The following is a 57,671-nucleotide window of genomic DNA, read 5'->3' on the forward strand; positions in this document are numbered from 1 at the left end:
AGGCACCCTGGCCGCAGACAGCACCGATGCCGTTAACGGCTCCCAGCTGTTTACCACCAATGAAAATGTGTCCCAGAACACCACTAATATCGCTGCCAATACCGACAGCATTAACCAGAACACTACCGATATCGCCGCCAATACCACCAGCATCAATCAGAACACCACTGATATTGCCACCAATACGGCCAGCATTAACCAGAACACCACTGATATCGCCACCAACACCACCAGTATCAACAGTCTGAGCAACTCCGTCACCACGCTCACCGACGATGCCCTGTTGTGGGATGCAGCCTCTGGCGCATTCAGCGCTAAGCACAACGGAAGCGACAGCAAAATCACCAATCTGGCGGCGGGTACCCTGGCTTCGGACAGCACCGACGCCGTTAACGGCTCACAATTGTTTGCCACCAATGAAAATGTGTCTCAGAACACCACTGATATCGCTGCCAATACAACCAGCATCAATCAGAACACCACTGATATCGCCACCAACACCACCAGCATCAACAACCTGAACAATTCCGTCACCACGCTCACTGACGATGCCCTGTTGTGGGATGCAGTCTCTGGCGCATTCAACGCTAACCGCAACGGAAGCGCCAGTAAAATCATCAATGTCGCCGCCGGGGACCTTTCTGAGGACAGTACAGACGCGGTGAACGGCTCCCAGTTGTATGAAACCAACCAGAAGGTGGATCAAAACACCTCTGCTATCGCAGATATTAATACGTCCATCACTAACCTTAGCTCTGACAACCTGAGCTGGAATGAGACAACAAGTTCGTTCTCTGCCAGCCACGGAAGTAGTACGACAAACAAAATTACCAACGTTGCCGCCGGGGAGCTGTCTGAAGGAAGTACCGACGCCGTTAACGGATCGCAGCTGTTCGAAACCAATGAAAAAGTGGATCAGAACACGACCGATATCGCCGCCAATACCACTAACATCACTCAGAACAGCACCGCGATTGAGAACCTGAATACTTCTGTCTCCGACATTAATACGTCCATTACCGGCCTCACTGATAACGCTCTGTTATGGGACGAAGACATCGACGCTTTCAGCGCAAACCACGGTGGAAGCATCAGTAAAATAACCAATGTCGCCGCCGGGGCGCTTTCTGAGGACAGTACAGACGCAGTAAACGGCTCACAGTTGTATGAAACCAACCAGAAGGTAGATCAAAACACCTCTGCTATCGCAGATATCAATACGTCCATCACCAATCTTGGTGCCGATGCACTGAGCTGGGATGACGAAGAGAGTGCGTTCAGCGCCAGCCACGGTACCAGCGGTACCAATAAGATAACCAATGTAGCAGCAGGTGAAATCGCCAGTGACAGTACTGACGCCGTTAATGGCTCTCAGCTCTATGAAACTAACATGCTGATTTCTCAGTATAATGAGTCTATTAGCCAACTAGCCGGCGATACCAGCGAAACCTATATCACGGAAAATGGTACTGGCGTGAAATACATCCGTACGAATGATAGCGGGCTTGAAGGCCAGGATGCATACGCAACGGGTAACGGCGCAACGGCAGTGGGTTACAACGCCGTCGCATCCGGTGCTTCGAGTCTGGCGCTTGGAGAGAACAGCAGCAGCAGCATTGATGGCAGCATCGCTTTGGGCAGTGGCTCCACCTCTAACCGCGCTATTTCATCAGGTATACGAGCAACGAGCGTAACAAGCGATGGCGTCGTCATTGGCTACAATACAACAGACAGAGAGTTGCTGGGCGCATTGTCATTGGGGACGGATGGAGTAAGCTATCGTCAAATTACCAACGTTGCGGACGGCTCTGAAGCGCAAGATGCGGTAACAGTTCGTCAGTTACAAAATGCCATTGGTGCGGTCGCCACTACACCGACCAAGTACTACCACGCAAACTCAACGGAAGAAGATTCACTGGCTGTCGGGACTGACTCACTGGCAATGGGTGCGAAAACCATCGTCAATGCTGATGCAGGTATTGGTATTGGTCTGAATACACTGGTGATGGCTGATGCCATCAACGGTATTGCTATCGGTTCTAACGCACGCGCCAACCATGCAAACAGTATTGCAATGGGTAATGGTTCTCAGACCACTCGCGGCGCACAGACTGACTACACCGCCTACAACATGGACGCACCGCAGAACTCTGTCGGTGAGTTCTCTGTCGGCAGTGAAGACGGTCAACGTCAGATCACTAACGTCGCGGCGGGTTCGGCAGACACCGATGCCGTAAACGTTAGTCAATTGAAAGTCACCGACAGCCGTGTTGCCGCAAATACCGAAAGTATCAATAACCTGAACACGCAGGTGAGTAGTCTTGATACCCGCGTCACCAATATCGAAAACTCTGTCGGCGATATTGTCACTACCGGTAGCACCAAGTACTTCAAGACCAACACCGATGGCGTAGATGCTAATGCGCAGGGTAAAGACAGTGTTGCGATTGGCTCTGGCTCTATTGCTGCCGCTGAAAACAGCGTAGCGTTAGGCACAAATTCAGTCGCAGATGAAGCTAATACTGTGTCTGTCGGCTCTTCTACCCAACAACGCCGTATTACCAACGTTGCCGCAGGGGTGAACAACACTGACGCGGTTAATGTGGCGCAACTGAAAGCTTCAGAAGCAGGCTCCGTTCGTTATGAAACCAATGCAGATGGCTCGGTTAACTATAGCGTGCTCAACCTGGGAGACGGGAGTGGCGGTACTACTCGGATCGGCAATGTTTCAGCGGCGGTGAACGATACGGATGCGGTTAACTATGCGCAATTGAAACGCAGCGTCGAAGAAGCAAACACCTATACCGACCAGAAAATGGGTGAAATGAACAGCAAAATCAAAGGTGTAGAAAACAAGATGAGCGGCGGTATCGCCTCAGCGATGGCCATGGCCGGTCTGCCACAAGCCTACGCCCCAGGCGCCAACATGACTTCGATTGCTGGCGGTACATTTAATGGTGAAAGTGCCGTCGCCATTGGTGTCTCCATGGTAAGTGAAAGCGGGGGCTGGGTGTATAAATTGCAAGGAACCAGCAACAGCCAGGGCGATTACTCTGCAGCTATTGGCGCTGGCTTCCAGTGGTAATGGAGTAACAATACTCCCGACATCAAAGGCAATGGCATAATGCCATTGCCTTTTCACTTCCCTTTGTTGTACTCACCCCTTAATTGGCCCTACCAATTCCCGCTAAATCCGGCCACATGTTCACATTTCATTAAATTACCACTACAATACCGTTGCCAATAAATAACATCTGGTTAACTATTTGTTGTCATTATCCATACACAACAATATTGGCAGGACCACTTTTACACATAATGTGACCCCAACGAGATGAGCAAAGATTCATCCCATTATGCGTGTGGTTCTCAGGAGACCTGCAATGAACCTCTGGCAACAAAACTATGACCCGGCGGGTAATATCTGGCTTTCCAGCCTGATCGCATCGCTCCCAATCCTGTTCTTCTTTTTCGCCCTGATTAAACTCAAGCTGAAAGGCTACGTTGCCGCTTCGTGGACGGTGGTTATCGCGCTCGCCGTCGCGCTGCTGTTCTATAAAATGCCGGTCGATCACGCACTGGCATCGGTCGTGTATGGCTTCTTCTACGGGCTATGGCCGATTGCCTGGATAATCATCGCCGCGGTCTTCGTCTATAAAATCTCGGTAAAGACCGGGCAGTTTGACATTATCCGCTCGTCAATTCTGTCGATTACCCCCGATCAACGTCTGCAAATGCTGATTGTCGGCTTCTGCTTCGGCGCGTTCCTTGAAGGCGCGGCGGGTTTCGGCGCGCCGGTGGCGATAACCGCCGCGCTGCTGGTGGGTCTGGGCTTTAATCCGCTGTATGCGGCAGGGCTGTGTCTGATTGTAAATACCGCGCCGGTCGCCTTTGGCGCGATGGGTATTCCGATTCTGGTTGCCGGACAGGTTACGGGCCTGGACAGCTTTGAAATCGGTCAGATGGTAGGCCGCCAGTTGCCATTCCTGACCATTATCGTGCTGTTCTGGATTATGGCGATTATGGACGGCTGGCGCGGCGTGAAAGAAACCTGGCCTGCGGTGATGGTCTCTGGCGGTTCATTTGCTATCGCCCAGTATCTCAGCTCCAACTTTATCGGGCCGGAACTGCCGGACATTATCTCTTCTCTGGTGTCTCTGGTGTGTCTGACGCTGTTCCTCAAACGTTGGCAGCCGGTACGCATCTTCCGCTTCGGCGATATGGGCGCGTCGCAGGTCGATCAGACGCTGGCCCGTACCCGCTATACGACAGGACAAATTGTTCGCGCCTGGTCGCCGTTCCTGTTTCTGACCGCCACGGTCACTCTCTGGAGCATACCGCCGTTCAAAGCGCTGTTTGCCCCCGGCGGCGCGCTGTATGACTGGGTAATTAACGTTCCGGTACCGTATCTCGATAAACTGGTCGCCCGTATGCCGCCGGTCGTACACGAAGCGACCGCTTACGCGGCGGTGTATAAATTTGACTGGTTCTCCGCCACCGGCACGGCGATCCTGTTTGCCGCGCTGTTGTCTATCGTCTGGCTGAAAATGAAACCCTCAGCCGCAATCCAGACCTTTGGCAGCACGCTGAAAGAGCTGGCGTTGCCGATTTACTCCATCGGCATGGTGCTGGCGTTCGCGTTTATCTCGAACTATTCCGGGCTTTCCTCCACGCTGGCGTTAGCGCTGGCGCACACCGGCAGCGCCTTCACGTTCTTCTCGCCGTTCCTCGGCTGGCTGGGGGTATTCCTGACCGGCTCGGATACCTCATCTAACGCGCTGTTTGCCTCTCTACAGGCTACCGCGGCGCAGCAAATCGGCGTCTCTGATGTGCTGATGGTGGCGGCGAATACCACTGGAGGCGTAACCGGGAAGATGATCTCGCCGCAGTCTATCGCCATCGCCTGCGCGGCGGTGGGACTGGTAGGGAAAGAGTCCGATCTGTTCCGTTTTACCGTCAAACACAGCCTGATCTTCACCTGTATGGTGGGCGTGATCACTACGCTTCAGGCCTATGTTTTAACCTGGATGATTCCGTGATTGTGATGTCAAAACGCCTGTCAGACGAGATTGCCTCTCGCGTGCGGGCGCTGATTGAAGAACAAAACCTGGAAGCGGGCATGAAATTGCCCGCCGAGCGCCAGTTGGCTCAACAGCTTGGCGTATCACGCAACTCTTTACGCGAAGCGCTGGCGAAGCTGGTCAGCGAAGGCGTGCTGGTGAGCCGTCGCGGCGGCGGGACGTTTGTTCGCTGGCAGCATGAAGCCTGGTCTGAACAAAACATCGTTCAGCCGCTGAAAATGCTGATGGCGAACGATCCGGACTACAGTTTCGACATTCTGGAAGCCCGCCACGCCATTGAAGCCAGTACGGCCTGGCACGCCGCCATGCGTGCCACCGCTGCCGACAAAGAGAAAATCAGACTCTGCTTTGATGCGACGCTCAGCGAAGACCCGGATCTCGCCTCCCAGGCCGACGTGCGCTTTCATCTGGCGATCGCGGAAGCCTCGCACAATGTGGTGCTGTTGCAAACCATGCGCGGTTTCTTCGACGTCCTGCAATCCTCCGTCAAACAGAGTCGCCAGCGTATGTATCTCGTTCCGCCCGTATTCTCAAAGCTGACGGAACAACACCAGGCGGTGATGGACGCCATTCTGGACGGTAACGCCGAGGGCGCGCGTAAAGCGATGATGGCGCACCTCAGTTTTGTCCACACTACGATTAAACGATTTGATGAAGACCAGGCCCGCCAGGCGCGTATTACCCGCCTGCCCGGCGACCATAATGAGATGACCAGGGAGAATAAATCATGATTATTTCAGCAGCCAGCGATTATCGCGCCGCAGCTCAGCGCACACTGCCTCCTTTCCTCTTCCACTACATCGACGGCGGCGCGTATGCGGAATATACCCTGCGCCGAAATGTGGAAGACCTGTCGCAAGTCGCTCTGCGCCAACGTGTGCTGAAAAATATGTCCGATTTAAGCCTGGAAACGACCCTGTTTAACGAAACGTTGTCGATGCCGGTGGCATTAGCGCCGGTAGGCCTGTGCGGCATGTACGCCCGTCGCGGCGAAGTACAGGCCGCCGCCGCCGCAGACGCAAAGGGCATTCCGTTCACCCTTTCCACCGTCTCCGTCTGTCCGATTGAAGAAGTTGCACCAACCATTAAGCGCCCGATGTGGTTCCAGCTTTATGTGCTGCGTGACCGGGGCTTTATGCGTAATGCGCTGGAACGAGCAAAAGCGGCGGGCTGCTCCACGCTGGTCTTTACCGTGGATATGCCGACGCCGGGCGCGCGCTACCGTGACGCCCACTCCGGGATGAGCGGCCCAAACGCGGCCATGCGCCGTTACTGGCAGGCGGTGATGCACCCTAAATGGGCGTGGGATGTCGGCCTGAACGGTCGCCCGCATGATTTAGGCAATATTTCCGCCTATCTGGGTAAACCGACCGGCCTTGAGGACTATATCGGCTGGCTGGCAAATAACTTCGATCCGTCCATCTCCTGGAAAGATCTGGAGTGGATACGCGAATTCTGGGACGGCCCAATGGTGATCAAAGGGATCCTCGATCCAGAAGATGCCCGCGATGCGGTACGTTTCGGCGCTGACGGTATCGTGGTGTCGAATCACGGCGGCCGCCAGCTCGATGGCGTGCTCTCTTCCGCCCGCGCCCTGCCCGCCATTGCCGATGCGGTGAAAGGTGATATCGCCATTCTGGCGGATAGCGGGATTCGTAACGGGCTGGATGTCGTGCGTATGATTGCGTTGGGGGCCGATACCGTACTGCTGGGTCGGGCCTATCTCTACGCGCTGGCGACGGCAGGAAAAGCGGGTGTCGCCAACCTGCTGGACCTGATTGAGAAAGAGATGAAGGTCGCCATGACCCTGACCGGCGCGAAATCCATTAGCGAAATCAGTGGCGATTCACTGGTGCAGGAACTGGGGAAAAGTTTGCCCGCCGCGCTGGCGCCAATGAGCAAAGGCGATGCCGCCTGAACGCCTGGCGCGTGAGAGCCCGGTAAATTTCTGCTATTCTGCCCCCCGCATTTAAGGGGGCATCATGCTTAACATCGTACTCTTCGAACCAGAAATCCCGCCGAATACCGGCAACATCATTCGTCTTTGCGCCAATACCGGCTTTCGTCTGCACATCATCGAACCGATGGGGTTTACCTGGGATGATAAGCGCTTACGCCGCGCAGGGCTGGACTATCACGAATTCGCCGCGGTTCAGCGCCATCACGATTATGCCGCTTTTGTCGCCGCTGAAAATCCGCAGCGCCTGTTTGCGTTGACGACAAAGGGGACGCCCGCCCATAGCGCCGTAAGCTATCAGGATGGCGATTATTTGATGTTTGGCCCGGAAACGCGCGGCCTGCCCGCCAGCATTCTCGATGCGTTGCCTAAAGAGCAGAAGATTCGCATTCCGATGATGCCGGATAGCCGTAGCATGAACCTGTCGAATGCGGTGTCGGTAGTGGTGTATGAAGCGTGGCGCCAGTTAGGATATCCCGGCGCGGTATTGCGCAGTTGATTTGTGCGGATGGCGGCTGACGCCTTATCCGGCCTACATTAATATTGATAATATTCGTTTCGAGCGTTATCGGCGCAGCCAGATTGGACACGGACTGCGCTTGTCTACCTGAGCGTACACGCAATACAAGAGGATGACGAGCATAGCCCAGGTTCAATATGGCAAGTAAGATAGCTCGAAATCAGATGCCGTCGCCATACTCAAACGTATGATGTAGCCCGTTGAAATGCTGATCCATATCCATCGACGGCTTATCGCTGCCAGGCTTGCCGACAATACGCGCCGGAACGCCTGCGGCGGTAGTGTGCGGCGGGACAGGCTGTAAAACGACGGAACCTGCGCCAATTTTCGCGCCGCGCCCCACCTCGATATTGCCAAGAATTTTCGCGCCCGCGCCAATCATCACGCCTTCGCGGATTTTAGGATGGCGATCGCCGCTCGTTTTCCCGGTACCGCCCAGGGTGACGGATTGCAGAATCGACACATCATCTTCAATAACCGCCGTCTCCCCCACCACAATACCGGTGGCATGGTCGAGCATAATCCCGCGGCCAATTTTCGCTGCCGGGTGAATATCCACCTGAAACGAGACCGAAACCTGATTTTGCAGGAAGATAGCCAGCGCGCGGCGACCTTTATTCCACAACCAGTGACCAATGCGGTAGGCCTGTAGCGCATGAAAGCCTTTCAGATATAACAGCGGCGTGGAGTATTTATCCACCGCCGGATCGCGAGTGCGCACGGCCTGAATATCGCAGGCTGCCGACGCGATCATTTCCGGGTCGGCGGCATAGGCTTCTTCAACTACTTCACGGATAGCGATAGCGGGCATGATGGGCGAAGCCAGTTTATTTGCCAGCATATAGCTCAGCGCACTGCCCAGATTTTCATGCTTGAGTAGCGTGGCGTGATAAAAACTGGCCAACATAGGCTCACAGTCAGCTAAAGCGCGGGCTTCAGCTTTAATATTCTTCCAGACGATTTCCAGTTCTTCACACGGCATGGCTTACTCCAGACGGGCAGAAAACGACCAACCCGTTCTGTGCGGGTTGGGTCGTTTATGCAAACAGTTCCTTACGGCTAGTGGCGACTCAGCTCTTCCTTGCGGGCGCGACCTAATAACGTTAATGCTGCCTCGCGCGCGTTTTTTCCGCAATACAATACTTGATAAATTTCCTCGGTTATTGGCATTTCAACACCAAAACGGTGCGCCAATTCACGAACTTCTTTCGTATTGCGATAGCCTTCGACCACCTGGCCAATCTTATCCTGCGCGCCTTTAACGTCCATGCCCTGGCCAAGCATCATGCCAAAACGACGGTTGCGCGACTGGTTGTCGGTACAGGTCAGCACCAGATCGCCTAAGCCCGCCATCCCCATAAAGGTGGCGGGATCGGCGCCAAGCGCTGCGCCAAGCCGCGACATTTCGGTCAGTCCACGCGTGATTAGCGCCGTGCGGGCGTTCGCGCCGAAGCCGATGCCGTCAGACATCCCCGCGCCAATCGCAATCACGTTTTTCACCGCGCCGCCAAGCTGCACGCCGATAAAATCCGCATTGATATAGACGCGAAAACTTTTTCCGCAGTGCAACAGTTGCTGGAGATCGTCGGCAAAGGTCTCATCGGTTGAGGCCAGAGAGATTGCCGTCGGCAAACCCGCCGCCAGCTCTTTAGCGAACGTCGGGCCGGAAATCACCGCCAGCGGGATTTGATCGCCTAACGCTTCGCGAGCGACATCCTGCAACAGGCGCCCCGTTTCCGCTTCCAGGCCTTTGGTCGCCCATACCAGACGCGCATCCGGACGCATCAGCGGTTTAATCTGCCGCAGCACGTCGCTGAAAACATGGCTTGGCACCACCACCAGAATGTTACGACTGGCCGCCAGCGCGGTTGCTAAGTCGCTTTCCAGGTGTAACGTATCGGGAAAAGGCACATCGGGAAGGAACGCGACGTTGCAGCGATCGTGCTCCAGGGTCGCGATATGTTTTGGGTCGTGGCCCCACAGGACAACCTGGTGGCCGTTTCTCGCCAGAGTGATGGCAAGAGCGGTGCCGTACGAGCCGGCACCGATGACTGTCATTGACGCATTACTTTGGTTCATCAGGCATCCTGATGTTCTTCAGTACCTTCGCCAGCCTGCTGCTGCAAATAGTTCATGAACAGCGCATCAAAGTTGACCGGCGCAAGGTTCAGTTGCGGGAACGTACCGCGTGAAACCAGGCTGGTGATGCACTCGCGAGCATACGGGAACAGAATGTTCGGGCAGTATGCACCCAGGCAATGCGCCATCTGAGTACCTTCAATACCGCTGATGGAGAAAATACCGGCCTGCTGAACTTCGCACAGGAACGCGGTTTCTTCCCCCAGGGAAGCCGTTACGGTAACACGCAGCACAACTTCATAAACGTCATCCGCCAGTTGGGAAGATGCCGTATCAAGATCCAGTTTAACCTCTGGCTGCCAATCTTTCTGGAAAACATGCGGTGCGTTTGGCGCTTCGAAAGAAACATCCTTGGTATAGATACGTTGGATCTGGAAAGCCATTTCAGTGTTATTTTGTTCTGACATGTGTAAAACCCTTTAGTGTTGTCCTTAAATACTTGAGTACGCCTTAACGCAACAGCGGATCCAGTCCACCACGCGCATCCAGCGCATACAAGTCGTCACAACCGCCAATGTGCTGTGCATCAATAAAAATTTGCGGAACCGTCGTTCGGCCACTACGTTTGATCATCTCTTCACGCTTCACGGCGTCGCCGTCAATCGCAATTTCCTGGAAACTCACGCCCTTGCTGTTTAACAGCGCCTTTGCACGATGGCAAAACGGACAGGTTGCTTTGGTGTAGATTTCAATATTGGCCATGACTTCGCTCCTGTTTTTTACCCGATGGATTTCATGTCGACGCAAGGGCAAGTCATTCCCCTTACGTCATGAAAACGACGGGTAATCACTTACCGCGCACCAGAGGCAGATTCTCGCCGCTCCAGCCTGCTACGCCTTCTTTCAACACAAAGACCTTTTCAAAGCCGGCTTTTGTCAGCGCGTTAGCGGATTCCTGGCACTGCATACCAGAACCGTCGACCACGATAATCGGCTTGTCTTTGTGCTTTTCCAGTTCGCCAACATTGTTGGCTTTGATTTCGCTCGGCAGCAAATTGGTCGCGCCAGCGATATGGCCTTTACGGAAATCGTCACGTTGACGTAAATCCACAACAACGGCGTCCTCTTTGTTGATAAGGCGCGTGGCTTCGCCGCGTGTAATCACCTTAACTTTTGAAGTCAGACCTTTGAACGTGGTAAATAAAACCGCCACCAGTAACGCAATCCAGGCGATACTCAGTATGGGATGACGGCCAACAAATTGCATAATTTCTTGCATGGGGGGTAACAACTCCCGACGTAGTGATTAAAAAACCAGGAAAGGAGTATACCTGTGCAGTGGCGCAAATACAGCCAGAGCGTGCACTGGAATGCATTTTTGCGGGGCGCTACGAAAAAAAATCACGCTATTACTTGCCTTCTCACGCCAGCGCGATCCCTTTCTTTGATCTTCTGAGGCTATTTTATCGATTCAGCTGTAGTAAAATTACGCAATTATTTTGTCTATTGAGTATGAGGTTGTCGCAATGTCGGTTTCTAAAAAACCTATGGTACTGGTGATTCTGGATGGCTACGGCTACCGTGAAGAACAGCAGGATAACGCTATCTTAAACGCCAAAACCCCGGTGATGGATGCTCTGTGGGCAAAACGTCCGCATACCCTGATCGACGCATCCGGTCTGGAAGTGGGTCTGCCTGACCGCCAGATGGGCAACTCCGAAGTGGGCCACGTTAACCTGGGCGCAGGCCGCATCGTTTATCAGGACCTGACGCGTCTGGACGTTGAAATTAAAGAACGTACTTTCTTTGCTAACCCAGTCCTGACCAATGCGGTAGACCAGGCGAAAAACGCCGGTAAAGCGGTTCATATTATGGGTCTGCTGTCCGCGGGCGGCGTCCACAGCCACGAAGATCACATTATGGCGATGGTGGAGCTGGCCGCAGAGCGCGGCGCAGAAAAAATCTATCTGCACGCCTTCCTCGACGGTCGCGACACGCCGCCGCGCAGCGCTGAAGCCTCGCTGAAAAAATTCGAAGACAAATTCGCCGCGCTGGGCAAAGGCCGCGTGGCGTCCATCGTCGGTCGTTACTACGCTATGGACCGCGACAACCGTTGGGATCGCGTGGAAAAAGCGTATGATCTGATGACCCTGGCCCAGGGCGAATTCCAGGCGGATACCGCTGTGGCTGGCCTGCAGGCCGCTTACGCTCGTGATGAAAACGATGAGTTTGTCAAAGCGACCGTTATCCGCGCCGAGGGCCAGGCTGATGCGGCGATGGAAGACGGCGACACGCTGATTTTCATGAACTTCCGCGCTGACCGCGCGCGCGAAATTACCCGCGCTTTCGTTAATGCTGATTTCGACGGCTTTGCGCGTAAGAAAGTGGTTAATCTGAACTTCGTGATGCTGACCGAATACGCCGCCGACATCAAAACTGCCGTTGCCTACCCACCAGCGTCGCTGGCGAACACGTTCGGCGAGTGGATGGCGAAAAACGATAAAACCCAACTGCGTATTTCCGAAACGGAAAAATATGCGCACGTAACCTTTTTCTTTAACGGCGGCGTAGAAGAACCGTTTGCTGGCGAAGAGCGCATTCTGATCAACTCCCCGAAAGTGGCCACTTATGACCTGCAACCGGAAATGAGCTCTGCAGAATTGACTGAAAAATTGGTCGCGGCGATCGAAAGCGGTAAGTACGACACCATCATTTGTAACTATCCAAACGGCGATATGGTCGGTCATACCGGCGTGATGGAAGCCGCCATCAAAGCGGTGGAAGCGTTGGATAACTGCATTGAACAGGTAACAAAAGCGGTTGGGTCCGTTGGTGGACAACTGTTGATTACCGCGGACCACGGCAACGCGGAGCAGATGCGCGATCCGGCGACCGGTCAGGCGCATACCGCCCACACCAACCTGCCGGTGCCGCTGATTTATGTCGGCGAGAAAAACGTGAAGGCGGTCGAAGGCGGCAAACTTTCAGACATTGCGCCTACCATGCTGTCGCTGATGGGGATGGAAATCCCGCAAGAGATGACTGGTAAGCCGCTGTTCATCGTGGAATAATCCCTCCCCATGAGGGGAAAGGCGATTAACACCATTCAACAGGCCGTGAAACCAAGAACGTTTTCAGTCAGGCCTTTGTTCTACGCCAGCGTACTTAGCGCTGGCGTATTGTTGTGCGCCTTTTCCGCCCACGCGGATGACCGTGATCAACTCAAATCTATTCAGGCCGATATCGCCGCGAAAGAACGCGACGTACGCCAGCAGCAGCAACAGCGCGCCAGCCTCCTGGCACAACTGAAAGCCCAGGAAGAGGCCATCTCGGCCGCAGCGCGTAAGCTGCGCGAAACGCAAAGCACTCTGGATCAGTTAAACGCGCAAATTGATGAGATGAACGCCTCAATTGCCAAACTGGAGCAGCAAAAAGCCAGCCAGGAGCGTAATCTTGCCGCGCAGTTGGACGCCGCTTTCCGCCAGGGCGAACACACCGGCATTCAGCTTATTCTTAGCGGAGAAGAAAGCCAGCGTGGGCAACGCCTGCAGGCCTACTTCGGCTATCTGAACCAGGCGCGCCAGGAGACTATCGCCGAACTGAAACAGACTCGCGAACAGGTCGCCACACAAAAAGCCGAGCTGGAAGAGAAGCAAAGCCAACAACAAACGTTGCTGTATGAACAGCGCGCTCAGCAGGCGAAGCTGGAGCAGGCGCGTAATGAACGTAAGAAAACGCTTGCCGGACTGGAGTCGTCTATTCAGCAAGGCCAGCAACAGTTAAGCGAACTACGCGCCAACGAATCACGCCTACGCAACAGTATCGCGCGGGCGGAAGCGGCGGCCAAAGCGCGAGCGGAGCGTGAAGCCCGCGAAGCGCAGGCGGTACGCGATAAGCAGCAGGAAGCCTCGCGTAAAGGCAGCACCTATAAGCCGACGGAAAGCGAGCGTTCGCTAATGTCCCGCACCGGCGGTCTGGGCGCGCCTCGCGGTCAGGCATACTGGCCGGTACGCGGCCCGATATTGCATCGCTATGGCGAACGGCTGCAGGGTGAGCTACGTTGGAAGGGGATGGTGATCGGCGCGTCGGAAGGCACCGAGGTCAAAGCCATCGCCGACGGCAGGGTGATTCTGGCAGACTGGCTGCAAGGCTATGGCCTGGTGGTGGTCGTGGAGCATGGTAAAGGCGATATGAGCCTTTACGGCTATAACCAGAGCGCGCTGGTCAGCGTAGGCGCGCAGGTGCGCGCCGGACAACCTATCGCCCTTGTGGGCAGTAGCGGCGGTCAGGGCAGACCCTCGCTTTATTTCGAAATTCGTCGCCAGGGTCAGGCCGTCAATCCACAGCCGTGGTTGGGAAGATAAGTTTTGCCTCAGTTTCGTCGCTCCATTCTCACGCTGGCCACTTTGCTGGCGTTTGCACATCCCGTTTTCGCTGGCAAGCTCGCCATCGTGATTGATGATTTTGGCTATCGCCCGCACACGGAAAACCAGGTTCTGGCGCTGCCGCCAAACATCTCCGTCGCCGTGCTGCCCAACGCGCCGCACGCGCGCGAAATGGCAACTAAAGCGCACAATAGCGGGCATGAGGTGTTAATCCATCTGCCGATGGCGCCGCTAAGCAAACAGCCGCTGGAGAAGGATACGCTGCGACCAGATATGAGCAGCGATGAGATCGAGCGCATTATCCGCGAGGCGGTAAACAACGTGCCGTATGCCGTCGGGCTTAATAACCACATGGGCAGCGCAATGACTTCCAGCCTGTTCGGTATGCAAAAAGTTATGCAGGCGCTGGAACATTACAATCTCTATTTTCTCGACAGCATGACGATTGGCAATAGCCAGGCGATGCGCGCGGCATCCGGTACGGGTGTGAAAGTGATCAAGCGCAAAGTGTTCCTCGACGATACGCAAAACGAGGCGGATATCCGCCGTCAGTTTAATCGCGCTATCGAACTGGCCCGTCGCAACGGTTCCGCTATCGCGATTGGTCATCCGCATCCCGCAACGGTTCGCGTGCTGCAACAGATGGTTTATCGCCTGCCGGCGGATATCACCCTGGTACGCCCAGGCAGCCTGCTCAACGAACCGCAGGTAGATACGTCCCGACCTGATTTGACGCCGCAGAAAATTGACGCGCCGCGCAATCCCTTTCGCGGCGTGAAGATGTGCAAGCCGAAAAAACCGCTGCAACCGGTCTACGCTACGCGCTTTTTCAGCGTCATCGGCGAGAGCATTACGCAAAGTTCCGTGATTGTCTGGTTTCAGCACCAGTGGCAAGGCTGGGGGAAAATCGCCGCGCCTAAAAACGTGGGCGCTAAGACAGATTGAGCGCCTTACGCGCCATACGACGGTGCGACAAGGTTTTGTCGCGCCATTGCCACAGCCGGAAAGACCAGAGCAGCGTCTGATAAGCCGCTTTCGCGCTGCGGACGTTAGCCATCATCCGTCTATACATGCCAGAAGTAAAAATTTCGGCAATCATACGCTGGCGGGTCAAAATATCAGGCTCTTTACGTACCGCATGACAAACGCGTAACGCTTCCCAGGTAATTTGCTGGCGAAACTCCGGGTAAATCGGAATACGATGGGCATAATCACGATTGAGCTTTTCTAATAATCGCGTAATTTTAATATAATGCCGCTGATAATTAAGATTTTTATTGCCTTGTCTTTGCAAACGGCTTACCGAATTATCATGCAGGAAATATTTATATAATGTTTGTTCGGTATAACGTACGCGCGTGGCATTAAACATAACTTCCGTCGACCATAATATGTCCTGATGATGTAGTCCGGGAACGAAAGTAATATTGTTATCGGTAATTAACGCACGTCGATACACGCCCATCCAGACAACATGCGTCCAGCGCCGCGAGGCCAGCGCCATACGCAACCAATCCGGTCCGCTTAATACCCCGGTGGAACGCAGACGATCGGTCGGAATAGATTGCCAGGCGTGCCCGGTTTTTCGGACGCACCAGTCCGCATTACACTGCGCAACGTCCAGATCATCGTTAAGCGCCATGGTCATCAGCGTTTCATACATCTTCGGGTAGACCAGGTCATCCGCATCGACAAAGGCGACATAATCGCCGGTCGCCGCTTGCAGGCCAAGATTACGGGCGACAGATGCGCCAGCATTGGCCTGATGAAGCAGTCGAACATGCGGGTAATGTTCCGCGTAATGTTTTGCTATCTCAACGGAATGATCTGTCGATCCATCATTCACAATAATAATTTCCAGCGCCGACCACGTTTGCGCGATTAACGACGCCATGCAAGCATTAAAATCCGCTCCCGCATTATATAACGGGATAATGATACTCACTTTGGTTTTACTATTTTTCATAACGATTACCAGAAAAACCTTAATTTACCCTGCCTTTATACTGTGGCTCTATTAAGAAACTATTAAGCCGCCATAATTAATTTTTACAGTAAAAAGCAAGCACAAAACTCAGAGTAGAGCGTGACGTTAGCGAGTAAAATAAGAGTAAAGCGCAATTACGAATGCTTGATGTCTATGACAATTCTTTACGGCTTTCCAGATTTTCCCTAACAAAAAAGGTTGGCGAATGACACCAACCTTTTACGATGAAACGTATATCAGACCCGATAAATATCATCGGGTCTCTATACATATTAATCCCAGCTCAGAATAACTTTTCCTGACTGGCCTGAACGCATGGCGTCAAAACCTTTCTGGAAATCATCAATAGAGAAACGATGGGTGATAATCGGTGACAGATCCAGACCGGACTGGATCAGCGCCGCCATTTTGTACCACGTTTCGAACATCTCACGACCATAAATACCTTTAATGAACAAGCCCTTAAAGATAACTTTTGTCCAGTCGATAGACATATCTGATGGCGGAATCCCCAGCATCGCAATACGACCGCCGTGATTCATGGTGTCCAGCATGGTACGAAACGCCGGCGGCGCGCCGGACATCTCCAGACCCACATCGAACCCTTCGGTCATTCCCAGCTCCGCCATGACGTCGTTCAGGCTCTCTTTCGCGACGTTGACCGCGCGGGTGACGCCCATTTTACGCGCCAGCTCCAGACGGTATTCATTGACGTCAGTAATCACCACATGACGCGCGCCGACATGTTTCGCCACCGCGGCGGCCATTACGCCGATTGGCCCCGCCCCCGATACCAGTACATCTTCGCCGACCAGATCGAAAGACAGCGCCGTATGCACCGCATTACCAAACGGGTCGAAAATAGAGGCTAAATCATCAGAAATGTTATCCGGGATTTTAAACGCATTGAACGCCGGGATGACCAGGTATTCCGCGAAGCAGCCGGGACGGTTGACGCCCACGCCGGTGGTGTTGCGACACAGGTGAGTACGACCGCCACGGCAGTTGCGGCAATGACCGCAGGTGATATGACCTTCGCCGGAGACGCGATCGCCGATTTTAAAGCCTTTCACTTCCTGACCGATGCCGACCACTTCGCCGACATATTCATGCCCCACGACCATCGGAACCGGGATGGTTTTTTGCGACCAGTCATCCCAGTTATAGATGTGAACGTCAGTGCCGCAGATGGCTGTTTTACGGATTTTAATCAGCAAATCGTTATGGCCGACTTCCGGTTCCGGAACGTCGGTCATCCAGATGCCCTCTTCCGCTTTCAGTTTGGATAACGCTTTCATCTTACATCCTCAGGCAATCACGCCCAGTTGTTTACCAATACGCGTGAACGCGTCTACCGCACGCGTAATTTGCTCAGGCGTATGCGCCGCAGACATCTGGGTACGAATACGCGCCTGACCTTTTGGTACGACCGGATAGAAGAAACCGGTAACGTAAATGCCCTCTTTTTGCAGTTCGCGGGCAAATTTCTGCGCGACAACCGCATCTCCCAGCATTACCGGGATGATGGCGTGATCCGCGCCTGCCAGCGTAAATCCCGCGGCAGACATCTGCTCACGGAACTGCCGGGCGTTCGCCCACAAGCGATCGCGCAGTTCTGCGCCCGCTTCCACCATCTCTAACACTTTAATAGAAGCCGCCACGATCGCCGGCGCCAGTGAATTGGAGAACAGATATGGGCGGGAACGCTGACGCAACCACTCAACGACCTCTTTGCGCGCCGCGGTATAACCGCCGGATGCGCCGCCTAACGCTTTGCCCAGCGTACCGGTAATAATATCTACGCGGCCCATTACGTCGCAGTATTCATGGGAACCGCGACCGTTTTCGCCGACAAAGCCTACCGCGTGAGAATCATCAACCATCACCAGCGCATCGTATTTATCGGCCAGATCACAGACACCTTTCAGATTGGCGATGACGCCATCCATTGAGAACACCCCGTCGGTAGCGATCAGGACATGACGCGCGCCGGCCTCACGCGCCTCTTTCAGCCGCGCTTCCAGCTCAGCCATATCGTTGTTGGCATAGCGATAGCGCTTCGCTTTACACAAACGCACGCCGTCAATGATAGACGCGTGGTTCAGCGCGTCGGAGATAATGGCGTCTTCCGCGCCCAGCAACGTCTCAAACAAGCCGCCGTTAGCGTCGAAACAGGAGGAATACAGAATCGCATCTTCCATGCCGAGGAAGCTTGCCAGCTTTTGCTCCAGCGCTTTGTGGCTGTCCTGGGTGCCGCAGATAAAACGCACGGACGCCATACCGAAACCGTGGCTGTCCATGCCCGCTTTTGCGGCATTAATCAGCTCAGGGTGATTCGCCAGCCCGAGATAGTTATTGGCGCAAAAGTTAATAACGTGGCTTCCATCCGCCACGGTGATATCCGCCTGCTGCGCAGACGTAATAATGCGCTCTTCTTTAAACAATCCTTCCGCCCGGGCGGTTTCCAGATCGTTGGTTAACTGTTTGTAAAAATCCCCACGCATTGCGATTCTCCAGACTGGGCAAATTTCAGCACATATTACCCAAAGCGATACGTTGATACGAGATGACGCGTCATCACTTCTTTAAAATGCAGCATAAATCACGCGTATCCTCACGGGTTATCAGTGAATGGATGAATAGTGTTATGATAAGAGCATTCATGTCTGAGACAGTCTCTGACACCATAATTCAAAGGTTACAGTTATGATCATCGTTACCGGCGGCGCGGGCTTTATCGGCAGCAATATCGTTAAGGCCCTGAATGATAAAGGTATCACCGATATTCTGGTGGTGGATAACCTGAAAGACGGCACCAAGTTTGTAAACCTGGTGGATCTGAACATTGCTGACTATATGGATAAGGAAGATTTCCTGATCCAGATTATGTCCGGAGAAGAGCTCGGCGATATCGAAGCTATTTTCCATGAAGGCGCCTGCTCTTCCACCACCGAGTGGGACGGCAAGTATATGATGGATAATAACTATCAATACTCCAAAGAGCTGCTGCACTATTGTCTTGAGCGCGAAATCCCGTTCCTCTACGCCTCTTCTGCCGCCACCTATGGCGGTCGCACGTCTGATTTCATCGAATCGCGCGAATACGAAAAACCGCTTAACGTTTACGGCTATTCTAAATTCCTGTTTGATGAATATGTGCGCCAGATCCTGCCAGAAGCGAACTCGCAGATTGTCGGTTTCCGCTATTTCAACGTCTATGGACCACGTGAAGGCCATAAAGGCAGCATGGCAAGCGTGGCATTTCATTTGAATACACAGTTAAACAACGGCGAAAGCCCGAAACTGTTTGAAGGCAGCGAAAACTTCAAGCGCGACTTCGTTTACGTGGGCGATGTGGCCGCCGTTAACCTGTGGTTCCTGGAAAGCGGCAAGTCCGGCATCTTTAACCTGGGCACAGGCCGTGCGGAATCTTTCCAGGCCGTCGCCGACGCGACGCTGGCATACCATAAAAAAGGCAGCATTGAATACATTCCGTTCCCGGATAAGCTGAAAGGTCGCTATCAGGCGTTTACGCAGGCGGATTTAACCAATCTGCGCAACGCGGGCTACGACAAACCCTTTAAGACCGTCGCCGAAGGCGTCACGGAGTATATGGCCTGGCTGAACCGCGACGCGTAAGTATGAAAATTTTGGTCATTGGCCCGTCTTGGGTGGGCGACATGATGATGTCGCAAAGTCTCTATCGCACGCTTAAAGCGCGCTATCCCCAGGCGATAATCGACGTGATGGCGCCCGCCTGGTGCCGTCCGCTGTTATCGCGTATGCCGGAAGTTAACGAGGCGATACCCATGCCGCTGGGCCACGGCGCGCTGGAAATCGGCGAGCGCCGCAGATTGGGCCATAGCCTGCGAGAGAAGCGCTACGATCGCGCCTGGGTGCTGCCAAATTCGTTTAAATCGGCGCTGATTCCTTTCTTTGCCAATATCCCGCACCGTACCGGCTGGCGCGGCGAAATGCGCTATGGCCTGCTGAACGATGCGCGCGTCCTTGATAAAGACGCCTGGCCGCTGATGGTGGAGCGCTACGTGGCGCTGGCCTATGACAAGGGCGTGATGCGCACGGCGAAAGATCTGCCGCAGCCGCTACTCTGGCCACAGCTCCAGGTTAGCGAGGGTGAAAAGTCGCTGATGTGCAGCGATTTTTCGCTATCTTCTGAACGTCCTCTGATTGGCTTTTGCCCCGGCGCGGAATTTGGCCCGGCAAAACGTTGGCCGCACTATCACTACGCCGAACTGGCAAAACAGCTCATTAACGAAGGGTATCAGGTCGTACTGTTTGGCTCGGCAAAAGACCATGAAGCCGGAAATGAGATCCTGGCGGCGCTGAATAGCGAGCAGCAGGCATGGTGTCGCAACCTGGCGGGGGAAACCCAGCTGGAACAGGCCGTCATTCTGATAGCCGCCTGTAAAGCCATCGTCACCAACGATTCCGGGCTGATGCACGTCGCGGCGGCGCTCGACCGCCCGCTGGTCGCCTTGTATGGCCCAAGTAGCCCGGATTTCACGCCGCCGCTGTCTCATAAGGCGCGGGTGATTCGTCTTATTACGGGTTATCACAAAGTGCGTAAAGGCGATACGGCGCAAGGCTATCACCAGAGCCTGATCGATATCACGCCGCAGCGGGTTCTAGAAGAGCTTCATTCGCTGTTGTCGGAAGAGGGCGTTTAATGCGGGTTTTGATCGTTAAAACATCATCGATGGGCGACGTATTACATACCCTGCCTGCGCTTACCGACGCGCAACAGGCGATTCCAGGGATTCAATTTGATTGGGTTGTCGAAGAAGGGTTTGCGCAAATTCCGTCCTGGCACAGTGCTGTCGATCGCGTGATTCCCGTCGCTATTCGCCGTTGGCGCAAGGCCTGGTTTTCCGCGCCCATCAAAGCGGAACGCACAGCCTTTCATCGGGCGGTATGCGCATACCAATACGACGCTGTGATTGATGCGCAGGGGCTGGTGAAAAGCGCGGCGCTGGTGACGCGTCTGGCGCATGGGATAAAGCACGGTATGGACTGGAGTACCGCCCGCGAACCGCTGGCCAGCCTGTTCTATAACCGTAAACACCATATCGCAAAGCAACAACATGCGGTTGAACGGACGCGCGAGCTGTTCGCCAAAAGCCTGGGATACGATAAACCGCAGTCGCAGGGCGATTATGCCATCGCAAAACATTTTCTGCATTGCCAGCAGACGGTTAGCGATCCGTATGCGGTGTTTTTACATGCCACGACCCGCGATGATAAACACTGGCCGGAAGCAAACTGGCGCGAGCTTATCGGCCTGGTGGGCAACACCGGATTACGGATAAAACTTCCCTGGGGCGCGCCTCATGAGGAGGCCCGGGCTAAACGACTGGCCGAAGGCTTTGACTATGTGGATGTGTTACCGCGTATGAGCCTGGAGGAGGTCGCCAGAGTGCTGGCTGGCGCAAAATTTGTCGTATCGGTTGATACCGGCCTGAGCCATCTCACCGCCGCGCTCGACAGACCGAATATTACGCTATATGGCCCAACGGACCCTGGGTTAATTGGAGGTTATGGGAAGAACCAAATGGCATGCTGCTCACCAGAACAGAACCTGGCGAATTTAGATGCCACAAGCGTATTTGGAAAGATTCATTAAAGAGACTCTGTCTCATCCCAAACCTATTGTGGAGAAAAGATGCTAACCACATCATTAACGTTAAATAAAGAGAAATGGAAGCCGATCTGGAATAAAGCGCTGGTTTTTCTTTTTGTTGCTACGTATTTTCTGGATGGTATTACGCGTTATAAACATTTGATAATCATACTTATGGTTATCACCGCGATTTATCAGGTTTCACGCTCACCGAAAAGTTTTTCTCCTCTTTTCAAAAATAGCGTATTTTATAGCGTAGCAGTATTATCATTAATCCTTGTTTATTCCATACTCATATCGCCAGATATGAAAGAAAGTTTCAAGGAATTTGAAAATACGGTACTGGAGGGTTTCTTATTATATACTTTATTAATTCCCGTACTATTAAAAGATGAAACAAAAGAAACGGTTGCGAAAATAGTACTTTTCTCCTTTTTAACAAGTTTAGGATTACGTTCACTGGTTGAAATTGTCTTTTATATTCAGGACTATTCCAGGGGGGTGATGCCATTTACAAACTATGACCATCGACATATATCTGATTCAATGGTATTTCTGTTCCCGGCATTGTTGAATATCTGGCTATTCAGAAAAACATCGCTCAAACTCGCTTTCTTTGCGCTGAGCGCCGTCTACTTATTCTTAATGTTAGGCACCTTGTCACGGGGAGCATGGCTGGCAGTTTTAGTGGTGGGCGTTTTATGGGCGATTTTGAACCGCCAGTGGAAACTAATGGGAATTGGCGCTGCTATCCTGGTTATTGCTGGCGTTTTAGTTATCACTCAGCAAAGCCATAAACCGGATCAGGAGCGACTACTGTATAAATTACAGCAGACAGATAGCTCATATCGTTATACTAACGGAACCCAGGGCACCGCGTGGATACTGATTCAGGAAAACCCGATCAAGGGCTACGGCTATAGTAATGATGTTTATGATAGTGTTTATAATAAACGCGTTGTCGATTATCCAACGTGGACCTTTAAAGAATCTATCGGTCCGCATAATACCATTCTGTACATCTGGTTTAGTGCTGGCATATTGGGTCTGGCGAGCCTGGCCTATTTATATGGCGCTATCATCAGGGAAACAGCCAGCTCTATCTTCAGGAAAGCAGAGATAAGCCCCTACAATGCTCATCTCTTGCTATTTTTATCTTTCGTCGGTTTTTATATCGTTCGTGGCAATTTTGAACAGGTCGATATTGATCAAATTGGTATCATTACCGGTTTTCTGCTGGCGCTAAGAAATAGATAAAAAAACGCGCTGATACTTATTACGGTATCAGCGCGTTTTTCATCATCCGGACTCAATCACTTATCAAACCAGCTTTTCATTTGTTCCTCGAAACGCTGCGCTACATTTTCCCAACTGTATTTTGAAAACACCAGAGATTTTGCTTTTTCGGCAATCTGGTGGCGATCCTTATCAGCAAGCGCACGGTTAATATCATTAATTATACTGTCGCTCGACATAGGTTCTGCGAGGTGATAGCCCGTTATGCCATCTAACACAAATTCGCTAATCCCCCCTTTTTTGCTGGCAAGAACCGCTTTTCCTGCTGCCATCGCTTCTACAGCCACCATGCAAAATGCTTCTTCAACCTGAGACGGCACAATAACCAGATCGGCTATATGATAGAAGTTATGCATCTGGTCGGGAGATTGCCCCCCAGCCATAATACAATCCGTTCCAATCTCTTTTGCGGCGTCCAGTACTTTCTTTTGATACTCTGCTTTTTCACCCTTGCGGCTTGCATAAGGGTCGCCAACAACGACAAGTTTAATATTACTTCTTAAGGTACGTAATTTTTTGAACGCCTGCAAAAGCAACAGGATGCCTTTATCAGGCGAAACTCTCCCGGCATATAAGAGAACGGTGGCATCTTCCGCAATATTTAATTGCTGACGAAGATTATCTTGTGGTTTTTTTTTATAAGTCTCAGCGCAAAAACCATTAGGCACAATACTAACAGCAGCGGCAGGCAATCTTTCTTCATAAAACGCTTTAAGAAACTGACTGGGTACGATAATTTTTGCATCCTTATCAGGAAGTTCTGGTTCAAATGCATTATGCATGTGCATAACCAGTTTTGCATTCGGATTGCGCTCTCTGATCTGCCGATACAGTTTCATACTATTATGAATAACAATGACGCTATCTTCCTGGGTAGTCACTTTATCTCTAATATTAAGGACGCGCTGGGAATAGGGTAGTGGGTCGAGACGAGTCCATTTCTGAAAAAGACGCTTATAAACTTTACCAAACCCAATGTAATGAATATCACAGTTATCGTTTATTTTATTATATTCAGGATAGCCAGCATTCTTTATACAAGCAATAGCACTCGGTATTGATAGTCGTTTTGCAACCTGGTAAATCCAGGTTTCTACCGCAGCCGCACCACGTGGAGGAATTGAAAATATAGGAGTAACAGTAAATATGATTTTTTTAATCATAATAGCTATAATCCAGAATAGTTAACTTTATAGAAAAAGAAATGCGTGCCGAAGCAACGTAAAATAATGATTTATCTAGTGTCTAGACAATTTTATCGTAATATATTTCATCCTCAAGTTCCGAGGCTGTAATATATGGAATAATATCGTAATGAATTGCAGTATCATCTGATAAATTAAAGATATTTAAATCACTCACATTTTTTCTCATAAAAGTAAAAAATGGCAGTATTTTAAACAGGTCTTTACTAAGCTCAGATGGCATAGGGCTGGTAGATTCGTCATAGAAACGTGGGCAACTCCCTGTTAAGTCAAGCCCAGAACATATAATACGACCATACTTAAGGGAATAGGCAACCTGAATAGCGGTATAAGCAATAGTATGGCAAGAGCAATACCCGATGCTGATATCCTTGCAAAATCCAGCCAGTCGCCCTCTTTTCGAAAGGGGAACTGAAATAAGTAATGCTTTATGAACCCGCTTGAGGATATTAAATTTAATTTTCTTTAAAAAGCCCCCTTTTTCTCGGCGATAAAAGGAGCGAATAATTAAACAGTTTTCTTCAATATATTTTTGATCATCCACTGAAGCCTGTTCATACACATCAAGATTGACGATAGTGAACTGACTGTTACGGCTAAAGTTATAAAAATCTTCGCGCCGACGATGGAGGAAGCGAACATCCGTCAGAAGGTACAAAAATGGCTTGACGTTATTGTTTAGCAAATATTGAACAGAACCATTGACTGCAATGACATCTTTCATTCGTAACAAGGACAGCGGCGTCTTTCTGGACGTAGGACCAGAAAGAAAAATAATACAATCTTCAGCCGTTCTTTTCGCAATAAGTTGCAGAACATCGGCGTGAGTTATGAAGTTAACGCTGCCCATAAAAAACTCGTATGTTTATCATGCAACCTATAAATAAATGTTATATTCAATAACTAATATTACATCTCAAATTCTCTCAAGTATGTCATAACGCTGCAGCAAATAAAAGTCAGTCAGCCCCTTAAATTAAACTAAACGTGCTACATTGATCAGCGCTTTTCCTTACCCTTAATACGACGAAGGAAATTTCGAAGTTTTTTCTTATAAATCAATAAGTAAAATCCGATATCTCTCACATTATTTTTGATACCATAATGTCTTTCTAAATCAATACGATCCTTTGCTTTTCGTTGCCTGGAAGGTCTTTTTCCGGACAAATCGATAATTCTGATCTCATTGCCTTGCAGGATAAAGTTACCTTTATGGGGATCGCCCGAAACCATACCATGCTGATGCAGAGAATATATCGACTGTTTGATTTTCCCTCTCACCTCGTCAGAAATTTCTGGCATATCAACAAGTTCAATACCTTCAATATATTCAATTATCATCACGTATGTTTTTACATAGCGTAATGTTTTAATTTCCGCCAGCAGGTAAAAATCATTAAGCGCCGCAAACCCTTCACGCCGTACACGATCTGTCTGATGAAAAAGCTTTTCGTAGTAATCTCCTTTTACTAACGATTTGAAAAATCGTTCAGTATTTTTTACTTTTGGACTAAATACTTTGAGAATATATTTTCCGTAGTCTGTATTAATCAATACAACTTTTGTATCTTCTATATTACGGAAGACTTTAATAACCTGATGATTATAAGATAGAAAATCTTTGAATATCTCAATGTATTTTTCACCGTCTTTTTTGACAAAGACGGTATAGTTTTTAACCTTTTTTTCAATAATCATAATGGAGATTTAGGGAAGGGAATTATTTGTGGAAAAGTTTACGATAAAGATATGCGCTTCCAGCCAAAAGGCCTTTAAAGTAATGACCCTGCACGAGAAGATGTTTATATCGCTTCTTAAATTCAACTATGGTACGCGCATCTTTTGCGGGAAAATCTTTCCAGGGCGAATTCAACCGTGCATTTTTATAATAGATAACTGAAGGATAATTTGCCCAGGCATGCCATGGTTTTGTAGCGCCCGTATAATGAATTAAAATAGTATTATCATTAATTATATTGCTATACTTTTTATGTGACTTATCTTTCAACTCACTTTTGATAGTATAAATGGTATTATACGGTCGTGGGAGAAAAATGACTTTGTCCTGTAGGAGAATATTCAAAACATCCTGATCGGGATATTTAAAAGAGTCAGCCTCTTTACCTGCCAAAAGTAAAAATGCCTTTTTGGTTAAGGCATTCTCTTTCCATAATTTCAGGTTAACAAAAACCACGCCGGAGTTAAAATAACCACCTTGTAAATTAAATGCTCTTAATCTCTCATTTACCTTATTCTGGATGGAATCAACATCTTTTACGACCGCAGCAATCTTCTCTGTCAAATCAAGCTGTAGAAGATCTTGCAAAGATCCTTTGCATACAACATCGGCATCCAAATAAAGTAAGGTGTTTACCTTCTTGCTGAGATAATCGAAAGCAAATAAACGAAAATACATTGCTCTCGACCATACTTTAGTTTGAGGCAATACCTCAAGGCTTTCTACTTTAATAAGATAAAGAGAAATTTTTATGTGATGCTGTACGGCTAAACGCTCTATATATTTTACAAAACACGGAGAGTATGAATCACAAATAATGTGAAAAGCGAGCGGGATATTATTGTTTAGTACAACTGAAGCAATTGATACCCCCACACCATCAAGATAGTTTTCATCAACGCCATAAGAAATGTTTAATACGTTATCATCATTATTATTACTTTCATCAAAAACTTTATATTCAGCTATTTCTATCTCAGGAAATGAATCCATTACATCACCTATGGGTTTTATTCAAGAAGTTTACGTTTAAAGTAGGCTATATAATAATTTATACCCGAAGTATAATGCTTCTGATTAAACATATGCTTTGCCGCATAACGTAACTGATGGCTAGTCACTGGATTTAAAAGCGCACAATGAGACCATGGTGAGTTGGTCTTAGCCTGTAAAAAATATTGTGACACAGGATAAGCCCCCCAACTATGCCAGGGCTTCGTTGGTCCGATATAATGAACAAATACAGTCTCAGCATCAACTGGATTAATAACTGAATCTTTTAATTCATAGTTAAGACTAAATTGTGTATTAAATTTTTTATCAACAAAACGTGCTTTATTCACTAACAATATATTTAATACATCCTGATCAAGGTGCGTTATGCGCTGTACTACCTCCGGATCTTTTAGCATTTCAATCGCTTTCTTAGAGATATTTTCTGCGGTCCAAAGAGGTATGTTAATTAAAATAAAACCGGCATTAAAATAGCCAGAAACCAGCCCAGGCGTTGCCAGGCTAACCGAGCGCTTAGTCCACCATTCCAACTCGCCTTCAGCAACGACAGCCGCAATCACATTTTCAGCGAAGTTAAGATCAATAAGTTCCTGAATACTCCCCTTACATGCAATATCTGCATCCAGATAAAGTACTCTATCTGTTTTATCTGAAAAATAATCGGCGATAATGAATCTAAAGTATGTTGCATAGGTCCAGTTTTTGGTACTGGGTAGCGATTTTAAGCGCTCACAGTCGATTAGGTAAACAACAATCTGCGTAGCGTACTGTTTTGCTAATGCCTCAAATCGCTGCTGGTCTTCAGAGTCAAAGAAATCGGTAAAAACATGGAAAGCTAACGCCTTCTCTGGGTTAGCGAGGAGAACCGATGCAATAGAGACACCACAGCCAAAAAGAAAGTTTTTATCAATCCCATAAGCTATATTAAATTTATCAGCATCACTATGTTGTGCATAGTTATAATCTAAAGTCTGTTGAATGACTTCTTCTTCAAAATATTTTCTGCTCATAGTGATCACTTTTGTAATTTCGAGAATATTGCATTATTAAAATTTTTAAAATATAGCACATCGTAAAATCTCTCAATCGTGCCGGGAATAATATCATGCTGATATTTTACTTCACCAGAAATAACACGATTAAGGTGTCCTACAAAATCATCTATAGCCCCCGGGGTGTAAAGCTCACCATTCAAACCGGGTTTAATCATATCGCGCGGACCAGACATACAATCAGAACTAATACACGGAATTCCATATGACATTGCTTCCAGCAGGGTCATAGGAAATCCCTCAAATGCAGAGGTAAGTAGTAACGCGGTGACATTTTTTATTTTTTGCTGTACGACTTGCCACGGCGCGCTTTGCCAACCATACCAGATCACACTCTGCTCAATACCAAGCTCCCGACTATAGGCCTGGCACTTTTCAAAATCTGAGCCATCACCAATAATATGTAGCTGCCATTCCCCTGTCGTACGAGCTAAGCCATCAAATAAATCTTTAACTCTTTTCTGCCCTTCAAATTTAAGACGCCCTACATAGAGAAATACAGCGGGTTTATCGCGCTCAGGCGGTGGCACAATGATTGTTTTAATAGAGACAGGATTATAAACGACGCTAATATCTTGCGCTGAGATCCCCCGTGCCATCATCTGTTCTTTAATACCACTACTGATGGCCAGATGATAATCCGCGTACGTTATACATTCTGCATGTTTTTTATGGTCGAGCGAAAAATGCGGCCACGAGAAAATAAGAAACTGTTTACCACTTTTCTTTTGTGCTTTATTGGCATAAAGACATGAGATGACATCAATACATATCACAATATCCGGTGACGTTTCTTTCAGCCACTGACTAAAATTATAAATATGCTTAGCTCGACGAAGAAAACTTAATTTTATATTTGAGAATGATTGCGCATATTTAATCTCTTTTAGCCATGCTTTATCCATTTTGTCATTACGACAAAAGAAAAACATTTCACAGTTGATTTTCGGAGAGCTATTTTCAAACGTATGGATAACGTTGCTAATAACGGTTTCCATCCCTCCAAAACCAGATACCGCTTCGCCTATAAATGCTATTTTCAATGAAGTCACCATTTGCTGACACTCATGTTATTCGGCTTCCTTCACTTTTAAAATTCTGTAAGAACAAACCCAATCAACACTATATTTATACTGAGACCTGATTAAAATCGAACCCCAGTCCATGATTAAAGCTATCTTTTAGAAAAGGGCTGGTTATTTTATAGTTTTTGATAGTTGAGATATTATTTAGGTTATACTGAACTGTGCTATTAAATCCATATATCTCTAATGATACCCCTTGTTCCAGATATTCTAAAATAATGTCCTCGGCTATCATTTCAGAGTTAACATTCAATACACCATTAAACTGATGAGAGTCATATCGAGGGTGAGGAATATATATATCAACCGTTTCTTTTTTAATAAACCGCTGAAGATGCTGAAGAAAAACACACTCATCTTCTTTATTTTTTAACGCATCAGTATATACAGTTCCCAATAATACTTTTTTAAAGCCATTATTCGTATCAGGAAGACCGCTATGGTGTACCAATATAATTCCTTCGGTCTTTTCAATTATGTTGGTTCTATTAGGAAATAGAGTATAATGTTTTGCGTCTAACTTTAATATTTCATCTTTATGATATTTACGCCCCATCAGCTTTCGTATTAACTTCGATGTGGCGTTTATATTCTTATTTTCATACATTATACTTTTCTGATTGATATTATTTGTACCATCATCAAAGGTTTTTATTTCAGAAAAAATGATACAAGATAAAATATGGTGTATAAGCGGGACATGAAAATTCGCGAAGAAAACGGTATGATATTCTCTGGCATACTTTTCCATGATTTTTTTAGCATACCGTGTTCTTTGAATCGTTTTAAATGTCGAAAATTTTGCTACCTGCGGGACGATCTCTGAGTGCCGACATAACGGCTGAATTTTTTTTAAATAGTACTGATTTTTTACGTTATCTACATCGCCGATAAATAAAACATCAACTTTTTTCAACCGCTCTTTTTCTATAATTGACCGTGCAATCAATAATTGCAAATTAGTCATGCATATGAATAGAAACATATAGCCTCTAAGCTATTTAAAAATATAATTTTTATATTAAAGATTTTTTCTTATTGTTCTTTCTTTGATTCGAGCGGCTTTAACATCCGCCAGGTGAATCAACCCCGATTCTTTTTGTAAAATCTCTCGCAGGGGGAGTGAGAAATACTCACGCATAAACCGGAATATATCTCGCTGAGTCAGGCCAATATTCATTGAAGAAAAATAAAGCCCAATTAAATCTTTGTCACGCCAGCGAAGGGGAACGTGCTGACGTATCTGCGCGCGATGCAGGTCGATTACGGAGATTTTTAAATCCTCTTCACGACCTGTGAAAGGTAAATGCAGAAGAAAGTGGCAAATATAACAGTCACGATGGTTAATTCCCCCGGCGTGCATTTTACGTACCATAGTCGCAACACGCTTAATGATCATCCACTTCACCTGCGCGTCCGGTGGATTAACAGCCCAGTCAGCACAGTAGTCTTCAAGGCTAATGGTGGGCGTTAAATCTTCGGTGATAATAAATGATGTTCTGGTTAGCGGGTTTACGCCTTTTTCACCAAAACCAACGCCGTGCATCGTATCAACGCCCAGCTCATGTAGACGATGAATGGCGTGCCATTCTCTGTCAGCGCCCAGAACAGGCATACGTAACGAAATCAGGTTCTTCACAATTTCTTTCAGCGAAGTGCCTTTATGCCACTTCAGGAAGTAGCTTTTGCCGTCCAGCTCAAACCGCAATGTTCGACGCGTCTCCAGCTCTCTGAACACTTCGCCCTGTAACGTTTTCACTTCCTCAAAAGCATCTTTACCGCGCCATAGTGTGGTTAACGGCGCTTTCAGCTCAACCATCTAAATCACCTGTAATAATATCTGCGGCCTTCTCCGGTAAGCTGTATAAATCCTGGGTATCAGCATAATACCGCGCATTTTCAGCCCAGGCGTTGCGTAAGGAAGGCTGTGTCAGCGCTTTGAGTAAAACCTCATTTAGCGCATCCTGGCGAAAAGGTTCCGTCATCGCTTCGCCACAGTTTGCATCCACAATATAATGTGCATAACCGCACACCGCGGTTGTCAGCACCGGCAAACCAGCAGTAATGGCTTCCAGCAAAACAATACCAGCAGCTTCCTGATAGGCTGGATGCAGTAAAAGGTCGGCTGCCGCCATTAACTCCGCGATATCATTACGTCCGGAGAAAAAATGCACATTCGTGCCAACGCCGCTTCTTTCAGCCAGTGCGGCAAACTTCTTCGGCTTATCCTGCCCGACAACATAGAGCACCGTATTTTGCCGTAAAGATTCGGGTAGCGATGCCAGCGCTTCAATAGAGCGATCCACACCTTTACGGGTGAAGTCAGACCCTACTTGCAACAGTAATTTTTGCTGTTCTGAGATACCATTTTTCTGACGATAAATTTGACGACTGTTTGGGATCTGTTGGCTATATTTTCTGTCCGGGTAAATCCCCGGTGGAAGAATATGGAAACGCTCCGCTTCAGTCTGATAATGTTTTTGGAAGTCAGCAATCTGCTTATTCGTCAGCATTAATAGTTGCGTCTGCTTGCCGTGTTCAAACGTGGCGCGTTCAAAAGCAGCATAATGCCGATAGCGTGATGTCAGGCGATAGAAAAATCCTTTTTCCTGTGCGACTTTTTCGGCGTAACACACGTCTGCGGCGTAATACACATCAAGGCCCGGCATCTTATTGAATCCAACCACCCGATCGACAGGGTGGTCGCGCAAATGGTGTTGCACCCAGGCATAATATTCTGCGTTACGACCGTGGTTCGTCCGGGATTTAACCGGCACGCGGATTAATTCAAAATTATCCGGGCATTCCCCTTCCCATGACTGAGTATAAACACGAACCTGATGACCTCGCGCCGCCACGGTTTGGGCAATGCGCATAAAATCACGCTGCAGACCGCCAAAAGGAAAATATTTATATAAGCAAAAGGCAACTCTCATAGCAGGCTGTCCAAATCTATGGTGCGTGCCTCATGCGGCAGCATTTTTTCCGTCGCGGCGATAACATCTTCAGCCGGAATCACAGAAAGGTATTTTTTATTACGATCAAGCTCATGCCGTTCAGGCATCGGCTGATAATTTCCTGCCCAAAACTGAATGATGTCGTCGGTCCAGGGACGCCAGAACACATGATCCGTCGCGCCGAAAAGGCAAATGACCGGCGTTTTGACTGCCGCGGCAATATGACCAGGGGCCGAATCAACGCCGATAAAGAGATCCGCATGGTCAATCAACGCGCCCAATTCAGGAAAGCGAGTTTTACCCGCCAGACCAGTAACCGGTTTTGTCTCACAGCCGCGTGCAATAGCATCCACGCAGGCCATCTCGTCTGCGGCCGGGCCTGACGTCAGTACAACCTGATAACCGCGGCGCTGCACGGCATCAATAACCTGAGAGAATTTATCATTATCCCAGCACTTAAATAGCTGCCGTGCCGTAGGCTGAATAACAACATATTGTCGGGTCACACCAAGTTGTTTGAGCTGTTGTCGCATGTTTTCCCAATGTTCCGGGCGATAGCTCATGGTGGTTTCCGTGACATACTGTTTTAGCGCTAACGGCTTTAGCGCGGATAATGTGCGCTCAACAGCATGTTCTCCCGCATAAGGTACTAAATGCGTAAAGCTTTTTTTCCATAAAGCAGACTGACGATTACCGAAATCCTGCGAGATTTTTATTTTTGCGTTTAAAAAACGCACAATAAGCGCCACGCTCCACTGATCGGTGAGATTGACGACCAGATCATACGAGTTAGCACGCAATTTTTTGATTAGCGATAGCGCGTTTTTGATCTTCTCTTTTGTTCCTGCGCCTTTGTTACTGATGCCGTAGAGTGCATTAATCTCCGGATTTTCCGACAATATCGGTATGGTGTTCTGGTAAAGAAGCACATCGATTTTTGCATCGGGATAATTCTGCTTCAGCGTGCTGATGACAGGAGTGGTAAGTAACATGTCTCCATGAAAACGCATTTTTATAATCAGAATTCTTCGAAATGGCTTTTCCACAAGCGACTCTTTGGTTGAAATTGTCCGGATAAATAAGCAGAAAAAAGCACGCTACCGCCCCAGGCTTCACAGCAACCCGATGGCTAATACCGCACTCATTTTAGATGCGCTAGTGTAACACTTCTTTCGCAGCAATCCGATACGAATAATTTTTATACACAATCATTTTTTTAATCATAAATTCAAAGAGATATTAATTTATCCCTCTCTTGTGAATGGTCATTCCCATTGTCTGGGGCGACAAGGGCGGCAAATTTCAATGGATTGCGTAAAAATGCAAAAATAATGGGGTTCAGCGCCTGGAATCCTCGCTTCTGAGCCAATTTGGCGCAAAAATGGGAAAAGTAATGGTAAAGCCCAGGCTAAATACATAGAATCCCCAGCACATCCATAAGTCAGCTATTTACTATGCTCGAATTGCTTTACACCGCTCTTCTCTACCTTATTCAGCCTCTGATCTGGATACGGCTTTGGGTGCGTGGACGTAAAGCGCCGGCCTATCGTAAACGCTGGGGTGAACGCTACGGATTCTACCGCCGTCCGTTGAAACCGGGCGGAATCATGCTGCATTCCGTCTCGGTGGGCGAAACTCTGGCGGCCATCCCATTGGTCCGCGCTCTACGTCATCGCTATCCCGATCTGCCTATTACCGTAACGACCATGACGCCGACCGGCTCGGAGCGCGTCCAGTCCGCCTTTGGCAACGATGTTCAGCACGTTTACTTGCCTTATGATTTGCCCGATGCGCTCAATCGTTTCCTCAATGAGATTGATCCTAAGCTGGTATTGATCATGGAGACTGAGCTCTGGCCAAATCTGATTGCTGCGCTGCACAAACGTCATATTCCGCTGGTTATCGCTAATGCGCGGCTTTCCGCCCGCTCCGCCGCGGGTTATGCGAAGCTTGGCAAGTTTGTCCGTACGCTCCTGCGCCGTATCACCCTGATTGCCGCGCAAAACGAAGAAGATGGCGAACGCTTTGTGGCATTGGGCGCGAAGAACAATCAGGTCACGGTCACCGGCAGTCTGAAATTTGATATTTCAGTTACGCCGCAGCTGGCGGCTAAAGCCGTTACGCTACGCCGCCAGTGGGCGCCGCACCGTCCGGTCTGGATTGCCACCAGCACCCACGATGGCGAAGAGAGTATCGTTATCGCCGCTCACCAGGCGTTATTACATCAATTCCCGAATTTATTACTGATTCTGGTGCCCCGCCATCCGGAGCGTTTCCCGGATGCTATCAATCTTGTGCGTCAGGCAGGGTTAAGCTACATCACTCGCTCTTCGGGCGAAGTGCCGTCCGCCAGCACCCAGGTCGTGGTAGGCGATACCATGGGCGAATTAATGTTGCTCTATGGCATTGCCGATCTCGCCTTTGTTGGTGGTTCGCTGGTTGAACGCGGCGGTCATAACCCGCTGGAGGCCGCCGCTCATGCGATTCCGGTACTGATGGGTCCGCATACCTTTAACTTTAAAGATATTTGCGCTCGTCTGGATCAGGCGAGCGGACTTATCACGATTACCGATGCGGCTACGCTGGCAAAAGAAGTTTCCTCTTTACTGACCGACGCTGATTATCGTAATTTCTACGGACGTCACGCAGTTGAAGTGCTGTATCAAAATCAGGGCGCGCTCCAGCGTCTGCTGCAACTGCTGGAACCTTATCTGCCACCGAAAACGCATTGAGGACTGTCATGCAAAAACGGGCGATTTATCCAGGCACGTTTGATCCGATTACTAACGGTCATCTCGATATTGTGACGCGCGCAACGCAGATGTTCGACCATGTCATTCTGGCCATCGCCGCCAGCCCCGGCAAGAAACCCATGTTCACCCTGGACGAACGTGTGGCGCTGGCGCAAAAAGCGACCGCACACTTGGGTAACGTAGAGGTGGTGGGCTTTAGCGACCTGATGGCCAATTTCGCCCGCGACAGACAGGCGAATATCCTGATTCGTGGTCTGCGCGCGGTGGCGGATTTTGAATATGAAATGCAGTTGGCGCATATGAATCGCCATCTGATGCCGCAACTGGAAAGCGTTTTCCTGATGCCGTCCAAAGAGTGGTCGTTTATTTCATCGTCGCTGGTCAAAGAAGTGGCACGCCATCAGGGCGATGTGACCCACTTTCTGCCGGACAATGTGCATCAGGCGCTAATGGATAAGTTGAAATAAGTTTCCTTCCTTGCCGGGCCTGGCGTTTTACTTCTGACAGTGACGGCAATAGAACGTCGCACGCTGTGCGTGTTTCGTTGCGACTATCGGCGTACCGCATACCCGACACGGCTCGCCTTTGCGCCCGTACACCTGCAACTCCTGCGCAAAATAGCCCGGTTTCCCATCGCTTTGCAGAAAATCCTTCAGCGTTGTCCCGCCTTGTTCAATAGAACGCAGCAAAACGGCTTTAATCACCCGTGCCAGCAGGTCGCACTCCTCTGTCGAGAGTGACGACGCCAGGCGGTCAGGGTGAATACCAGCGGCAAACAGCGACTCGCTGGCGTAGATATTCCCCACGCCGACCACCAGCTTGTTATCCATCAGCCAGGGTTTAATCGCCGTCTTCTTCTTCGCGCATTTCTGCTGCAAATATTCGCCATTAAACTCATCGCTTAGCGGCTCCGGTCCCAGATGCGCCAGTACGTTATGCCCTTCCAGCTCTTTGGTCCATAACCAGGCGCCAAAGCGGCGAGGATCGGTATAACGTAGAATTTTGCCATTGCTCATCACCAAATCGACATGGTCGTGTTTTTCCGCCGGCAGCGCTTCCGACAATATCCGCAGGCTTCCCGACATCCCCAGGTGAATAATTATCCAGCCGTCAGGCAGCTCCAGCAGTAAATATTTAGCACGACGCTGAACGCTAAGGACAGGTGTATCGCTCAGACGATAAATTTCGTCTGAAACCGGCCAGCGCAGACGGCCGTTACGGATATGGGCGTGCAGGATAGTAGCGCCAACTAAATGGGGTTCAATACCCCGGCGGCTGGTTTCAACTTCGGGTAATTCAGGCATAACGTCTCCGGCTGTGTGGCAGGTCTCATTAATATGGGGACGGCCAGAAAACAAAAAACCCCGCCGAAGCGAGGTTTTTGTTACATCAAAGCGAGAATTATTTGATTTTCGCTTCTTTGTAGATCACGTGCTGACGGACAACTGGATCGAATTTTTTCAGTTCCAGTTTTTCCGGTTTAGTACGTTTGTTCTTCGTAGTGGTATAGAAGTGACCAGTACCAGCAGAAGAAACCAGCTTGATTTTCTCACGAATACCTTTAGCCATGATTTATTTCCTCTTAGTACTTAGTACTTTTCGCCACGGGCACGCAGTTCAGACAGAACTGTTTCGATGCCTTTTTTATCGATGATACGCATACCTTTAGCAGATACACGCAGGGTGACAAAACGCTTCTCGCTCTCAACCCAGAAACGGTGAGAGTGCAGGTTAGGCAGGAAACGGCGTTTAGTCGCGTTCAGTGCGTGGGAACGGTTGTTACCGGTCACCGGACGCTTGCCAGTAACTTGGCAGACTCGGGACATGTCTATTCTCCAAAAATCAAATTAGCTCGAGCTTCGTATGGGGTATCGGCGCCTCGTCAGGCTTTACAGCCTGGTCATCGCGCAGTTCTATTGAACTCTCGATTGCCAGGCCCAAATGCCAAACCCGAGATTCTCAAAGGTGGCGTAGTATACGCTGACCCGGCGATATGCTCAAGTCCCGAACAGACAAAGATCCCGATGGATCGCGCAAAGAATCTTAAATCCAGCCGCGTTCGGCAAAAGAAACGTACTCTCCGCGCCCAATTATCAGGTGATCGAGCACCCGGATATCCATAAACTGGCAACACTTTATCACGCGCTCAGTGATAAGTTTATCTGCTTTACTTGGCTCTGCGCAGCCTGAAGGGTGGTTATGCGCCAGAATGACCGCTGAAGCATTGAGTTTAATCGCTTCCCGAACAATCTCACGCGGATGCACCTCTACGTGGTTAAGCGTGCCGGAAAACAGGCGGCTGTGCTGAAGCACCCGGTGCTGGGCATCGAGGAAGATCACCAGAAAGATCTCACGCTCTTCACCCGTCAGTTGGCTTTGCAGAAATTCCCGCGTCATTTCCGGACTCAGCAACGCACTTTCCTCATTCATGCGCACGCTGTAATAGCGCCTTGCCAGCTCAGCAATGCCTTTCAACTGCGCGAATTTCGCCAGGCCGATGCCGTTTACGCCGCGAAACTGCGCAAAGTCCGCCGACAGCAGGCCATACAGTGACCCAAAGTGCTGCAATATCTCTTTTGCCAACGTCATAACATCTTTTCCCGGCGTGCCGGTACGTAAAAAAAGCGCCAGCAGCTCCACGTCGCTGAGGGAAGCAATGCCGGATCTGAGCATTTTTTCACGCGGTAATAATTCGTCCAACGTATCCATACGCGCACCTCCTTTTTTAAGGAAGCGGCATAGTGGCATAGCCTTTGGGAGAGATCGACGCCCCGATTTTGTTCTTGCGTAGCGCCTCGCAAAGTGGAGCGCAGGCAACGACACGACGCCGTAGAGATTGTGATAAAATAGCCGCCTTTCAAAGTCACCCAACAGGAAAGACATGATGAGCCTGGCCGGTAAAAAAATTGTTCTCGGCATTAGCGGCGGTATCGCTGCGTATAAAACGCCGGAGCTGGTGCGCCGTTTACGTGAGCGCGGCGCTGACGTGCGCGTGGCAATGACCGAGGCGGCAAAAGCCTTTATTACCCCCCTGAGCTTACAGGCAGTGTCGGGCTATCCCGTATCCGACAGTCTGCTTGACCCTGCCGCTGAAGCCGCGATGGGGCATATCGAGTTGGGGAAATGGGCCGACCTGGTGATTCTTGCCCCCGCGACCGCCGATCTGATCGCCCGTGTAGCATCGGGTATGGCTAATGATTTAGTCTCCACCATCTGCCTGGCGACGCCAGCCCCGGTGGCCGTTCTTCCGGCCATGAACCAACAGATGTACCGCGCTGCTGCCACGCAACATAATCTGGAGGTGCTCGCCTCTCGCGGCCTGTTCATTTGGGGGCCGGATAGCGGCAGTCAGGCGTGCGGCGATGTAGGCCCAGGCCGAATGCTGGACCCATTAGTTATCGTTGATAAGGCCGCCGCGCATTTCGCTGCCGTCAACGATCTGCGACATCTTAATATCATGATTACGGCAGGCCCGACGCGCGAACCGCTCGACCCTGTGCGTTATATTTCCAACCACAGCTCAGGTAAAATGGGCTTCGCTATTGCGGCGGCCGCAGCGCGTCGCGGCGCAAATGTCACGCTGGTCTCCGGTCCCGTTTCGTTACCAACGCCGCCTTTTGTAAAACGGGTTGATGTCATAACCGCGCTGGACATGGAAGCCGCTGTTCAGGCCGCCGTTCAACAGCAGCACATTTTCATTAGCTGCGCCGCCGTGGCTGACTATCGCGCAGAGACTATCGCCAGTGAAAAAATCAAAAAACAGGCGGCGCAAGGTGATGAATTACTAATAAAAATGGTCAAAAACCCGGACGTTGTCGCCGGGGTGGCCGCACTCAGTGACAATCGACCCTACGTTGTTGGGTTTGCCGCGGAAACGAATAATGTGGAAGAATACGCCCGGCAAAAACGTATCCGTAAGAACCTTGACCTGATTTGTGCAAATGATGTTTCTCTTTTAAATCAGGGATTTAATAGCGATAAAAACGCTTTACACCTTTTCTGGCAGGATGGAGATAAAGTCTTACCGCTTGAGCGAAAAGAACTCCTGGGCCAATTATTACTCGACGAGATCGTGACCCGTTATGATGAAAAAAATCGACGTTAAGATTCTGGACCCGCGTGTTGGTCAGCAGTTTCCGCTGCCGACTTATGCTACTTCTGGTTCTGCCGGGCTTGACCTGCGCGCCTGTCTCGACGACGCCGTAGAACTGGCGCCTGGCGCAACAACGTTGGTGCCTACCGGACTGGCCATTCATATCGCCGATCCATCACTGGCGGCAGTCATGTTGCCGCGTTCGGGCCTGGGCCATAAACATGGTATCGTGCTGGGTAACCTGGTCGGGCTGATTGATTCCGATTATCAGGGGCAGCTGATGGTTTCGATCTGGAACCGTGGTCAGGACAGTTTTACCATTGAACCGGGCGAACGTATCGCGCAAATGGTGTTTGTTCCGGTCGTTCAGGCCGAATTTAATCTGGTGGAAGCATTTGACGCCACCGAACGTGGCGAGGGCGGCTTCGGTCATTCTGGCCGTAAGTAAATTTTACGCATCCCCATAACGTCATAATACTGCCGCAAGCGCTGAGTTTGCGGTTATAGCGTGGGTGCTCGCCTGGCAAGTGCTTATTTTCAGGGGTATTTTGTAACATGGCAGAAAAACAAACTGCGAAAAGGAATCGTCGCGAAGAAATACTTCAGTCACTGGCGCTGATGCTTGAATCCAGCGATGGAAGCCAACGCATCACGACGGCAAAACTGGCGGCCTCGGTCGGCGTTTCCGAAGCGGCGCTATACCGCCATTTTCCCAGCAAGACCCGCATGTTCGATAGCCTGATTGAGTTTATCGAAGATAGTCTGATTACCCGTATCAATCTGATTTTAAAAGATGAAAAAAACACCAGCACGCGTTTGCGCCTGATTGTGTTGCTGATTCTGGGTTTTGGCGAACGCAACCCTGGCCTGACGCGCATTCTTACCGGGCACGCGCTGATGTTTGAACAGGATCGCCTGCAGGGGCGCATTAATCAGCTTTTTGAACGCATCGAAGCGCAGCTCCGCCAGGTGCTACGAGAAAAAAGAATGCGTGAAGGCGAAGGCTACACGACGGATGAAAATCTGCTGGCAAGCCAACTGTTAGCCTTCTGTGAAGGTATGCTTTCACGGTTCGTGCGTAGCGAATTTAAATACCGCCCAACGGACGATTTCGACGCCCGCTGGCCGCTCATTGCCGCTCAGCTACAGTAACGCTGACTGGATAGAGGCTCACGCCTTATCCAGGCGAAAGAAACATAAGCCCGGTAAAGCGCCACCGGGCAATTCGCTTACACGCCAAATTCTTCCCGGTATGCTCGCACAGCCGCCAGATGCTCAGCCATATCAGGTTTTTCCTCCAGATAGGCAATCAGGTCTTTCAGCGTAATGATGGAGATAACCTTACAACCATAGTCGCGCTCCACTTCCTGAATCGCGGAAATCTCGCCGCGGCCACGTTCCTGACGATCCAGCGAAATCAGTACGCCAGCCAGCGTAGCCCCGTGCGCCTGAATAATCTCCATCGACTCGCGAATCGCCGTACCTGCGGTAATCACGTCATCCACCAGCATCACGCGGCCCTGTAGCGCGCTGCCCACCAGACTCCCGCCTTCGCCATGATCTTTTGCCTCTTTGCGGTTAAAGCAGTACGGCAGGTCTTTATCGTGATGTTCCGCCAGCGCAACCGCCATCGTCGTCGCGATCGGAATACCTTTGTACGCGGGGCCAAACAGCAGATCAAATTCAATACCGGAATCCACCAGCGCTTCGGCATAAAAACGGCCTAACAACGCCAGGTCGCGCCCGGTATTAAACAGCCCGGCGTTGAAGAAATAGGGGCTTTTGCGCCCGGATTTCAGCGTAAACTCGCCAAACTTTAGTACCTGCTTGTTAAGCGCAAACTCAATAAACTGGCGCTGATACGGTTTCATGGATTCGCTCCTTTTCTTACTTTCATCATTTACGAAATTTACGGACAAAAAAAAGGCGACTTTTCAGTCGCCTTAAAATCAATTTTCTAACGCCGCCTTCTGCGTCGCCACAATGGATTCAATTCCCCCTCGGGCCAGCGCCAACAAAGTGAGAAGTTCTTCATGGCTGAACGGCTCGCCTTCCGCGGTACCCTGTACTTCAATAATGCGGCCGTCTTCAGTCATCACGACGTTCATGTCGGTTTCTGCGGCGGAATCTTCAACATATTCCAGATCGCAGATCGCTTCGCCGTTAACGATGCCTACGGAAACCGCCGCCACCATGCCTTTCATCGGGTTGGTTTTCAGCTTACCGTTGGCAACCAATTTATTCAGCGCATCCGCCAACGCCACGCAGGCACCGGTAATAGACGCTGTACGCGTACCGCCATCGGCCTGGATTACATCGCAGTCCAGCGTAATGGTAAATTCGCCGAGCGTTTTCAGATCGACCGCCGCACGCAGCGCACGCGCGATCAAACGCTGAATTTCCATAGTACGACCGCCCTGCTTACCCTTTGCTGCTTCACGCGCATTACGGGTATGGGTAGCGCGAGGCAACATGCCATACTCTGCGGTGATCCACCCCTGTCCTTGTCCTTTCAGAAAACGTGGGACGCCTTCTTCAATGGAGGCGGTGCACAACACTTTGGTATCTCCAAATTCGACCAGTACCGAGCCTTCAGCGTGTTTTGTATAGTTACGGGTCAGGGTTACGGGACGCACCTGATTAGCGCTACGGCCTGCTGGACGCATATTGAGATCTCCGGCTTAAAACGAATGTGGCTGCGCATTATACGGACTTCCGATGGTTATTCCTATCCTGACAAGGCCTGGATAGCTATAATCCCCTCATCTCTCCTTTAAAAACGGGAACATCTATGATCCGCAGTATGACCGCCTACGCCCGGCGTGAAATCAAGGGTGAATGGGGTAGCGCGACCTGGGAAATGCGCTCGGTAAACCAGCGTTATCTGGAAACTTACTTTCGTCTGCCGGAACAGTTCCGTAGTCTTGAACCCGTCGTGCGCGAACGCATTCGTACACGCCTGACGCGCGGCAAAGTCGAATGTATGCTGCGTTTTGAACCCGATGCCAGCGCGCAAGGCGAGCTTATTCTGAATGAAAAGCTCGCGAAACAATTAGTTAGCGCCGCAAACTGGGTCAAAATGCAGAGCGACGAAGGGGAAATCAATCCGGTTGATATTTTGCGCTGGCCAGGTGTCATGGCGGCGCAAGAGCAGGATCTGGACGCGATTGCCGCAGAAATTTTAGCCGCGCTGGACGGTACGCTGGATGACTTTATCGTCGCGCGCGAAACGGAAGGCCAGGCGCTGAAAGCGCTGATTGAACAACGGCTGGAAGGCGTCAGCGCCGAAGTAGCGAAAGTCCGCGCGCATATGCCGGAAATCCTGCAATGGCAGCGTGAGCGCCTGGTCGCGAAGCTGGAAGATGCTCAGGTTCAGTTGGAAAACAACCGTCTGGAGCAAGAGCTGGTGATGATGGCGCAACGCATTGATGTGGCGGAAGAGCTGGATCGTCTGGAAGCGCACGTCAAAGAGACTTACAACATTCTGAAGAAAAAAGAGGCGGTAGGTCGCCGTCTGGACTTCATGATGCAAGAATTTAACCGTGAGTCGAACACCCTGGCCTCCAAATCCATCAACGCTGATGTAACTAACTCCGCTATTGAATTAAAAGTGTTGATCGAGCAAATGCGCGAGCAAATCCAGAATATTGAATAATTCTGGCGCTCAATATGTCACAGAGCCCGCCTTATGCGGGCTCTCGCGTTTATCGGTAGTACGTTTTTAATTTCCGGCGGATAGCGTCGATAAGGCGCCGCTTCCACTCTACCGTCGAAGCCCGATACTGCATAAAAATAGCGCCTTCCGCCTGCTCCCCGGCAAGCGGCAGGACAAAAAGACCGCGCTTATCGGATAAATTTTCATACCAGGGACGCGGTACAATCGCCATTAGCGGCGCCGACTGGACAGCAGGCGCAAGTTGACTGTAATCATGACAAACAAACGCCAGCGGACGTTCAAACCCGGCACGAGCCTGCTGCCTGTCCAGTTCATTGTTCTCTTTTGTCCACGGCAAACAGTAAATGTGTTGATAATGCTGTAGATCAGCAAAATTCAACGCTGTGGCATTCTCCAGACGTGAACGCAATGGCGCGCCATAAACCGCGATCAAACGCGTAGTCCCCACCCGCTCGTAATGCAGAGCGCTGACCTGCTTTTGATGGTCGCCAATTGCCAGCACCAAATCAACCGAGCTATCCAACAGTTCATCACGCCAGGGTCGGCGGGCAAAAGGAAGGCACTCGATCACCGCCTGATGAAGATGACCTTTCTCTGCGAGAACGGGCGTAAGCAGCGCGTTCAATGCGGGAGGAAGTACCACCCGGAAACAACGGGAGCCGTTCTCTTTATCGCCAAACAGCTCCTCATTAAGCGAAACAAACACAGGTGCCAATTTGTCACGCAGCGCCTGCGCATAAGGCGTAGCAATCTGGCGGTTCCCTTCCCGTCGAAACAACGGATCGTTTAGCGCATCGCGCAATCTCATTAGCGCATGACTTACCGCAGAAGGCGACAAAGCCAGCTTTTGCGCCGTTTTCCCCGTAGAGCTCGTCTCCAGCAGTACATACAGTACTTTTAACAGATTCATATCCATTTGCAGCAAGTTCATTAAACGTCTCTCTTATTGAACCTGGCTAAATTACTGCCAGGTATACTGCGGGCGCTTCAATCAGGAGAACATTATGAATCGCTATGTATTATTCTTTGTATGTATATTTTCAACATCAGCACTTCCTGCCATGGCGGCATTAGATCCTTCACAACCGTTATCACCCGCGCCTCCGTTATCACTGTTTAAAGCGTGGGCTAAGCCTATGAAGCCGTTTCAAATCACAGAAGGCGTGTGGTATGTCGGCACGGAAAATCTCTCTTCTATTCTGCTGACCACTCCGGCAGGGCATATTCTTATTGATGCGGGGTTGGATGAAAGTGCACCGCAAATTAAAGCGAATATTGAAGCGGCAGGATTCCGCCTCACAGACATACGCTATCTATTGAACAGCCATGCGCGGCTGGATCAAGCGGGGGGCATGGCACGTTTGAAAGCGTGGAGCGGCGCACAATTGGTCGCCAGCCAACCCAACGCCGATCAGATGGCGAGGGGTGGACGAGAGGATTTTGCGCTTGGCGATGCGCTCCCCTTCCCGCCCGTCACCACTGATAAAATTATCCACAACCAGGAAAGCATCAGCCTCGGAGGGATAACCGTGACAGCACTATTCACGCCTGGACATCTACCCGGCTCAACCTCCTGGCGCGTAACGCTCCGCAACGGCAAGACGCTAATTTACGCAGATAGTCTCGCCACACCTGACTATCTGCTGATTAACAACAAAAATTACCCTGACCTGGTTACTGATATTCAAGGTAGCTTTAAGACACTGGCCGCCCAGCATGTTGATATCTTTATTGCCAACAAAGGTGACCGCTTCGGGCTACTGGAGAAACGACAACAACTTCGCAACGGCGATACACAGGCATTCTTTGATTCCAATGGCTTGCAACAGTATGTGGAACGCTCGCGCCAGCGCTTCATCACACAACTTACCGCACAGCAGCCATAATGAAATGACTCACCGGCGGCGCGTCCAGGGCGCCGTTCAGGTAATTTATCTAAGTCAAAACAGAAAAACCTTGCATACAATAAACCACAAAAATTATGTGCAATTTATTGATATATATAATAAATAATTATTAACCATAAATTTAAAATCATTACTAAAATTTATTAATCGTATAATGCCTTAGAAAATCTCAATCGTGATACAGCGCACAAATCGTTAATCTTCGCCCCCAGTAAATTAGGGGGAAATCATGCTGTTGCACGTTCTTTATTTAATTGGCATCACTGCCGAGGCCATGACGGGCGCACTCGCTGCGGGTCGCCGTCGCATGGATACATTCGGCGTAATTATTATTGCTACCGCCACCGCCATTGGTGGAGGCTCGGTTCGCGACATTCTGCTCGGTCACTATCCGCTGGGTTGGGTGAAGCATCCCGAATATGTCATTATTGTGGCGACTGCCGCTGTATTGACCACCATTGTTGCTCCCGTCATGCCCTATTTACGCAAGCTTTTCCTGGTACTTGACGCGCTGGGGTTGGTGGTTTTCTCTATTATTGGCGCTCAAATAGCCCTTGATATGGGCGAAGGGCCAATTATCGCCGTGGTGGCCGCCGTCACTACCGGCGTCTTTGGCGGCGTGCTCCGCGATATGTTCTGCAAACGCATTCCACTGGTGTTTCAAAAAGAGCTATATGCCGGCATTTCGTTCGCCTCGGCGGTGCTCTATATTGCGCTACAACATTACGTCATGAATCCGGATGTCGTCGTTATCTCTACGTTACTGTTTGGCTTTACAGCAAGGTTATTAGCGCTACGTCTTAAACTTGGCCTGCCGGTATTTTATTACCGCCATGAAGGGCACTAAGACCCAAATCCGGGAATATGCTGAGCAGACAGCCATCTGCTCAGCGCTTTGATCTGCGGATTATCCTGCCAGTCGATAACTCTCCCGGCACGACGCTCGCCCGTCGCTGGCAACTGCCGCCAGTGTTGCTCTGTTCGCATTAATAACTGCTCCCATGAACGATCGCCGCTGGCCTGTAATGCGGCCTGCGTTAAGGGGATATCCATCGCCATGATCCAGCGGGTAAACGACTGCCGGCGCGCCAGGTTAAATTGCCGCCATATCTGCTCGCTTTTTCCTTTAGCAAAGCCTGGCGTGTTGGCTATTTGCGCTGACGTCAGGGTAAGCCAGGAGAAGATATGCTCAAAGCGATGCGTCTGATGCAAGGCCCGCCAGCTGGCTTCACCCATTCCGTCCAGACCCAACGCCGACCGTGACCCCAGCCATATCAGCCTGGAGATAAACTGTTCCTGACACGTTGCCGACGCGTAAAAGCAGGTCAGCGAGTTGAAATGGCTATCAGGCGGTACAGGCTTACTCCGCTCACGACTCCGCCAGACGACCTCATCAAGTCGGGGAATGCCTTGCCCGGCCAGACTCACCAGGATCTGATCGCCCGGCGCGATATCCCACGCTTCCCAACGCTTCACAGAACCGATATTGACCCGCTGAACCCGCTTATCATCCAGTATAACGGGGACAAGCGACGCTACTACGGTAATTTTGCCGCTTTTCCCCACCGAGAACTGAATAGCGCTCACTTGCGCGACCTGCGCTACTGGCGGATATTTCCATGCTGCCAGCCAGTCGCCCTGCCCGGGTCGCCAGTATTGTGCCGCGGGCTCTTTAGCCATGCGTATCACTACGCCATCCGTCACAAAGGGCAACGCTGACGTCAGCCATGACTGGCGCGCCCGCTCGACCTCGCTGGCATATTTTACCACCAGGGAATATTTCTTCGTCAGACTGAATCCAGCCTTAGCAAGTTGGCTTAATCTTTCGGGCATATTTGCCGGACCGTCCGGCCACGCCCAAATAAAAATACCCAACGAATTTAGCGCGGAGGCGTTATCCTGGCGCATTAACATTCCTGCGACTTTCGAGCGCGCATTCATCCCGCCCATCCGTTGCTGGATATGTCCCTCGCGCTGTAGAAAGATTTCGCCCTGCAACACCGCGTTAGCAAACGCGCCTTGTGTTGTCTGCGGTATAGAGGGGATCAGGCGAATTTTTGGCGTCCAGTCCTCGCCTTGTAGTCCGTTACCCCGGCTGATAGCCCTGGTCAGTTTACCGTTTTGATAAACCAGCGTTACCGCTACACCATCCACTTTTGGTTGTACCCAAAGCTCGCTGCGCCCGCGCATCCACTGTTCTACCGCCTGTCGGTCCGCGAGTTTGCGTACGCCCGTATGCGCAACAGGGTGCATTGTTGTACCGTTTAACGGCGGTGAAACCGGAGTAGATGATACATCCTGACCAACACAGCGTTGCCACTGAACCAGCCTTGCGCTGAGTTGGTCGTACACACTATCGTCAACCGCGCTAACACCTTGTTTCCAGTAGATGTCATTCCAGTCAGCGAGCTGTTGCTGTAAACGGGCGATTTCTTCAGCGGCCCTTGCTGGCGGCCAGGCCGGGCAAAGCGCCCCACTCTGCGAATGCCACAATAAAATTCCCCACGCCATACTTTTCCATAATCTCATCACGACCTCCTGCGCACATTGCCCGGCAGGTATAGCGCTTTAGTGAATAAAAACCGACAGGTAAAAATGCATCATCCGAGCCGCTTTCCAGATTTTTTGGTGGGTTGCTGCAACGACGCGATAAAAGCGGAAAAAGGGATGCAAAATGCAATAATCTGGCGCAAAAAGTGTGACAAAGACTACGTCGCATAACGGCGATGTGTATAATAAGCCCGTATCAAGGCTCTATTTCGATAATCACAGACGTAAGATACTCATGGCTCAAGGTACGCTTTATATTGTTTCTGCCCCCAGTGGCGCGGGTAAATCCAGCCTGATTCAGGCTTTATTAAAAACCCAACCGTTGTATGACACTCAGGTTTCCGTTTCACATACCACGCGCTCGCCGCGTCCTGGTGAAGTGCACGGTGAGCACTATTTCTTTGTAAATCATGATGAGTTTAAAACCATGATTGGCAGGGAGGCGTTTCTGGAGCACGCGGAAGTGTTTGGCAATTACTACGGCACTTCGCGCGAAACCATTGAGCAAGTGCTGGCAACCGGCGTTGATGTTTTTCTCGATATCGACTGGCAGGGCGCCCAGCAAATTCGCGAAAAGATGCCGCAAGCACGCAGCATTTTTATTTTGCCGCCGTCAAAGATCGAATTGGATCGCCGTTTACGCGGCCGCGGGCAAGATAGCGAAGAAGTCATTGCCAAACGAATGGCGCAAGCGGTTGCAGAAATGAGCCATTACGCCGAATATGATTATCTTATTGTGAATGACGACTTTGATACCGCGTTAAGCGACTTGAAAACCATCATTCGCGCTGAACGTCTGCGTATGAGCCGCCAAAAGCAGCGTCATGACGCTTTAATCAGCAAATTGTTGGCAGACTGAACCCACTTTCAGTATCATGCCCAGTCATTTCTTCACCTGTGGAGCATTTTAAGTATGGCACGCGTAACTGTTCAGGACGCTGTAGAGAAAATTGGTAACCGTTTTGACCTGGTACTGGTCGCCGCGCGTCGCGCTCGTCAGATGCAGGTAGGCGGAAAGGATCCGCTGGTACCGGAAGAAAACGATAAAACTACCGTTATCGCGCTGCGCGAAATCGAAGAAGGTCTGATTAACAACCAGATCCTCGACGTCCGCGAGCGCCAGGAACAGCAAGAGCAGGAAGCCGCTGAATTACAAGCCGTTACCGCTATTGCTGAAGGTCGTCGTTAATCACAAAGCGGGTCGCCCTTGTATCTGTTTGAAAGCCTGAATCAACTGATTCAAAACTACCTGCCGGAAGACCAGATTAAGCGTCTTCGGCAGGCGTATCTCGTTGCACGTGACGCTCACGAGGGCCAGACACGTTCAAGCGGTGAACCCTATATCACGCACCCGGTAGCGGTGGCCTGTATTCTGGCCGAGATGAAACTCGACTACGAAACGCTGATGGCCGCTCTGCTGCATGACGTGATTGAAGATACCCCCGCCACCTATCAGGACATGGAACAGCTTTTCGGTAAAAGCGTTGCCGAGCTGGTAGAGGGGGTGTCGAAACTTGATAAGCTCAAGTTCCGCGATAAGAAAGAGGCGCAGGCCGAAAACTTTCGCAAAATGATTATGGCGATGGTGCAGGATATCCGCGTCATCCTCATTAAGCTTGCTGACCGTACCCATAACATGCGCACGCTGGGCTCGTTACGCCCGGATAAACGTCGTCGTATTGCCCGTGAAACCCTCGAAATCTACAGCCCGCTGGCGCACCGTTTAGGTATTCATCACATCAAAACCGAGCTGGAAGAGCTGGGTTTTGAAGCGCTGTATCCCAATCGTTACCGCGTCATTAAAGAAGTGGTAAAAGCGGCGCGCGGCAACCGTAAAGAGATGATCCAAAAAATCCTCTCTGAAATCGAAGGACGTTTGCAAGAGGCGGGAATTCCGTGTCGCGTTAGCGGTCGCGAAAAACATCTTTACTCGATCTACTGCAAAATGGTGCTCAAAGAGCAGCGTTTTCACTCCATCATGGACATTTACGCTTTCCGCGTCATCGTTCATGACTCCGATACCTGCTATCGCGTACTCGGCCAGATGCACAGTCTCTATAAGCCGCGTCCGGGACGGGTAAAAGACTATATTGCCATTCCCAAAGCGAACGGCTATCAGTCTTTGCACACCTCGATGATCGGCCCGCACGGCGTTCCTGTTGAAGTCCAGATCCGTACCGAAGATATGGATCAGATGGCGGAAATGGGGGTCGCGGCGCACTGGGCGTATAAAGAACACGGCGAGACCAGTACCACAGCGCAGATTCGCGCCCAGCGCTGGATGCAGAGCCTGCTGGAGCTACAACAGAGCGCCGGTAGTTCGTTTGAATTTATCGAAAGCGTAAAATCCGATCTCTTCCCGGATGAGATTTACGTTTTCACCCCGGAAGGGCGCATTGTCGAACTGCCCGCTGGCGCTACGCCGGTGGATTTTGCCTATGCAGTGCATACCGACATCGGTCACGCCTGCGTCGGCGCGCGTGTCGACCGGCAGCCTTATCCGCTGTCACAGCCGCTTAGCAGCGGTCAGACCGTCGAAATTATTACCGCGCCAGGCGCGCGTCCCAACGCCGCCTGGCTGAACTTTGTCGTCAGCTCTAAAGCGCGCGCTAAAATTCGTCAGTTGCTGAAAAACCTCAAACGTGATGACTCCGTAAGCCTGGGCCGTCGTCTGCTTAACCATGCTTTAGGCGGTAGTCGTAAGCTGGCGGAAATTCCGCAGGAAAATATTCAGCGCGAACTGGATCGTATGAAGCTGGCAACGCTTGACGATCTGCTGGCGGAAATCGGTCTCGGCAACGCGATGAGCGTAGTGGTCGCGAAAAATCTGCAGCAAGGCGAAGCCGTGGTGCCGACCGTTGCGCAATCGAATCACGGCCACCTGCCGATTAAAGGCGCGGATGGTGTGCTTATCACCTTTGCGAAGTGTTGTCGTCCGATCCCCGGCGACCCGATCATCGCTCACGTCAGCCCAGGTAAAGGACTGGTGATCCACCATGAATCCTGCCGTAATATCCGTGGATACCAGAAAGAGCCAGAGAAATTTATGGCGGTCGAATGGGACAAAGAGACGGAGCAGGAATTCATTACCGAAATCAAGGTGGAAATGTTTAACCATCAGGGCGCGCTGGCTAACCTGACGGCGGCGATTAATACGACCACCTCCAATATTCAAAGTCTGAATACTGAAGAGAAAGATGGTCGCGTCTATAGTACCTTTATTCGCCTTACCGCACGCGATCGCGTACATCTGGCGAATATCATGCGCAAAATCCGCGTGATGCCAGACGTTATTAAAGTCACCCGTAACCGAAACTAGCGCTATGAATCCAAAACGTTATGCGCGTATATGCGAAATGCTCGCCAGGCGTCAGCCTGATCTCACGGTCTGCATGGAGCAAGTCCACAAACCTCATAACGTTTCTGCAATCATTCGTACCGCAGATGCCGTTGGCGTCCATGAAGTCCATGCTATCTGGCCAGGTAGCCGGATGCGCACCATGGCTTCCGCGGCGGCGGGCAGCAACAGTTGGGTACAGGTGAAAACTCACCGTACCATTGGCGATGCGGTAGCCCATTTGAAAGGACGGGGAATGCAGATTCTGGCAACCCATCTTTCTGATAAGGCCGTAGACTTTCGAGAGATTGATTACACGCGCCCGACCTGTATTCTGATGGGTCAGGAGAAAACCGGTATTACTCAGGAAGCATTAGACCTGGCGGATCGGGATATCATCATTCCGATGATCGGCATGGTACAGTCGCTGAACGTTTCCGTCGCCTCCGCGCTCATTCTTTATGAAGCCCAGCGCCAGCGGCAGAACGCGGGCATGTATCTGCGTGAAAATAGCATGTTGCCGGAAGATGAACAGCAGCGCCTGCTGTTTGAGGGTGGTTATCCGGTGCTGGCGAAAGTCGCTAAACGTAAAGGTCTGCCTTATCCTCGCGTCAATCAGCAGGGCGAAATAGACGCCGATGCTGACTGGTGGGCGACGATGCAGGCGGCAGGGTAATCACCATGTCAGGCCGCTTGTTAGACGCTGTTCCGCTCAATTCCCTGACAGGCGTCGGCGCAGCGCAAAGCAGTAAACTGGCGAAAATTGGCCTGCACACCGTGCAGGACCTCCTGCTCCACCTCCCTCTGCGTTACGAAGACCGCACCCATCTCTACCCCATTGGCGAACTGCTGCCTGGCATCTACGCCACCGTTGAAGGTGAAGTGCTGAACTGCAATATCACTTTCGGCGGTCGTCGGATGATGACCTGCCAGATTAGCGACGGTTCCGGCATTCTTACCATGCGCTTTTTCAATTTTAACGCGGCGATGAAAAACAGCCTGGCGACGGGGCGGCGTGTGCTGGCCTACGGGGAAGCGAAGCGCGGCAAGTATGGCGCAGAGATGATCCATCCGGAATATCGCCTGCAGGGCGATCTCAGCACGCCGGAACTTCAGGAAACGCTCACCCCCGTCTATCCGACCACCGAGGGCGTGAAGCAAGCGACACTGCGCAAGCTTACCGATCAGGCTCTGGAGTTGCTCGACACCTGCGCCATTGCCGAACTACTGCCGCCGGAACTGGCGCAGGGTATGATGAGCCTGCCGGAAGCGCTACGTACCTTGCATCGCCTGCCGCCGACGCTCCAGCTCGCCGATTTAGAAACCGGCAAACACCCGGCGCAGCGGCGGCTTATTCTTGAAGAGCTACTGGCGCATAATCTCAGTATGCTGGCGCTTCGCGCAGGCGCGCAGCGCTATCACGCTCAGCCGCTAAGTACCAACAACATATTGAAAGACAATCTGCTGGCGTCGTTGCCGTTTAAACCCACCAGCGCGCAGGTGCGGGTGGTGGCAGAGATCGAACGTGATATGGCGCTCGATGTGCCGATGATGCGTCTGGTTCAGGGCGACGTCGGCTCAGGGAAAACGCTGGTTGCAGCGCTTGCCGCCTTGCGCGCTATTGCCCACGGTAAGCAGGTGGCGCTGATGGCGCCGACCGAATTGCTGGCTGAACAGCACGCAAATAATTTCCGCAACTGGTTCGAACCGTTGGGCGTTGAAGTGGGTTGGCTGGCGGGTAAGCAAAAAGGTAAAGCGCGTCAGGCGCAGCAAGAGGCTATTGCCAGCGGTCAGGTGCAGATGATTGTCGGCACCCACGCTATCTTTCAGGAACAGGTGCAGTTCAACGGCCTGGCGCTGGTCATTATCGATGAGCAGCACCGCTTTGGCGTCCACCAGCGGCTGGCATTGTGGGAAAAAGGCCAGCAGCAGGGCTTTCATCCGCATCAGTTGATTATGACCGCAACGCCCATTCCGCGCACCCTGGCGATGACTGCCTACGCCGATCTCGATACCTCGGTGATTGACGAGCTACCGCCGGGCCGTACCCCTGTCACTACCGTTGCTATTCCGGATACCCGTCGCCATGAAATCATTGATCGTGTGCGCAACGCCTGCACAACCGAAGGCCGTCAGGCCTACTGGGTCTGTACGCTGATTGAAGAGTCCGACCTGCTGGAAGCGCAGGCGGCGGAAGCCACCTGGGAGGAGCTCAAGCTGGCGTTACCGGAGTTGAATATTGGCCTGGTACACGGCCGCATGAAGCCCGCCGAAAAACAGGCGGTGATGCAGGCCTTTAAGCAGGGTGAACTGCATCTGCTGGTCGCCACTACGGTGATTGAGGTGGGGGTCGATGTTCCTAACGCCAGCCTGATGATTATTGAAAACCCCGAGCGGCTGGGCCTGGCGCAGCTGCACCAGCTCAGAGGACGCGTTGGCCGTGGCGCGGTCGCGTCGCACTGCGTGCTGCTCTATAAATCGCCGTTGTCGAAAACGGCGCAGAAGCGTTTACAGGTATTGCGCGACAGCAACGACGGCTTTGTGATTGCACAAAAAGATTTAGAGATTCGCGGCCCGGGGGAATTACTGGGCACGCGCCAGACGGGTAATGCCGAATTTAAAGTAGCTGATTTGCTGCGCGATCAAGCCATGATCCCCGAAGTTCAGCGTATTGCCCGTCATATTCACGAACGTTATCCGCAGCAGGCACAAGCGCTGATTGAGCGCTGGATGCCGGAAACCGAACGTTATTCCAACGCCTAGTGAGCACGGCGGCTTTAATGCCGCCGTACAAACTATTATTGCGCGAAAATCGGTAACAGCAGGTACAGCTTGATCACCAACGCATTGACGATATCGATAAAGAACGCGCCGACCATCGGCACCACCAGGAACGCCATATGCGAGGGGCCAAAACGGTCGGTAATCGCCTGCATATTAGCAATGGCGGTCGGCGTTGCGCCCAAGCCAAAACCACAGTGACCCGCCGCCAGCACCGCCGCATCGTAGTTTTTCCCCATCATGCGCCAGGTGACGAAGATCGCGTACAGCGCCATGAAGATGGTCTGTACCACCAGAATCGCCAGCATCGGCAGCGCCAGCGACGCCAGTTCCCACAGCTTCAGGCTCATCAGCGCCATTGCCAGGAACAGTGACAAACTCACGTTCCCCAGCACCGAAACAGCACGCTCAAATACGCGATAAAAACCCACCAGCGCCAGGCCATTGCTGAGGATCACCCCAACAAATAGCACACAAACGAAGACCGGCAGTTCAAGCACCGTTCCCGCCAGTAGCTGCGCTACGATTTTGCCCACGGTCAGACAGATAGCAATCAGGGCGATGGTTTCGATTAGCACCAGAGAGGTGATCATACGGCCCACATCCGGCTTTTCAAAGGCCGTCGGCACGGCCTGATCGTCAGGCATTCCATCCGGCGTGGTGGAGTGTTTCACCAGATAACGCGCTACCGGGCCGCCAATCAACCCGCCCAGCACCAGGCCAAAGGTTGCACATGCCATTGCAACTTCGGTGGCACTGGCAAAACCATAACGTTCGACAAACAGTTTACTCCACGCCGCGCCGGTACCGTGTCCGCCGGACAGCGTAATTGACCCGGCAATCAGCCCCATTAACGGGTCCAGCCCCAACAGACTCGCCATGCCGATACCGATGGCATTCTGCATCAGCAGTAATCCGACCACGACTACCAGGAAGACGCCAACAACACGCCCCCCCTTGCGCAGGCTGGCAAGGTTAGCGTTAAGGCCGATCGTCGCGAAAAACGCCAGCATCAACGGATCGCGCAGGGTCATATCAAAGTTGACCTCCCAACCGACGCTTTTTTTCAGTACCAGCAGAGCAACCGCAACCAGTAACCCCCCCGCCACCGGTTCCGGAATCGTATATTTCTTCAGTAAGGAGACAGACTGGACCAGCTTGCGACCCAGTAGCAGCACCAGCGTGGCGGCGACAAGGGTCGATAAGGTATCGAGTTCAAACATTTAAAGCTCCTGTAGTGCGCTGTGACACGTGCGCACAAATCATTTCCTGAGTCAGTTTTTTAGCTCTTTGCGAGTCTTCGGCATGGATTTTAAGCAGAAAAAGGCAAAAAGTTATATAAAAAGGTGCATTTATCTTTTTTAAATATTAAGAATATTCGCTCGCAATCGTTTGCTTTTACCACCTGGTCAGATAAAATCATCGCTTTTCCACCACGAGAATGTCCCTGATGTCCGTTAACGCCATCGAGCCGGCAGATGCGCAACCGGTTGCGCAGACGCAAAACAGCGAATTAATTTACCGTCTTGAAGATCGCCCGCCGCTCCCTCAAACCCTTTTTGCCGCTTGTCAGCATCTGCTGGCCATGTTTGTCGCGGTAATCACGCCAGCGCTGTTAATCTGCCAGGCGTTGGGTTTACCGGCGCAGGATACGCAGCACATTATCAGCATGTCGCTGTTCGCCTCCGGCGTAGCCTCTATTATTCAAATCAAAGCGTGGGGGCCGGTAGGATCGGGGCTGTTATCCATCCAGGGAACCAGTTTTAACTTTGTCGCCCCGCTGATTATGGGCGGTACCGCGCTGAAAACCGGCGGCGCGGACGTCCCGACGATGATGGCGGCGCTGTTCGGCACGCTGATGCTGGCAAGCTGCACCGAGATGGTGCTTTCTCGCATTCTACATCTGGCGCGCCGGATTATCACGCCGTTAGTCTCCGGCGTCGTGGTAATGATTATTGGCCTGTCGCTGATTCAGGTGGGGCTAACCTCCATCGGCGGCGGCTATGCCGCAATGAGCGACAACACCTTTGGCGCACCGAAAAACCTGCTGCTGGCCGGCGTCGTCCTGGCCATTATTATCCTGCTCAATCGGCAGCGTAATCCCTACCTGCGCGTGGCTTCTTTGGTTATTGCCATGGCGGCTGGCTATCTTTTGGCCTGGTTTATGGGCATGTTGCCTGAGAATAACGCGCCGGTCTCACAGGACATCCTGATGGTGCCGACCCCGCTGTATTATGGTCTGGGCATTGACTGGAACCTGTTACTGCCGTTGATGCTGGTCTTTATGATTACGTCGCTGGAGACCATCGGCGACATCACCGCCACCTCTGATGTCTCCGAGCAGCCGGTATCCGGCCCCTTGTACATGAAACGGCTAAAGGGCGGCGTACTGGCTAACGGCCTGAACTCATTTGTTTCAGCGGTATTTAATACGTTCCCGAATTCCTGTTTCGGTCAGAACAACGGCGTAATTCAGTTGACCGGCGTCGCCAGTCGCTATGTGGGATTTGTCGTCGCGCTGATGCTGATTGTGCTCGGCCTGTTCCCGGCGGTAAGCGGTTTTGTGCAGCATATCCCGGAACCGGTGCTCGGCGGCGCCACGTTGGTGATGTTCGGCACCATTGCCGCCTCCGGGGTGCGTATTGTCTCGCGTGAGCCGCTGAACCGCCGCGCGATTCTGATTATCGCCCTGTCGCTGGCCGTGGGTCTTGGCGTCTCGCAACAGCCGCAGATCCTGCAGTTCGCGCCGGAATGGGTGAAAAATCTGCTCTCATCCGGAATTGCCGCTGGCGGCATCACGGCTATCGTGCTGAACCTGATTCTCCCGCCGGAAAAACCGTAAAAACCCTGCGGCGGCGACACGATTCGCCGCTGCTGTAACGCTCTTTCACCATTCCTGTCTTGAGGATTGCACGCAAATCGTGCATAAATCCCCTATGTGCATTTCACGGGATGGAAGACCATGAAATTGATTGGGAGGTTGCTTCTCTACGTGCTGATCGCCTGTTTAGTGGTGATTTTCGGCTTTTATTTTCTGCTGCAAACGCGCTGGGGCGCAGATCATGTCAGCAACTGGGTATCAGAGAACAGCGGTTATCACCTCACATTCGACGTGATGGATCATCGTTTTTCCGCCCCATCCCATCTTTTACTGGAGAATGTGACCTTTGGTCGTGATGGTCAGCCTGCTACCCTGGTCGCGAAAACCGTAGATATCGGTCTGAGCATTCGCCAGTTAACCGCGCCGCTGCATGTCGACACGATTCTGTTACAGGACGGCACGCTGAATATTTCAGTGCAAACCGCCCCTTTCCCGTTTGAGGCCGACCGCCTGCAACTTCGCAATATGGCGCTCAATAGTCCCGGCAGCGAATGGCGGTTGAGCGCCCAGCGCGTTAACGGCGGCGTTATGCCCTGGCGCCCCGAAGCCGGTCGGGTATTGGGCAATAAAGCCCAGATCCAACTGAGCGCCGGTTCGCTGACGTTAAACGACGTTCCCGCCACTAATGTGCTTATTGAAGGCAGTATCGACCATAATCAGGTGATGTTAAACACCGTCGGCGCCGATATGGCGCGCGGAGCGTTAACCGGCGTCGCCCGGCGTAACGCTGATGGTAGTTGGGTCGTTGAAAATCTGCGGCTGAATGATATTCGGTTACAAAGCGATAAATCCCTGAGCGAGTTTTTCGCGCCGCTTACTACGGTTCCATCTTTGCAGATTGGTCGTCTTGAAGTGACGGACTCCAGCCTGCAAGGACCAGACTGGGCTGTCACCGATCTTGACCTGAGTTTGCGCAATCTGACTCTGCGCAAAGAAGACTGGCAAAGTCAGGAAGGTAAATTATCGATGAACGCCAGCGAGTTTATTTACGGCTCGCTGCACTTGCTCGATCCAATCCTGAACGCCGAATTTTCACCACAGGGCGTTGCGCTACGCCAGTTCACTACCCGCTGGGAAGGCGGTATGGTCAGAACTTCCGGCGCCTGGTTACGCGAAGGCAAAGCGCTTATTCTGGACGATACCGCTATCGCCGGGCTGGAGTATACGCTGCCGGAAAACTGGAAGCAGTTATGGATGAAGCCGCTGCCCGACTGGTTGAACAGCCTGACGCTGAAAAAATTCAGCGCCAGCCGCAATCTGGTGATTGATATCGACCCGGCCTTCCCGTGGCAAATCACCGCTCTGGACGGCTACGGCGCAAACCTGGAGCTGGTACAACATCATCAATGGGGCGTCTGGAGCGGCAATGCGACCCTCAACGCCGCAGCGGCAACCTTTAACCGTGTGGACGTGCGCCGCCCGTCGCTGTCGTTGACGGCTAATGCCAGCACGGTCAACATCAGCGATCTGAGCGCGTTTACTGGAAAAGGGATACTGGAAGCCACTGCCAGCGTATCGCAACTGCCGCAGCGTCAGACGCAAATCAGCCTGAACGGACGCGGCGTACCAATGGATGTGCTACAGCAGTGGGGCTGGCCGGCATTACCGATTGCTGGCGATGGCAATATTCAGCTCACGGCCAGCGGCAATATTCAGGCCGATGCGCCGTTGAAACCGACGGTAAACGGGCAATTACACG

The 57,671-nt window shown here is 51.1% G+C and carries 54 protein-coding genes (1 of these 54 running past the window's edge); 27 read left to right on the forward strand and 27 right to left on the reverse strand.

Annotated elements, in window-relative coordinates; genetic code table 11:
- The 5 genes from sadA to trmL form a co-directional block, all read left to right on the forward strand.
- The coding region (gene sadA / locus NAZ64_RS10555; RefSeq protein ID WP_483640930.1) for a trimeric autotransporter adhesin SadA at nt 1–3,085 on the forward strand (3,085 nt) is incomplete at its 5' end.
- Nucleotides 3,086–3,383: 298 nt separating this feature from the next.
- Nucleotides 3,384–5,039: an L-lactate permease gene (gene lldP / locus NAZ64_RS10560; RefSeq protein WP_001055308.1), complete on the forward strand. Its 1,656-nt coding sequence runs from the start codon at nt 3,384–3,386 to the stop codon at nt 5,037–5,039.
- Nucleotides 5,036–5,812, forward strand: coding sequence for a transcriptional regulator LldR (lldR, locus tag NAZ64_RS10565; protein WP_220569557.1), 777 nt, complete (start codon nt 5,036–5,038; stop codon nt 5,810–5,812). The genes lldP and lldR overlap by 4 nt, the downstream gene beginning before the upstream one ends.
- Nucleotides 5,809–6,999, forward strand: a complete 1,191-nt coding sequence (gene lldD, locus NAZ64_RS10570) for a quinone-dependent L-lactate dehydrogenase (RefSeq protein ID WP_000586988.1) — start codon at nt 5,809–5,811, stop codon at nt 6,997–6,999. Before lldR ends, lldD begins: the two co-directional genes overlap by 4 nt.
- Before the next feature lie 64 nt (nt 7,000–7,063).
- A complete protein-coding gene (gene trmL / locus NAZ64_RS10575) occupies nt 7,064–7,537 on the forward strand; it encodes a tRNA (uridine(34)/cytosine(34)/5-carboxymethylaminomethyluridine(34)-2'-O)-methyltransferase TrmL (RefSeq protein ID WP_000932335.1) in 474 nt (157 codons plus the stop codon).
- 181 nt (nt 7,538–7,718) lie between these two features.
- Here trmL and cysE read toward each other — a convergent pair whose 3' ends face one another.
- From cysE to NAZ64_RS10600, 5 genes are all read right to left on the reverse strand, one after another.
- Nucleotides 7,719–8,540 (reverse strand): serine O-acetyltransferase, encoded by an 822-nt coding sequence (gene cysE, locus NAZ64_RS10580; RefSeq protein ID WP_001112114.1) that lies wholly within the window; start codon nt 8,538–8,540, stop codon nt 7,719–7,721.
- 77 nt (nt 8,541–8,617) lie between these two features.
- Nucleotides 8,618–9,637: an NAD(P)H-dependent glycerol-3-phosphate dehydrogenase gene (gene gpsA / locus NAZ64_RS10585; RefSeq protein ID WP_001076596.1), complete on the reverse strand. Its 1,020-nt coding sequence runs from the start codon at nt 9,635–9,637 to the stop codon at nt 8,618–8,620.
- Nucleotides 9,637–10,104, reverse strand: a complete 468-nt coding sequence (secB, locus tag NAZ64_RS10590) for a protein-export chaperone SecB (RefSeq protein ID WP_000003370.1) — start codon at nt 10,102–10,104, stop codon at nt 9,637–9,639. The genes gpsA and secB overlap by 1 nt, the downstream gene beginning before the upstream one ends.
- 43 nt (nt 10,105–10,147) lie before the next feature.
- Nucleotides 10,148–10,399, reverse strand: a complete 252-nt coding sequence (gene grxC, locus NAZ64_RS10595; protein WP_001273795.1) for a glutaredoxin 3 — start codon at nt 10,397–10,399, stop codon at nt 10,148–10,150.
- A gap of 85 nt (nt 10,400–10,484) precedes the next feature.
- Nucleotides 10,485–10,916, reverse strand: a complete 432-nt coding sequence (locus tag NAZ64_RS10600; protein WP_001156179.1) for a rhodanese-like domain-containing protein — start codon at nt 10,914–10,916, stop codon at nt 10,485–10,487.
- Nucleotides 10,917–11,163: 247 nt separating this feature from the next.
- Between NAZ64_RS10600 and gpmM the strand changes: the two genes are divergently transcribed.
- Genes gpmM through NAZ64_RS10615 form a run of 3 tightly spaced genes read left to right on the forward strand, consistent with a single transcriptional unit; the run spans nt 11,164 to nt 14,967 of the window.
- Entirely contained in the window at nt 11,164–12,708 is a 1,545-nt protein-coding gene (gpmM, locus tag NAZ64_RS10605) for a 2,3-bisphosphoglycerate-independent phosphoglycerate mutase (RefSeq protein ID WP_080210349.1), read from the forward strand.
- 33 nt (nt 12,709–12,741) lie between these two features.
- A complete protein-coding gene (gene envC / locus NAZ64_RS10610) occupies nt 12,742–14,001 on the forward strand; it encodes a murein hydrolase activator EnvC (RefSeq protein ID WP_058814511.1) in 1,260 nt (419 codons plus the stop codon).
- Nucleotides 14,002–14,004: 3 nt separating this feature from the next.
- Nucleotides 14,005–14,967 (forward strand): divergent polysaccharide deacetylase family protein, encoded by a 963-nt coding sequence (locus tag NAZ64_RS10615; protein ID WP_220569556.1) that lies wholly within the window; start codon nt 14,005–14,007, stop codon nt 14,965–14,967.
- Here the strand turns inward: NAZ64_RS10615 and NAZ64_RS10620 are convergent.
- The 3 genes from NAZ64_RS10620 to kbl all read right to left on the reverse strand — a co-directional run bounded on the left by NAZ64_RS10620 (nt 14,954) and on the right by kbl (nt 18,513).
- Nucleotides 14,954–15,988, reverse strand: a complete 1,035-nt coding sequence (locus NAZ64_RS10620) for a glycosyltransferase (RefSeq protein ID WP_080166893.1) — start codon at nt 15,986–15,988, stop codon at nt 14,954–14,956. The two genes, NAZ64_RS10615 and NAZ64_RS10620, sit on opposite strands and share 14 nt — an antisense overlap.
- 293 nt (nt 15,989–16,281) lie before the next feature.
- Nucleotides 16,282–17,307 (reverse strand): L-threonine 3-dehydrogenase, encoded by a 1,026-nt coding sequence (gene tdh / locus NAZ64_RS10625; protein ID WP_000645990.1) that lies wholly within the window; start codon nt 17,305–17,307, stop codon nt 16,282–16,284.
- A 9-nt stretch (nt 17,308–17,316) separates the two neighbouring features.
- The gene (kbl, locus tag NAZ64_RS10630; RefSeq protein WP_001213790.1) at nt 17,317–18,513 is read right to left on the reverse strand and encodes a glycine C-acetyltransferase; all 1,197 of its coding nucleotides are present in this window, start codon (nt 18,511–18,513) and stop codon (nt 17,317–17,319) included.
- A gap of 202 nt (nt 18,514–18,715) precedes the next feature.
- Here kbl and rfaD point away from each other — a divergent pair, with 202 nt between their 5' ends.
- Genes rfaD through rfaL form a run of 4 tightly spaced genes read left to right on the forward strand, consistent with a single transcriptional unit; the run spans nt 18,716 to nt 22,904 of the window.
- Entirely contained in the window at nt 18,716–19,648 is a 933-nt protein-coding gene (gene rfaD / locus NAZ64_RS10635) for an ADP-glyceromanno-heptose 6-epimerase (RefSeq protein WP_000587771.1), read from the forward strand.
- Between the two features lie 2 nt (nt 19,649–19,650).
- Entirely contained in the window at nt 19,651–20,697 is a 1,047-nt protein-coding gene (gene rfaF / locus NAZ64_RS10640; protein WP_000699196.1) for an ADP-heptose--LPS heptosyltransferase RfaF, read from the forward strand.
- The gene (gene rfaC, locus NAZ64_RS10645; RefSeq protein WP_076935865.1) at nt 20,697–21,650 is read left to right on the forward strand and encodes a lipopolysaccharide heptosyltransferase RfaC; all 954 of its coding nucleotides are present in this window, start codon (nt 20,697–20,699) and stop codon (nt 21,648–21,650) included. The genes rfaF and rfaC overlap by 1 nt, the downstream gene beginning before the upstream one ends.
- A 39-nt stretch (nt 21,651–21,689) precedes the next feature.
- Complete coding sequence (gene rfaL, locus NAZ64_RS10650; RefSeq protein ID WP_183058263.1) at nt 21,690–22,904, forward strand: O-antigen ligase RfaL; 1,215 nt, start codon at nt 21,690–21,692, stop codon at nt 22,902–22,904.
- A gap of 56 nt (nt 22,905–22,960) precedes the next feature.
- Here the strand turns inward: rfaL and NAZ64_RS10655 are convergent, their stop codons facing one another.
- From NAZ64_RS10655 to rfaQ, 10 genes are all read right to left on the reverse strand, one after another.
- Nucleotides 22,961–24,106: a lipopolysaccharide N-acetylglucosaminyltransferase gene (locus NAZ64_RS10655; protein ID WP_220569555.1), complete on the reverse strand. Its 1,146-nt coding sequence runs from the start codon at nt 24,104–24,106 to the stop codon at nt 22,961–22,963.
- An 82-nt stretch (nt 24,107–24,188) separates the two neighbouring features.
- Complete coding sequence (gene waaZ / locus NAZ64_RS10660) at nt 24,189–24,998, reverse strand: 3-deoxy-D-manno-oct-2-ulosonate III transferase WaaZ (protein ID WP_000536017.1); 810 nt, start codon at nt 24,996–24,998, stop codon at nt 24,189–24,191.
- Nucleotides 24,999–25,147: 149 nt separating this feature from the next.
- Nucleotides 25,148–25,846 carry a lipopolysaccharide core heptose(II) kinase RfaY gene (gene rfaY / locus NAZ64_RS10665; RefSeq protein WP_000582820.1) on the reverse strand — a complete coding sequence of 233 codons (699 nt, stop codon included), beginning with the start codon at nt 25,844–25,846 and terminating at the stop codon, nt 25,148–25,150.
- A 22-nt stretch (nt 25,847–25,868) separates the two neighbouring features.
- On the reverse strand, nt 25,869–26,879 hold the full coding sequence (gene rfaJ, locus NAZ64_RS10670; protein WP_023217913.1) for a lipopolysaccharide 1,2-glucosyltransferase RfaJ: 1,011 nt from the start codon (nt 26,877–26,879) through the stop codon (nt 25,869–25,871).
- Nucleotides 26,880–26,896: 17 nt separating this feature from the next.
- Nucleotides 26,897–27,910 (reverse strand): lipopolysaccharide 3-alpha-galactosyltransferase, encoded by a 1,014-nt coding sequence (waaO, locus tag NAZ64_RS10675; protein WP_183052791.1) that lies wholly within the window; start codon nt 27,908–27,910, stop codon nt 26,897–26,899.
- A 5-nt stretch (nt 27,911–27,915) separates the two neighbouring features.
- Nucleotides 27,916–28,995, reverse strand: a complete 1,080-nt coding sequence (gene waaB, locus NAZ64_RS10680; RefSeq protein ID WP_080095208.1) for a lipopolysaccharide 1,6-galactosyltransferase — start codon at nt 28,993–28,995, stop codon at nt 27,916–27,918.
- Nucleotides 28,996–29,080: 85 nt separating this feature from the next.
- Nucleotides 29,081–29,953 (reverse strand): glycosyltransferase family 52, encoded by an 873-nt coding sequence (locus NAZ64_RS10685; protein WP_483640931.1) that lies wholly within the window; start codon nt 29,951–29,953, stop codon nt 29,081–29,083.
- Nucleotides 29,954–30,058: 105 nt separating this feature from the next.
- Nucleotides 30,059–30,856 (reverse strand): lipopolysaccharide core heptose(I) kinase RfaP, encoded by a 798-nt coding sequence (rfaP, locus tag NAZ64_RS10690; RefSeq protein ID WP_076935879.1) that lies wholly within the window; start codon nt 30,854–30,856, stop codon nt 30,059–30,061.
- Complete coding sequence (locus NAZ64_RS10695) at nt 30,849–31,973, reverse strand: glycosyltransferase family 4 protein (protein ID WP_001261581.1); 1,125 nt, start codon at nt 31,971–31,973, stop codon at nt 30,849–30,851. Before NAZ64_RS10695 ends, rfaP begins: the two co-directional genes overlap by 8 nt.
- On the reverse strand, nt 31,970–33,040 hold the full coding sequence (gene rfaQ, locus NAZ64_RS10700; protein ID WP_001526672.1) for a lipopolysaccharide core heptosyltransferase RfaQ: 1,071 nt from the start codon (nt 33,038–33,040) through the stop codon (nt 31,970–31,972). Before rfaQ ends, NAZ64_RS10695 begins: the two co-directional genes overlap by 4 nt.
- Nucleotides 33,041–33,448: 408 nt before the next feature.
- Here rfaQ and waaA point away from each other — a divergent pair, with 408 nt between their 5' ends.
- Together waaA and coaD are read left to right on the forward strand one after the other, a co-directional pair.
- Nucleotides 33,449–34,726: a lipid IV(A) 3-deoxy-D-manno-octulosonic acid transferase gene (gene waaA, locus NAZ64_RS10705; RefSeq protein ID WP_000891580.1), complete on the forward strand. Its 1,278-nt coding sequence runs from the start codon at nt 33,449–33,451 to the stop codon at nt 34,724–34,726.
- An 8-nt stretch (nt 34,727–34,734) separates the two neighbouring features.
- The gene (coaD, locus tag NAZ64_RS10710) at nt 34,735–35,214 is read left to right on the forward strand and encodes a pantetheine-phosphate adenylyltransferase (RefSeq protein WP_001171884.1); all 480 of its coding nucleotides are present in this window, start codon (nt 34,735–34,737) and stop codon (nt 35,212–35,214) included.
- 27 nt (nt 35,215–35,241) lie between these two features.
- Here the strand turns inward: coaD and mutM are convergent, their stop codons facing one another.
- The 4 genes from mutM to radC all read right to left on the reverse strand — a co-directional run bounded on the left by mutM (nt 35,242) and on the right by radC (nt 37,456).
- Nucleotides 35,242–36,051, reverse strand: coding sequence for a bifunctional DNA-formamidopyrimidine glycosylase/DNA-(apurinic or apyrimidinic site) lyase (gene mutM, locus NAZ64_RS10715; protein WP_001114515.1), 810 nt, complete (start codon nt 36,049–36,051; stop codon nt 35,242–35,244).
- Between the two features lie 97 nt (nt 36,052–36,148).
- On the reverse strand, nt 36,149–36,316 hold the full coding sequence (gene rpmG / locus NAZ64_RS10720) for a 50S ribosomal protein L33 (RefSeq protein ID WP_001051798.1): 168 nt from the start codon (nt 36,314–36,316) through the stop codon (nt 36,149–36,151).
- A gap of 20 nt (nt 36,317–36,336) precedes the next feature.
- Entirely contained in the window at nt 36,337–36,573 is a 237-nt protein-coding gene (gene rpmB, locus NAZ64_RS10725; RefSeq protein ID WP_001519051.1) for a 50S ribosomal protein L28, read from the reverse strand.
- Nucleotides 36,574–36,790: 217 nt separating this feature from the next.
- Entirely contained in the window at nt 36,791–37,456 is a 666-nt protein-coding gene (radC, locus tag NAZ64_RS10730) for a RadC family protein (RefSeq protein ID WP_000380129.1), read from the reverse strand.
- A gap of 175 nt (nt 37,457–37,631) precedes the next feature.
- On the opposite strand from radC, the gene coaBC reads away from it, so the two are divergent.
- The 3 genes from coaBC to slmA all read left to right on the forward strand — a co-directional run bounded on the left by coaBC (nt 37,632) and on the right by slmA (nt 39,992).
- Nucleotides 37,632–38,852, forward strand: a complete 1,221-nt coding sequence (coaBC, locus tag NAZ64_RS10735; protein WP_023207694.1) for a bifunctional phosphopantothenoylcysteine decarboxylase/phosphopantothenate--cysteine ligase CoaBC — start codon at nt 37,632–37,634, stop codon at nt 38,850–38,852.
- Nucleotides 38,830–39,288, forward strand: coding sequence for a dUTP diphosphatase (gene dut, locus NAZ64_RS10740; RefSeq protein ID WP_000976078.1), 459 nt, complete (start codon nt 38,830–38,832; stop codon nt 39,286–39,288). The genes coaBC and dut overlap by 23 nt, the downstream gene beginning before the upstream one ends.
- A gap of 107 nt (nt 39,289–39,395) precedes the next feature.
- Nucleotides 39,396–39,992 (forward strand): nucleoid occlusion factor SlmA, encoded by a 597-nt coding sequence (gene slmA, locus NAZ64_RS10745; RefSeq protein ID WP_000818607.1) that lies wholly within the window; start codon nt 39,396–39,398, stop codon nt 39,990–39,992.
- 77 nt (nt 39,993–40,069) lie between these two features.
- On the opposite strand, the gene pyrE is transcribed toward slmA, so the two are convergent.
- A complete protein-coding gene (gene pyrE, locus NAZ64_RS10750) occupies nt 40,070–40,711 on the reverse strand; it encodes an orotate phosphoribosyltransferase (protein ID WP_023241116.1) in 642 nt (213 codons plus the stop codon).
- A 78-nt stretch (nt 40,712–40,789) separates the two neighbouring features.
- Nucleotides 40,790–41,506 carry a ribonuclease PH gene (rph, locus tag NAZ64_RS10755; RefSeq protein ID WP_001247078.1) on the reverse strand — a complete coding sequence of 239 codons (717 nt, stop codon included), beginning with the start codon at nt 41,504–41,506 and terminating at the stop codon, nt 40,790–40,792.
- 125 nt (nt 41,507–41,631) lie between these two features.
- On the opposite strand from rph, the gene NAZ64_RS10760 reads away from it, so the two are divergent.
- Entirely contained in the window at nt 41,632–42,495 is an 864-nt protein-coding gene (locus tag NAZ64_RS10760; protein ID WP_000621352.1) for a YicC/YloC family endoribonuclease, read from the forward strand.
- Nucleotides 42,496–42,544: 49 nt separating this feature from the next.
- On the opposite strand, the gene NAZ64_RS10765 is transcribed toward NAZ64_RS10760, so the two are convergent.
- A complete protein-coding gene (locus NAZ64_RS10765; protein ID WP_001050866.1) occupies nt 42,545–43,447 on the reverse strand; it encodes a LysR family transcriptional regulator in 903 nt (300 codons plus the stop codon).
- 73 nt (nt 43,448–43,520) lie between these two features.
- On the opposite strand from NAZ64_RS10765, the gene NAZ64_RS10770 reads away from it, so the two are divergent.
- Both NAZ64_RS10770 and NAZ64_RS10775 read left to right on the forward strand, forming a co-directional pair.
- Nucleotides 43,521–44,402, forward strand: a complete 882-nt coding sequence (locus NAZ64_RS10770) for an HARLDQ motif MBL-fold protein (RefSeq protein ID WP_076935887.1) — start codon at nt 43,521–43,523, stop codon at nt 44,400–44,402.
- Nucleotides 44,403–44,652: 250 nt separating this feature from the next.
- A complete protein-coding gene (locus NAZ64_RS10775) occupies nt 44,653–45,270 on the forward strand; it encodes a trimeric intracellular cation channel family protein (protein WP_000924334.1) in 618 nt (205 codons plus the stop codon).
- Here NAZ64_RS10775 and ligB read toward each other — a convergent pair.
- Nucleotides 45,267–46,952 (reverse strand): NAD-dependent DNA ligase LigB, encoded by a 1,686-nt coding sequence (ligB, locus tag NAZ64_RS10780; protein ID WP_220569553.1) that lies wholly within the window; start codon nt 46,950–46,952, stop codon nt 45,267–45,269. The genes NAZ64_RS10775 and ligB overlap by 4 nt on opposite strands.
- A gap of 256 nt (nt 46,953–47,208) precedes the next feature.
- On the opposite strand from ligB, the gene gmk reads away from it, so the two are divergent.
- The 5 genes from gmk to recG are packed head-to-tail and all read left to right on the forward strand — an operon-like array spanning nt 47,209 to nt 53,073.
- Nucleotides 47,209–47,832, forward strand: coding sequence for a guanylate kinase (gmk, locus tag NAZ64_RS10785; protein WP_220569552.1), 624 nt, complete (start codon nt 47,209–47,211; stop codon nt 47,830–47,832).
- A gap of 54 nt (nt 47,833–47,886) precedes the next feature.
- Nucleotides 47,887–48,162 (forward strand): DNA-directed RNA polymerase subunit omega, encoded by a 276-nt coding sequence (gene rpoZ, locus NAZ64_RS10790; protein WP_000135058.1) that lies wholly within the window; start codon nt 47,887–47,889, stop codon nt 48,160–48,162.
- A gap of 18 nt (nt 48,163–48,180) precedes the next feature.
- Nucleotides 48,181–50,292 (forward strand): bifunctional GTP diphosphokinase/guanosine-3',5'-bis pyrophosphate 3'-pyrophosphohydrolase, encoded by a 2,112-nt coding sequence (gene spoT, locus NAZ64_RS10795; RefSeq protein ID WP_000280467.1) that lies wholly within the window; start codon nt 48,181–48,183, stop codon nt 50,290–50,292.
- A 4-nt stretch (nt 50,293–50,296) separates the two neighbouring features.
- Nucleotides 50,297–50,986 carry a tRNA (guanosine(18)-2'-O)-methyltransferase TrmH gene (gene trmH, locus NAZ64_RS10800; protein WP_001068436.1) on the forward strand — a complete coding sequence of 230 codons (690 nt, stop codon included), beginning with the start codon at nt 50,297–50,299 and terminating at the stop codon, nt 50,984–50,986.
- 5 nt (nt 50,987–50,991) lie between these two features.
- Nucleotides 50,992–53,073, forward strand: coding sequence for an ATP-dependent DNA helicase RecG (gene recG / locus NAZ64_RS10805; RefSeq protein WP_220569551.1), 2,082 nt, complete (start codon nt 50,992–50,994; stop codon nt 53,071–53,073).
- Nucleotides 53,074–53,108: 35 nt separating this feature from the next.
- Here recG and gltS read toward each other — a convergent pair whose 3' ends face one another.
- Entirely contained in the window at nt 53,109–54,314 is a 1,206-nt protein-coding gene (gltS, locus tag NAZ64_RS10810; protein ID WP_183047711.1) for a sodium/glutamate symporter, read from the reverse strand.
- Between the two features lie 227 nt (nt 54,315–54,541).
- Between gltS and xanP the strand changes: the two genes are divergently transcribed.
- Nucleotides 54,542–55,933: a xanthine/proton symporter XanP gene (xanP, locus tag NAZ64_RS10815; protein WP_000115428.1), complete on the forward strand. Its 1,392-nt coding sequence runs from the start codon at nt 54,542–54,544 to the stop codon at nt 55,931–55,933.
- A gap of 120 nt (nt 55,934–56,053) precedes the next feature.
- Nucleotides 56,054–57,671 carry the 5' portion of an AsmA family protein gene (locus NAZ64_RS10820; protein WP_000766665.1) on the forward strand. Its footprint extends 92 nt past the window's final position, so the window shows 1,618 of its 1,710 coding nt (coding positions 1–1,618); it begins with the start codon at nt 56,054–56,056; the stop codon falls past the right edge of the window.

The sequence above is a fragment of the Salmonella sp. A1325 genome (genome assembly GCF_056991255.1).

What these genes read in the sequence shown, in the direction of transcription:
- lldP (WP_001055308.1), top strand. Translation starts at nt 3,384, where the DNA reads ATGAACCTCTGGCAACAAAACTATGACCCGGCGGGTAATATCTGGCTT.
- lldD (WP_000586988.1), top strand. Translation starts at nt 5,809, where the DNA reads ATGATTATTTCAGCAGCCAGCGATTATCGCGCCGCAGCTCAGCGCACA.
- trmL (WP_000932335.1), top strand. Translation starts at nt 7,064, where the DNA reads ATGCTTAACATCGTACTCTTCGAACCAGAAATCCCGCCGAATACCGGC.
- cysE (WP_001112114.1), bottom strand. Translation starts at nt 8,540, where the DNA reads ATGCCGTGTGAAGAACTGGAAATCGTCTGGAAGAATATTAAAGCTGAA.
- gpsA (WP_001076596.1), bottom strand. Translation starts at nt 9,637, where the DNA reads ATGAACCAAAGTAATGCGTCAATGACAGTCATCGGTGCCGGCTCGTAC.
- secB (WP_000003370.1), bottom strand. Translation starts at nt 10,104, where the DNA reads ATGTCAGAACAAAATAACACTGAAATGGCTTTCCAGATCCAACGTATC.
- grxC (WP_001273795.1), bottom strand. Translation starts at nt 10,399, where the DNA reads ATGGCCAATATTGAAATCTACACCAAAGCAACCTGTCCGTTTTGCCAT.
- NAZ64_RS10600 (WP_001156179.1), bottom strand. Translation starts at nt 10,916, where the DNA reads ATGCAAGAAATTATGCAATTTGTTGGCCGTCATCCCATACTGAGTATC.
- gpmM (WP_080210349.1), top strand. Translation starts at nt 11,164, where the DNA reads ATGTCGGTTTCTAAAAAACCTATGGTACTGGTGATTCTGGATGGCTAC.
- NAZ64_RS10620 (WP_080166893.1), bottom strand. Translation starts at nt 15,988, where the DNA reads ATGAAAAATAGTAAAACCAAAGTGAGTATCATTATCCCGTTATATAAT.
- tdh (WP_000645990.1), bottom strand. Translation starts at nt 17,307, where the DNA reads ATGAAAGCGTTATCCAAACTGAAAGCGGAAGAGGGCATCTGGATGACC.
- kbl (WP_001213790.1), bottom strand. Translation starts at nt 18,513, where the DNA reads ATGCGTGGGGATTTTTACAAACAGTTAACCAACGATCTGGAAACCGCC.
- rfaD (WP_000587771.1), top strand. Translation starts at nt 18,716, where the DNA reads ATGATCATCGTTACCGGCGGCGCGGGCTTTATCGGCAGCAATATCGTT.
- rfaF (WP_000699196.1), top strand. Translation starts at nt 19,651, where the DNA reads ATGAAAATTTTGGTCATTGGCCCGTCTTGGGTGGGCGACATGATGATG.
- rfaC (WP_076935865.1), top strand. Translation starts at nt 20,697, where the DNA reads ATGCGGGTTTTGATCGTTAAAACATCATCGATGGGCGACGTATTACAT.
- rfaL (WP_183058263.1), top strand. Translation starts at nt 21,690, where the DNA reads ATGCTAACCACATCATTAACGTTAAATAAAGAGAAATGGAAGCCGATC.
- NAZ64_RS10655 (WP_220569555.1), bottom strand. Translation starts at nt 24,106, where the DNA reads ATGATTAAAAAAATCATATTTACTGTTACTCCTATATTTTCAATTCCT.
- waaZ (WP_000536017.1), bottom strand. Translation starts at nt 24,998, where the DNA reads ATGGGCAGCGTTAACTTCATAACTCACGCCGATGTTCTGCAACTTATT.
- rfaY (WP_000582820.1), bottom strand. Translation starts at nt 25,846, where the DNA reads ATGATTATTGAAAAAAAGGTTAAAAACTATACCGTCTTTGTCAAAAAA.
- rfaJ (WP_023217913.1), bottom strand. Translation starts at nt 26,879, where the DNA reads ATGGATTCATTTCCTGAGATAGAAATAGCTGAATATAAAGTTTTTGAT.
- waaO (WP_183052791.1), bottom strand. Translation starts at nt 27,910, where the DNA reads ATGAGCAGAAAATATTTTGAAGAAGAAGTCATTCAACAGACTTTAGAT.
- rfaP (WP_076935879.1), bottom strand. Translation starts at nt 30,856, where the DNA reads ATGGTTGAGCTGAAAGCGCCGTTAACCACACTATGGCGCGGTAAAGAT.
- NAZ64_RS10695 (WP_001261581.1), bottom strand. Translation starts at nt 31,973, where the DNA reads ATGAGAGTTGCCTTTTGCTTATATAAATATTTTCCTTTTGGCGGTCTG.
- waaA (WP_000891580.1), top strand. Translation starts at nt 33,449, where the DNA reads ATGCTCGAATTGCTTTACACCGCTCTTCTCTACCTTATTCAGCCTCTG.
- coaD (WP_001171884.1), top strand. Translation starts at nt 34,735, where the DNA reads ATGCAAAAACGGGCGATTTATCCAGGCACGTTTGATCCGATTACTAAC.
- mutM (WP_001114515.1), bottom strand. Translation starts at nt 36,051, where the DNA reads ATGCCTGAATTACCCGAAGTTGAAACCAGCCGCCGGGGTATTGAACCC.
- rpmG (WP_001051798.1), bottom strand. Translation starts at nt 36,316, where the DNA reads ATGGCTAAAGGTATTCGTGAGAAAATCAAGCTGGTTTCTTCTGCTGGT.
- rpmB (WP_001519051.1), bottom strand. Translation starts at nt 36,573, where the DNA reads ATGTCCCGAGTCTGCCAAGTTACTGGCAAGCGTCCGGTGACCGGTAAC.
- radC (WP_000380129.1), bottom strand. Translation starts at nt 37,456, where the DNA reads ATGGATACGTTGGACGAATTATTACCGCGTGAAAAAATGCTCAGATCC.
- coaBC (WP_023207694.1), top strand. Translation starts at nt 37,632, where the DNA reads ATGAGCCTGGCCGGTAAAAAAATTGTTCTCGGCATTAGCGGCGGTATC.
- dut (WP_000976078.1), top strand. Translation starts at nt 38,830, where the DNA reads ATGATGAAAAAAATCGACGTTAAGATTCTGGACCCGCGTGTTGGTCAG.
- slmA (WP_000818607.1), top strand. Translation starts at nt 39,396, where the DNA reads ATGGCAGAAAAACAAACTGCGAAAAGGAATCGTCGCGAAGAAATACTT.
- pyrE (WP_023241116.1), bottom strand. Translation starts at nt 40,711, where the DNA reads ATGAAACCGTATCAGCGCCAGTTTATTGAGTTTGCGCTTAACAAGCAG.
- rph (WP_001247078.1), bottom strand. Translation starts at nt 41,506, where the DNA reads ATGCGTCCAGCAGGCCGTAGCGCTAATCAGGTGCGTCCCGTAACCCTG.
- NAZ64_RS10760 (WP_000621352.1), top strand. Translation starts at nt 41,632, where the DNA reads ATGATCCGCAGTATGACCGCCTACGCCCGGCGTGAAATCAAGGGTGAA.
- NAZ64_RS10765 (WP_001050866.1), bottom strand. Translation starts at nt 43,447, where the DNA reads ATGAACTTGCTGCAAATGGATATGAATCTGTTAAAAGTACTGTATGTA.
- NAZ64_RS10770 (WP_076935887.1), top strand. Translation starts at nt 43,521, where the DNA reads ATGAATCGCTATGTATTATTCTTTGTATGTATATTTTCAACATCAGCA.
- NAZ64_RS10775 (WP_000924334.1), top strand. Translation starts at nt 44,653, where the DNA reads ATGCTGTTGCACGTTCTTTATTTAATTGGCATCACTGCCGAGGCCATG.
- ligB (WP_220569553.1), bottom strand. Translation starts at nt 46,952, where the DNA reads ATGAGATTATGGAAAAGTATGGCGTGGGGAATTTTATTGTGGCATTCG.
- gmk (WP_220569552.1), top strand. Translation starts at nt 47,209, where the DNA reads ATGGCTCAAGGTACGCTTTATATTGTTTCTGCCCCCAGTGGCGCGGGT.
- rpoZ (WP_000135058.1), top strand. Translation starts at nt 47,887, where the DNA reads ATGGCACGCGTAACTGTTCAGGACGCTGTAGAGAAAATTGGTAACCGT.
- trmH (WP_001068436.1), top strand. Translation starts at nt 50,297, where the DNA reads ATGAATCCAAAACGTTATGCGCGTATATGCGAAATGCTCGCCAGGCGT.
- recG (WP_220569551.1), top strand. Translation starts at nt 50,992, where the DNA reads ATGTCAGGCCGCTTGTTAGACGCTGTTCCGCTCAATTCCCTGACAGGC.
- gltS (WP_183047711.1), bottom strand. Translation starts at nt 54,314, where the DNA reads ATGTTTGAACTCGATACCTTATCGACCCTTGTCGCCGCCACGCTGGTG.
- xanP (WP_000115428.1), top strand. Translation starts at nt 54,542, where the DNA reads ATGTCCGTTAACGCCATCGAGCCGGCAGATGCGCAACCGGTTGCGCAG.